The sequence below is a fragment of the Cyanobium sp. ATX 6F1 genome (genome assembly GCF_024346315.1).
GTDB lineage: Bacteria > Cyanobacteriota > Cyanobacteriia > PCC-6307 > Cyanobiaceae > ATX-6F1.
Window position 1 is genome coordinate 56,140 of sequence record NZ_JAGQCS010000002.1, and the last position, 54,842, is coordinate 110,981.

The following is a 54,842-nucleotide window of genomic DNA, read 5'->3' on the forward strand; positions in this document are numbered from 1 at the left end:
CGGCAGGGCCAACCGTTGCTGCGGCTGTGGCGGCCATGGATCGGAGCCGAGGGCAGCAGCGATGGGGCAGGCCCGGGCGTCACGCTGCTGAGGGATCTGACGGCCCTGGCCCAGGTGGATCTGGTCGCGGATCAGCTGCTGCTGGCCATCGGCGCCCGCCAGCTGGGGGCGGCCCTGGCGGCCTCCAACGCCGCTGGCCACGGGGCCCGCATCCTGCCGAGCCCCACGGCCCTGCGGCTGGCCCAGTCGGCGGGTCTCAGGGACGCTCAGATCGCCTGCCACCGGCCAGGGGCGCCTGGCCTGCCTGAGCTGGCGCTGGAGCGGGCCCTCTGCCGCCACTGGGGCAGCACCGCCGTGCTGGCCCGTCAATCCGGAGGCCTCACCGAGGCCCTCTGGCGCCAGCTGGCCCGCGAGGAGGGCCTCAAACTGCTGCTGCTGCGGCGCCCGCTTGAACCGGAAACCATGGACGTCTTGCCGATGGAGGCCCTGCTGGAGAAGCTGAGGAGCCCAAGCGCGCGCCCATGACCCAGGAGCAGCCCCTGGAGCTGGTGCTGACCAGCGAAGCGAATGAGGAGCTGGCCGAAACGCTGGCGCGGGATTTGCTGGAGCGGGGGCTGGTGGCCTGCGTCAGCCTGCATCCCGTGAGCTCCCATTACTTCTGGAAAGGACGGCTGGAGCGCAGTGAGGAAGTCCAGCTGCTGATCAAGACCCGCCCGGAGCACCTGGCGGAACTACGCCTGGCGCTGCAGCGCTTGCACAGCTACGACACCCCGGAATGGATCCACTGGCCCGCCCGCACAGACGGGGCCTATGGCGCCTGGGTGAGCGAGAGCTGCGCCCTCAACCTAGGTGAGCCGCCACCAACTCCTTGAGGGAGCCCTGGGGGCGGGGACCCAGTTGGGTCACCACCTGGCCCGCACAGAGGGAACCCAGTTGACCGCAGCGCTCCAGGGGCTGCCCCTGGGTGTAGCCGTGGAGGAAGCCGGCGGCATAGAGATCTCCGGCGCCGGTGGTGTCCACCAGATCACCGAGATGAACGGGTTCGATCCCATGGCTGCGCTCGCCTGAGAGCACCAGGGAACCCCGCTCGCTGCGGGTGAGGGCGGCCACCCGGCAGCGGCCCCGCACCTGTTCCACCGCCGCCTCGAAGCTGTCGGTTTCGTAAAGGGCGGTGATCTCCGTCTCGTTGGCGAAAAGCAGATCCACGTGGCCGTCCACCAGCTCCAGGAAACTGTCACGGTGCCGCTGCACGCAGAACGCATCCGAGAGGCTCAGGGCCACCTCACCGCCACTGGCGCGGATCACCTCGGCGGCGGCGATGAAGGCCCGCTTGGCCGGCTCGCTGTCCCACAGGTAGCCCTCCAGGTACAGCACCTTGGCCCCCCGCACCAGCTCCAGATCCAGATCGGCCGGATCCAGATTCACCGAGGCCCCCAGGTAGGTGCACATCGTGCGTTGGGCATCGGGGGTGACCACGATCAGGCATCGGGCCGTGGAGGGTCCCGTGCTGGCGGCCGGGGTGGTGTAGTGCGCACCCACGGCGCGGATGTCGTGGGCGAAGATCGCCCCCAGCTGGTCATCCCGCACCCGGCCGATGAAACCGGCCCTGCCCCCGAGCTGGGCGATGCCGGCGAGGGTGTTGGCCGCCGAGCCTCCGGAGGTTTCCAGGCCGGCGCCGCTGGCGCCATAGAGCCGTTCCGCCTGCTGTTCGTCCACCAGGGCCATGGCCCCCTTGGTCAGACCGTGATCGGCCAGAAAACGATCATCCGCCTGCACCAGCACATCGACGATGGCATTGCCAATGCCGACCACATCAAAGGTGTTGTCCATCGATTCATTCATCGGTTCGTTGACCTCAGACGCTCAGCAGAGCCCGCTTGGGGCCATGGATGGGATCTTCCACCACGATCGTCTGATCACGGTTGGCGCCCAGGGAAACGATGGCGATCGGCACCTCCATCAGTTCGGCCAAAAAGCGCAGGTAAGCCATAGCCGTGGGGGGGAGATCCTCCAGGCGGCGGCAGTCGGCGGTGGAGCACTGCCAGCCCGGCAGGCTCTCGTAGATCGGCCGGCAGCGGGCAAAATCCTCGGCACTGCTGGGGAAATACTCAATCCGCTCGCCGTTGAGTTCGTAGGCGACGCAGACCTCGATCGAATCGAGTTCATCGAGCACATCGAGCTTGGTGATCGCCAGGCAATCGAGGCCATTGACCTGCACCGCATAGCGGCCAATCACGCCATCGAACCAGCCGCAACGCCGCCGGCGCCCGGTGGTAGTGCCGAACTCGCCGCCCCGGTCGCAGAGGTGGTCGTTGAGACTCCCCTCCAGCTCGGTGGGGAAGGGCCCTTCGCCCACCCGGGTGGTGTAAGCCTTGGCCACCCCGATCACGCGATCGATCAGGGTCGGGCCGACCCCGGCGCCGATGCAGGCCCCACCGCTCACCGGATTGGAGGAGGTGACGTAGGGGTAGGTGCCGTGGTCAAGATCCAGCAGGGTGCCCTGGGCGCCCTCGAACAGGATGTTCTTGCGTTCGCGGGCCGCCTGGTGGATGGTGCGGGTGCAATCCACCACATGGGGCGCCAGGCGGCGTCCATAGGCGGCGTATTCAGCGATCACCTGCTCAGGATCGAGGGGCTCGAGGCCATAAATCCTCTCCAGCAGCAGGTTCTTCTCGGCCAGTGGTGCCAACAGCCGATCCCGCAGCCGGTCCGCATCGAGCAGATCGAGCACCCGGATGCCATTGCGCTCCGATTTGTCGGCGTAGGTGGGACCGATCCCCCGGCCGGTGGTGCCGATGCGGCGATCACCGCGGCGCTGCTCCATCGCCTGGTCGAGCAGACGGTGGTAGGGCATGGTCACGTGGGCGGTGGAGGCCAGACGCAACCCGGAAATATCGATGCCGTTCTCGGTGAGCATGTCGAGCTCACCGAGCATCACCTTGGGGTCCACCACCGTGCCCGATCCGATCAGGCAGATGATCTCGGGATAAAGAATCCCCGAGGGAATCAGGTGCAGCTTGAGCACCTTGTCGTCCACGACGATCGTGTGACCGGCGTTCACACCGCCCTGGTAACGGACGACGACGTCGGCGGAGCGGCTCAGCAGATCGGTGATCTTGCCCTTCCCCTCGTCGCCCCACTGTGCTCCGATGACGACAACGTTGGCCAAGGGCACAGCGGCCCAAAGCCGCTTTAAAGCACAATCCGTGAGCTTCTCAGATCGCCCAGCCCTTCGTCAAAGGGAACGGACGCGGCGCGTTCTGTCCGCCAGGGCTCAGGCGCCGCGGACGACACTTGTTTCGGCCTTTTTGAGCTCCTTGTCCAGCCGTGCCTTCAGCGCTTCCGGGATGGGGCGGTTGGCGTAGGCGGCGTAATGGGCCGCCAGGGCGTTCATGGCCGTCTGCATGGTGGTGAAGGAACTCAGGCCGTTCAGCCGAGCCTGGGGCCGATAGCGGGCGGTGTAGCTGTTGATCAGGCTGCGGGCCTCGACCTCGGCCTGCTTACGGCTGGGATCGTCCTGCGGCAGGGCGATGGTGGTCAGCAGGCTCTGGGCCACAGCCACGGTGTCATCGACGTAGTTCCCCGTGATCGGACCACTGGCGGATGTGCAGGCGGAGAGCACCAGCACCAGGCAGAGGCAGACCGCCACCAGGGAAGCCTTGACGCGAACGAGCACCGCAGCCATGGGGAATGCAACTAGGAGGGTTGGATCTTAGAAGAACTGAGCTTTGGGGCCCCAAGGGCCGGAGCTTCCCATTCAGGCAGTGTGCCTGCCTGCGTCAGGCCGCCCCGCTGGCCAGGCCGCGCCGTTGGTCCACCAGGCCGGAGAGCACCGTGGCCAGGAGCTCGGAGGCGGCGAGCTCCTGCTTCAGAGCGCCCTGGCGCTCCACCAGTTCCACCGTGCCTGCCTGGGCGCCCCGGCCCACCACCACCCGCCAGGGGATGCCGATCAGGTCCGCGTCCTTGAACTTCACCCCGGCCCGCTCGGGGCGATCGTCGAGCAACACATCGATGCCGGCCCGCTGGAGTTCGCCGTACAACTGCTCGGCCAGGGCCACCTGGGCCTCCTCCTGGACGTTGGCGATCACGATGATCAGCTCAAAGGGGGCGATGGCCACGGGCCAGATGATGCCGTTGCTGTCGTGGTGCTGCTCCACCGCCGCCTGGGCCAGCCTGGAGACACCAATGCCGTAACAGCCCATCCAGAGGGCCTCCTCCTCGCCGGCCTCATTGGTGAAGCGGGCCCCCAGGGCTTCGGAATACTTGCGCCCCAGCTGGAAAATGTGACCCACCTCGATGCCGCGGCGGGCCCCCAGCAGCTGGCTGGGGTCATGGAGGCAACGGTCGCCCGCCTGGGCCGCGCGCAGATCGAGGCTCTCAGGGGTGGTGCCCGCCTCACTCCAACGGGCCCCCACCCGGTGGGCCTCCGGCTGGTTGGCCCCGCACACAAAGATGTCGAGCGCGGCGGCGGTGGCATCCGCCAGCCGCAGGAAGGAGGGCGACCAATCCCTGGCGCCGGCGAGAACGGCATCCTCGAGCTGGGGGCCGAGATAGCCAAAGGGCAGGGGCTTGAGTCCCTGGCTCTGCAGCTGCTCGGCGCTGATCGGCTCGACATCCAGCAGGGTGCCGCGTTCCTCCCCCAGACGGGCCGTCAGGGCATTGGCCAACTTGATGGGATTGAGCTGTTGATCACCCCGCAGGCTGATCAACAGCGGCTGGGAGGGCCCTGCGGCAAAGCGGGCCAGCAGCAGCAACACCTTGACGATCTGGCTGGGATCGAATCCGTGGGCGGCGCAGAGGGCCTCGATGCTGGTCTGGCCAGGGGTGGCCAGAAGCGTGACCTCGCCGGCGATCAGCGGCACCGCCTCGCTGGCCAGGGAAACAGCCCGCTCCTGGTTGGCGGCATAGGTGCCGTCCGGGCTGGTCAGGATCAGATCTTCGCCGGCCTCGGCGGTGACCATGAACTCCTGGCTGGCGGAACCACCGATGGCGCCGCTGTCGGCCTCCACGGCCACGGCCCGAAGGCCGCAGCGGCCGAAGATGCGCCGGTAGGCCCCATCAAGTTCGCCATAGGCCCGCCGCAGATCCTCTTCATGGGCGTGGAAGGAATAGGCGTCCTTCATGATGAATTCACGCCCGCGCATCAGGCCGAACCGGGGGCGGATCTCATCGCGAAACTTGGTCTGGATCTGGTAGAGGCAGACCGGCAGCTGGCGGTAGGAGCGCAACAGATCTGCGGCCAGGGCGGTGATCACCTCCTCATGGGTGGGGCCCAGACCCAACGAACGCTGCTGACGATCCACCAGGTGGAACATGATCCCCTCGCCCGCGGTGTAGCCCTGCCAACGGCCACTGCGTTCCCAGAGGTCGGCGGGCTGCAGCTGGGGAAGCAGGGTTTCGAGACCCCCGACGGCGTTCATCTCCTCGCGCACAATCGCTGAGATCTTCTGCAGCACGCGCCAGAGCAGAGGCAGGTAGACATAGATGCCGGACGCCACCCGACGGATGTATCCCCCCCGCAGCAGCAGCTTGTGGGAGATGATTTCGGCTTCGGCGGGATCGTCCCGCAGCGTCACCAGCATCAGGCGGGAGACGCGCATGGGAAGAGTCGAGGGAGCCTTTGGGCTGGACGCTATCACTCAATCCTGCGGGGTAGGCGCGGCGGCGGCCGTGGCCACCGGCGGGACCGGAAAGTTCTGCTAAGGTCCCCGGAACTCCCAATCGTCGCAAAGTCGTCTCATGGTCGCCCATTCGATTCCCACCACTGGAGTGGGTGCGTATTCGGCGGCGCCGCTCCAGGGGGGATTGCCTGAGAGCGCCCATGGGGCGACGGTGGTGGGCGATGCCCTGATCGGCATCGATGAGGTGCAGAAAGCGCTGAACCGCTCACGGGCCTCGGTCTATCGCTACACGAACACCGACCCCCGCAACCTCAATCCCCCGTTCAACCCGCGCAAGCTCAACCCCGAGTACCGCAGCGATCAGAAGGATCCACTCCACTTCCACCCCAACGAAGTGGCCCGCTTTGCCCGGGACGTGCTGCGCATCAAGGAGGTCACCGTGGAGGTCCTCAACTCCCCCTCCACCGCGACCCATCAACTTCTTGGTTCAATCCTTGAGGAACTGCGCTTCATCCGCCAGCACCTTGGCGGCATCGAGAGCCCGCCCCTTGAGTTCAGCGCCAAGCGCGAGCGCAACGAGCAGTCGCGCCCAGCGGCCTAGGCCAGGTGGCCATTTGGGGACGAACTGGATCGTCCTGCCTTTAAGTGCCACAATTGAAGGTGACTGAATACGCGCCCGATGGCGTCAGGTTGCTGACCCTTCGATCCCCGCGACTCAGTTGCTTCCTCCTTCGATCCGAGCATCGCAGGTCGGGGCTGCCCCCTCACCCTCGTCCATGGACTCCGACCCCCCACCCCGAACCGCCGCCAGTCACCCCTTCACCGACGACCCCACGGCAGCGGACACCGGAGAGGATCCCTTCAGTCAAAAACCATTTCAGGCCACCGGTTCCGCCCTGGCTGGGGTCTTGATCGCCCTTTTGGCCCTTGCCCTTCCGCTCGCGAGCGTGATGGGTGATCGGCCGCCCCGACTCGGCCTGGACGGCAGCGACGTCGAGCGGGACGGTTCTGGCAGTGGTGGGTCGAGAGTTAACGGAACCGAAAGTGGTGCTGTTCTCACCCTTCCGGCCAGCTTGAGCGATGGATCTCGAACGCCTGCCCCCCTCACCCGCCCCAGGGCTGGTGAATCTGGTGGTGGAGATTCCCGCCGGCAGCCGTAACAAGTACGAGTACATCCCCGAAGCCGGGGTGATGGCCCTTGATCGGGTGCTGCACTCCTCCGTGCGCTACCCGTTCGACTACGGGTTCGTCCCCAACACCCTGGCGGAGGACGGCGCTCCGCTCGATGCCATGGTGATCATGGAAGAGCCCACCTTCGCCGGCTGTCTGATCGTCGCCCGGCCCATCGGTGTGCTCGACATGATCGACAGCGGCCACCCCGACGGAAAGTTGCTCTGCGTGCCGGCGGCCGATCCGCGCCAGGACGGCATCCGCAGCATTCGCCAGATCGCCACCACCCAGCTGGAGGAGGTGGCGGAGTTCTTTCGCATCTACAAGAATCTGGAGGGCCGAACCACCACGATCCTCGGCTGGCAGAATTCAGACTGCGTCGCAGCCCTGTTGGAGCGGTGCATCAGGGCAGCCCAGGGGCCGCTCAGCGGCGACGCTGAAGCAGGAAACCCTCCACATCAAGGGCCTGGAAAATCCTCGCCGGATCACTGAAGCCGGCCGCGTTGACCAGAGCCGTGAGGCGGGCCAAGCCGATGGGGTGAAGGGCCTGGGTCAGGGGAGCCAGCTGTTCATCGCTGGCCAAGAGCCCACTGGCCCGCTGAAAGCCCAGCCAGGCGGCCTCCAGCTGCTCCTCCAGGCCACTGAGGGAGGAGCGCATCAGATCCACCAACACCAGTTGCCCCCCGGGTTGAAGGCTCTGGGCCAGGGCCGTGAGGAAGGCCAGCTTGCTGCCGTCGTCGGGGAGCGACTGGAGCACCAGCACCGAGAGGGCTCCGGCGAACCGTCCGTTTTCCTGCAGCGATTCCACCGTGCAGGGGCGCCATTCGATCGTGGGCGCATGGCTGAGCCGTTCCTGGGCCACCTGGAGCATGGCCGCCGAAGGGTCGATGGCCGTGAGCCGCCAGTCAGGACGCTGGGCCACCGCCTCCAGCAGCTCGGCGCCGGTGCCACAGCCGGCGACCAGCACTGCTGCGCCCTGCTGAGCGGCGCTGGGACCAGCGGCCAACAGCGCCACCGCCAGGCGCGCCAGGCTGGTGTAGCCAGGGATCAGTTGCTGCAGGATCAGGTCGTAGCCGGCCGTCTCCAGGGGTTCATCGGGGTGGGCGACCACGGCGGAGGGACAGCTGCGCCGATGCTAGGGAGCAGCTCCGCCAAGATCCGTTGCATGGGCGAAAAGCAGGCGCCAACCGACAGGTAGGTTGGACGGCGCCATGTCCCCCTATCGACAGTGCCCACCATCCGTTTCGAAAAGGAAGGCCAGCAGGTCGGCTGCATCGAGGGGGCCAATCTGCGCAAGGCCGCCCTGGACGCGGGCATCAACCCCTACAAGGGCCTGAACAACTTCAACAACTGCGGTGGTCTCGGCCAGTGCGGCACCTGTGTGATGGAGGTGCTCGAAGGTGAGCGCAACCTCTCCCCCCGCAGCGATGTCGAGCAGGTCTACCTCGCCGACCGGCCCTCCAACTACCGCCTCAGCTGCCGCACCACCGTCAATGGCGACGTCACCGTGCGCACCCGCCCCGACGCTGGGGTGGGCAAAGGCTCCAACAGCCTGGTGGGAGCCCTCAAAGCGCTGATCGGCAAGTAGCGGCGCCATGACCGCCCCAACGGCTCCGGTGCCGGGGAATGCCCTGCGCATCTACAGCTACGCGGCCTGCAGCACCTGCCGCAAAGCCCTGAAGTGGTTGCAGGAGCAGGGCATTGCCCACGAGGTGGTCGACATCACCAGCTCGCCGCCCTCCCTGGCGGAGTTGCGCCAGGCCCTGGCTTCGCTGGGAGATCGCCAGCGCCTGTTCAACACCAGCGGCCTGAGCTACCGCGCCCTCGGTGCCGCCACCGTCAGGTCACTGAGCGACGACGAGGCCCTGTCGGCCCTGGCCGCTGACGGCAAACTGATCAAGCGCCCCTTCGTGCTCACCTCAAACGGCGGGGCCCTCACGGGCTTTGATCCTCAGCGCTGGCAGGAGGCGTTTCACTCACCTGTGGCGTGAGGGTAAGTGCATCGAGCTCCTGCATCAGCTGCTCGATGCCCGCCCGGTTGATCTGGGCCAGGTAGGTCACCTTGAGGTTCTCCAGCAGCGCGCAGATCAACTGCTGGCTGCGCACCATTCCGCCACCCGACTCCAGGGCCAGGGCCAGTTCATCCCAGAAGCGATCGATCAGGTCCTGAATCTCGCGCACCTGCTGGTCGTCGGCCTGCTCCAGGCGCTGGCCAGTGCTGCGCGAGAGGCCGAGGAGGTTGTCAACAACCCCCGCCGCCAGTTGCCGGCTCAGCTCCTGCTCCACCTGCAGCAAGGGCTGAAGGCTGCGCAGGGCCGGTGGCAGCACCGTGGTGCGAAAGCTCTGCTGCAGAGCATGTCCGACGATCGCGCGAAGCTCCGGCGCCAGGCGCGGCGCCACCTGGGCGAGCACCAAGGGGCCCCAGATCCGCAGCAGTTCCACCACCTCCCACTCCTGCTGGGAGGGCACGCTCTGGTGGCTGCGCAGGGTGCGGATCCGATCGGGCCACTGGGGTGAACGAACCAGCTGCTGCATCCCATCGACCAGCTGCAACGCCAGCACCTCAAACAGCTCCACCGCCAGCAGGGCCACCACACCGCGGCTGAGCACCGCCCGCAGGGGCTCGAAGTTGACCAACCCGCTGGACTGCAGACGCTCGATCACCGACACCAGTCGCAGCGGCCGCCAGAAAGGCAGCAGCAGCGGCAGATCGGTCCAGCGCCGCAGGCAGGCCTGCCGCCAGCTCAGGCCAGGTAGGCGCCGGCGCAGGCGCACCAGGCGCATCAGGATGTCGAGCAGGAAGATCCACTGGAACAGCAGCAGGTCGATGCGCCAGAAGTGGTCGGTGGGGCGGCCGTTCTCATCGATCGAACGCCAGTAGTTGGTGGCCACCAGGGGCAACACCTCCTTGCGCCAGAACAGCCGTTCACCGCTCCAGGGGTGCTGCTGCAGCCAGGCGTCGCTGAGCAACCGCTCCGCCGAAGCCTTGGCGGAATCCAGATCAGCTCGCTGGCGCAGGCGGTTCTTGATCTTCTCCAGGGTTCCGGTGGCGCCAGAGGCCTGAAACGGGTTGGTGTCGATCAGGGCGCGGGTGAGCTCCAGCTGCTGGCGCCGCAAATCTGAGCGCTGGCGGGGATCCACTCCCGCCTGGGTCATCGCCCGATCGAGGGCCTCGAAGCGCACCAGAAAGGTGCGGGTCTCCCGGTGGGGCTCGATGCCCTTCACCGGGTCGTAGAGCGGCGTGACATCGGGCAGGACCGTCATGGGCAGCATCAGCGGCACCGACGGCAGGGGGTAGAGGTTGCGCTGCAGCCAGAAGGTGCGCAGGGGCACATAGCTGAGGTCGAAGCCCACAAAGATCAGGTTGACGGTGGCCCAGAGGGCCACGAAGCGGTCCCAGCCACGCCAGAGCGGCGCCGCTTCCGGGGGGACAGGATCGTGCCAGCGGGGCCGAACCATGGCGTCAGCACGGGAAGGCTCAGGCTAGGGAAGGCGCCCTGCCTAATCTCCAGCATTCACCGCGCCCCAGGAGCGCCAGCCCTTGACCGCCCAGGACCCCCAAGCCCCGCCGCCCCAAGCCACGCCAGCGGCGCCCGCACCCAAGGCTTCCGCCGAGAAACCGGAGGAGAGCGCCTGGGGGTTCTGGCGCAGCGTGGTGATGACCCTGGCGATCGCCCTGGGGGTTCGTCAATTCCTGCTCGAGGCCCGCTTCATCCCCTCCGGCTCGATGCTGCCCGGCCTGCAGATCCAGGACCGGCTGTTGGTGGAAAAGCTCAGCTACCGGCAGCGGGAGCCGCGGCGCGGAGAAATCGCGGTGTTCCACTCCCCGTACCACTTCGATCCAGCCCTCTCCGTCGACCACAAGGTGGGCCCCCTGCGCTGCCTGCTGGTGAACCTGCCTCTGGTGGGCGCCCTGCCGGGGATTCAGGAACCGGCCTGCGACGCCTACATCAAGCGCGTGATCGGCGTTCCCGGCGACCATGTGGTGGTGAACCCCAGGGGCGAGGTGAGCATCAACGGCCGGCGGCTGGTGGAGCCCTACGTCCAGAACTATTGCCCGGTGGACAACCAGGGCATGGGACCCTGCCGCCCGCTGAATGCGGTGGTGCCCAAGGGCCACGTGCTGATGCTCGGGGACAACCGCTCCAACAGCTGGGACGGACGGTTCTGGCCAGGGGGTCCGTTCGTGCCCCAGAGCGAGATCATCGGCCGCGCCTTCTACCGCTTCTTCCCCTTCAACGCCCTGGGTGATCTGGGGGCCCCCGATCCCCTCAAGGCAGCGGCCCCCGCCACAGGGAAGCCCTGAGACCTGTGGCCAGCACCTGGCCCCGCTGACGCTCGGCCGCCAGGGGCTCATTCGCCGCCAGGGGAGCCTCCAGGTCCGCTTGCGGGTCCCACTCCTGATCGGGATTGAACAGCAGCCAGCGGCGGCCGCCCAGTTCCAGCCGCTCCCCAGGCCGACCGAGCAGCCGGGAGGGTCCCCAGCTCAGGGCCTGCCACAGATCGTTCACGCTCCAGCCGCGGCCCACCACCAGCTCCCGCCAGAGCGCCGGAAGCACAAACCGGTGGCCGGCCACACCACTCTGGCGTTGGTCCACCGGCAGCAACTGCTCCTCCGCATCGAGGGGGTGGTGGTTCACCGCGACGGCGGTGAGCAGCCCTTCGGCCAGGGCCGCGATCAGCGCCTCCCGGTCGGACGGCGTGCCCAGGGAAGGCACCACATGCCAACCCTCGGCCACGGGATCGAGGCGGCCGCTGTCGGCCAGCAGATGCCACCAGCCGACGCTGGCCAGCGGCAGGTCAGCGCGCATGAATGCGGCGGCCTGCCGCAGCTGCCCCACGCCGGCGGCGGTGCTGAGGTTCATCAGCCGCAGGGGGCTGGCCTCCGGTAGCGCCTGGGCCGCCAGGGTGAGCAGGCTCTGCAACGGCAGGGTTTCACTCACCACCGGGTCGAGGGGCCAGCCGGCCCGCAGGGCCTCCACCCCCTCCCGCACGAAGCCCTGCTGGGTCAGCGAAGGGTCCCGGGGCGCGAGCAGCAGCGGCCGATCACCACCCTCCGCCAGGCGCAGGCCCCGCTCCAGCAGGGCCAGGGGCGGCAGGTCGCCGTCTTCGGCCAGACCGATCGCCCCGGCGGCCAGCTGGTCCCCATGGGGGGCCAACTCCTCACCCCGCCCGCCGCAGCTGAAGCTGCCCCAGAGCAGCAGTTCGAAAGGAGCGGCGGCGCTCAGCTGCAGGCGCTCGGGGCGGTCGCGCCAGCTGCGGGCCCGGGGCAGCAGGGCGACGGTGCCGTATCCCGCGGCGGCCGCCGAGCGCACCAGCGTGGCCAGCGTTTCAGCCCGGCCATTGATCGGATCCTCCAGCACGCTGTGGGGATCCACCAAGGCGGGGGCCAGCAGCCAGCCCTGGGCCTCCAGCGTTGGCAGACCCTCGCGCGCAGCCTGCTGACGAGCCTCGGCGCCGTAAGCGGCGATGGCACCGTCCCTGAGCAGCACGTCTTCGGAGCGCAGGGGCTGATCGGGCCCCTCCAGCAGCTGGACCTGGCGCAGAAAACGGGCGGACATCGGACCCCTGGGTGTGGTGACGATCTAGAGGGCGCCGGCGGCGGTGCGATCGATCACCCCCCCAAGATGGGCCGTCAGGTTGAGGGCGGCCACCAACGGCAGGCCTTTGGGGCCCTGGGGGTAATCAATCACCGTGACACCGCCGTTGCCCTGCTTGACCGCCCAGATGTCAGCCGGGGCCAGGCCCAGCAAGGCGCAGAGGATGGTCTTGTTGACTGCGTCATGGGCAATCACCAGGGCCGTTTCGCTGGGATCGAGTCCAGCGACGATGCGGTTCCAGGCCAGCAGTGAGCGGTCCCAGACCTGCTGGAGGTTCTCGCCCTCGGGCATCTGCACGGTGTGGGGCGCCCGCTTCCAGTCGGCCAGCAACGCCGGCCAGCCATCGGCGATCTCTTGCTCCAGCTGGCCTTCCCAGAGGCCATGGCCGATCTCCACCAGCGCTGGAACGCTGGTGAGCGGCACTCCCGGATGGGTCTTCAGGATCGCCTCGGCGGTCTGGCGCGGCCGAGCCATCGAACTGGTGTAGGCGCGCTGGAAGGACACCGGCTCAAGGAATCGGCCGGCCGCCTCGGCCTGGGCCCAGCCGTTGGCGTTGAGGGGGATGTCGATCTGGCCCTGGAAGCGCCCCTGGCGGTTCCAGTCGGTTTCCCCATGGCGCACCAACAACAGGCGCTGGCCGGCGCCCTTGGGGGGCAGGCCGGCCCCCAGGTGGGCGGTGCCGTTCAGCGACTCGATCTGCACCTGCAGCGGGCCCTCGGCGGAGCGCTCCAGGTTCAGCACCGAAATGGAGGCGTTGTCGACCCTTAACCGGCGCAGTTCGTTGGCGGAGCGCCCCAGCAGATGCAGCAGCAGGCAGCGCAGGATGGCGTTGTGGGCCACCACGAGCACGGTGCCGGTTGCCGAGCGATCGGCGTCATGGCGGGCCAGCAGGCCCTTGATGAAGCGTCCCGCCTGCTCCAGCAGCTCCGGAATCGGCCGATAGCGGCGGCCATCGGCGGCCTCCAGTTCCAGCTCACCGGGGGCGTGGAGCCACTGGTGAGCCTGCTCGGGGAAGCGCTCGTGCACCTCCTTGCTCAGCAGGCCGCTCCAGGGGGCCAGATCCACCTCCAGCAGGCCGTCGTCGAAGACGGGCTCCAGGCCACTGCCCTGCTCGGCCAGCAGATGACGTGCCGTGTCAGCGGCCCGGCTCAGCGGCGAGCTGTAGGCCGCCGTCAGGGACAACTCCTTGAGCGCGGCGCCGGTGGCCCGGGCCTGGCGCACCCCCTCCTCGGTGAGGTCGGAAAGGTCGTCACGACCCTGAATGCGGTGCTCCAGGTTGAAGCTGCTCAGCCCATGGCGAACCAGCACAATCCTCAGGGGCACAGGGATTCAACCGTCGGGGCCGTCATCGTATGGGAAAGGCCCCAACCTGAGCGCCGCCGGCCGATCCCGCCCGCAGGGAGAATCGATCGATTGCAGGGCGCCACGGGTGACAACGAGCAGCAGCCGGCCCCGTTCGCAGCCCTGGAAGGTTGGCCTCGCCCTGCTCAGCCTGCTGCTCAGCCTGCTGCTCTGGGTCAATGGGCTGCTCGACAGCCTGCAGCGGCCGTCCGTGGGCAACGCCCTCAGCCAGCGTCAACTGGAGCTGGCGATCCTGGCGGCCCCCCAATTGCCAGACAACCTGAGGACAGCCCTGGTGGGCACGGCCCCGGAGCGGCAACTTCTCGATGAACTGAATCGCCAGGCCACGGGCACAAGCGAAGCGGGCGTACCCGAGACGGGCGCCAAGCTGCTGGAGCGGGGACTGCTGGAGGGCAGCCTCGGGCACAGGGACGCGGCCCGGACGCTGTTTCTCAAACTCCAACAGGCCGGCCCAGCGCCCGATCAGTCCGTTCTTGTGGAGAAACTGCTGGCCTCCGAGGCGCTGCCGCAGGAGCAGGCCCAGACCCTTAGCTTCCCCCTGGCCGGCCAACCGCTGCTACGCCAGTGGGCCTGCCGGCAACTAATGAATGCAGGGCCTGGGGATCCTGCGTCAGGGTGCCGAGATGGTTCTGCAGAACGCAGGGCGGCCCTGCAGTTGCTGGCGGTGAACGTGCTGCCTGCCATCGCCCTGCTGGCCGGCCTGATGCTGCTCGTGCGCGAGCTGTGGCTGCGCTGGCGGGGCAAAGCGCTGGCGGCGGCAGCCCTGGTGGCCCCCCCACTCAACCTGGTGGATGTCACCTTGTTGGTGGCCGGTGGCTTCGTGGTGCTGGGGGATCTGGTCACCCCCCTGGTGATCCGCCAGCCCACGGACGCCCTGCTCAAGGCCCTGCAGGTCGGATCACCGCTGTCCTCAGGGATCTCGGTGGTGATCTTCTACCTGGGGCTGATGGTCTGCCCGCTGCTGATCCTGGCGTTGATGCTGCGGCAACAGGCACCCCCCGAAGGCGGTTGGCTGCAGTTTCGCTGGCAGCCCCTGGGGCTGAACCTCAGGCGAGCCCTCAAGGGCTTTTTGATCGTGCTGCCGCTGGTGAGCCTGGTGGGTTGGCTGCAGAGCCAGCTGCTGGGTGACCCCGGCGGCAGCAACCCCCTGCTGGAACTGGTGCTCGAAAGCGACAGCCTGCCGACCCTGCTCTGCTTCGCCCTGACCGCCGTCGTGCTGGCCCCCCTGTTCGAGGAAACGATCTTCCGGGGCGTGCTGCTGCCCGTGCTCGGCCGGGAACTCGGTGCGGTCTGGGGGGTCGTGGTCAGCAGCCTGGTGTTCGGCATCGCCCACCTCAGCCTGGGGGAACTACCTCCACTGTTCGTCCTGGGGCTGGGGCTGGGTTGGCTGCGCTGGAGCAGCGGTCGCCTGGGGGCCTGTGTGCTGATGCACGCCCTCTGGAATGGCGTCACCTTCGCCAACCTGGTGCTGCTGGGCAATTGAACAGCTGGGCCAACCACCAGACCTGCGGCGCTCGGATCCAATTCTGTGCCTTGCTGCACCATTGGTGGCGTGGTTCACTGGCGCAGTCACTGTTCAGGCACCTTGGTCGCCGCTCCCTCCCAACGGTTTCCCTCCCAGGCACCCAGCAAGGGGCGACGGTCCCTGGAACTGATCCAGGGGTCGCTCTCGGCCAACAAGGTGGCCCGGCAGGCCCCCTGGCTGGCGGGACTGCATCGGGTGGCCGACGGGGCCCTGGCGGGGCTGGGCCTGAGCATGGTCGGCCTGGCGGGTCTCTCGCTTCACTGGCAGACCCAGTGGACCCAGTCTTACCAACGCTTCGAGGCAACCCAGGTGCTTGAGCACCGTCTTCAGGAATCAGCGGCGGTGCTGGAGCAGCACCACCTCGGGGCCGCCCACCGCCCCGGTCTGCTGGTGCCCACCAGCACCGAGAAACTCGTCTATCTCAACACCCCCAAGCCGCGGCCCACGAGCCCGATGTCCTCTCTGCTGGCGGGCATCAGCACCCGCCAGGTGCTGCCTGGTTACTGAACCTTGACCAACGTTCAGCGGCGCGTCGTCGATCTCCACAGCGTTCCGGCCGGCCGTCTGCTGGCGGTGTATCTGGTGCTGGCTGCGGGCCTGGCGGGCCTGGCGGTGCGCCTGGCCTGGGTGCAGATCGTTCAGGGCCCCAAGCTCGAGGCCCGCGCCCGGGCGATCCAGACCCAGAAGGTCACGCCGATCGGCAAGCGCCGCACGATCGTCGATCGCGAAGGCCGCCTGGTGGCCCTCGACGAGGAGCGCTTCGTTCTCTGGGCCCATCCGCGCTACTTCAACTTCCCCGGCGATGACCCCAACGGGGTTCGCCGCCCCGAGGAGGTGGCCGCCAAGCTGGCTGCGGTGCTGGCGGTGCCCAAAGACAAGCTTCTCAGCACCATCGGTACGCGCCGTACCGGGGTGAAACTGGCCTCCGATCTGGACCCGGAAACGGCCCACCGGGTCAGGAGCCTGGGCATCAGCGGCCTCGATCTGGAAGCGTTCCCGCAGCGGATCTACCCCCAGGGCAGCCTGTTCGCGAACGTGGTGGGTTTTCTGAACCAGGAGCGGGTTCCCCAGGCGGGCCTGGAGCAGAGCCGCGACAGCGATCTCAAACGCCACGAATCGTCCCGCTCCATGCGCCGGGGCGCCGATGGCACTCCGCTTCCCGATGGGCTGCAGGCGGGGGTGCTCTACGGCGACGACCTGCGCCTCCAGCTCACCTTGGATGCCCGGCTCCAGCAGGTGGCCCAGGCCGCCCTGGCCAAGCAGGTCAAGCAATGGAACGCCAAGAAGGGCGTTGCCCTGGTGATGGACGTGCGCAACGGCGAGATGCTCGCGCTCGCCTCGGTGCCGAGTTATAACCCCAACCGCTTCTGGACGTACTCGCCATCGCTGTTCAGGGAGTGGTCGGTGCAGGACCTCTACGAACCCGGATCCACCTTCAAGCCGATCAATCTGGCCCTGGCCCTGCAGGAGGGGGCGATCGATCCGGGCGGCACCGTCACCGACAACGGATCACTCACCATCGGCGGCTGGCCGATCTACAACCACGACAAACGGGCCAACGGGGTGATGGATTTCCCGACCGTGCTGCAGGTGTCCAGCAACGTCGGGATGGTGCAGGCCATGCGCCACGTCAAGCCAAGCCATTTCTGGGCCTGGCTGCACAAATTCGGCATCGACACGGTGCCCGACACCGACCTGCCCGGGGCGGTGGCCGGTCAGCTCAAGAGCAAAAGTGATTTCGTCAGCCAGCCGATCGAACCTGCCACGGCAGCCTTCGGCCAGGGCTTCTCCCTCACCCCGCTCAAGCTGCTGCAGCTCCACGCCATGCTGGCCAACGGCGGTCGCCTGGTGAGCCCCCACATCACCCGTGGCCTGCGCTCCGGCGAAGGCCTGGCGGGCCCGGCACCCGAGGGCGGCCTGCAACTGATCAAGCCCCAGGTGGCGCTCACGGTGCTCCACTGGATGGAAACGGTGGTCCAGAAGGGCAGCGGCAAGGGCATCCGCATCCCCGGTTACCGCATCGGCGGCAAGACCGGCACCGCCCAGAAAGCGCTCAATGGCGTCTACATCCCCGGCGCGCGCATCTGCAGCTTCGTGGCCCATCTGCCGATCGAGGATCCCCGCTTCGTGGTGCTGGTGGTGGTGGATGAGCCCCAGGGGGGCAATGCCTACGGCTCCACCGTTGCCGTGCCCGTGGCCAAACAGATCGTCGAAGCCCTGCTGGTGCTGGAGAAGATCCCCCCCAGCCCCGTGCTGAACGGGGGCAAGACCGCGGCCGCAGCCAAGGCCAGGCCCACCGGCTGAGCCTCCGCGCCACCAGGTGCGGGAACCCTCAAACAGGCCCCTTCTCCAGGCGGTCTGAAGGTGGTGGCCCCGGCGGGCTGGCTACGGTGGTTCGAACTGAGCCAGCCCACTTCCATGGCCAACCTGCTGGACCAGCTCGCCGCCATCACCGTGGTGGTCGCCGACACCGGCGAGCTCGACGCGATCAAGCAGTTCACGCCCCGGGATGCCACCACCAACCCCTCGCTGATCCTGGCGGCGGCCCAGATCCCTGCCTACCAGCCCCTGATCGATGACGCCCTGCGCTCGGCCCGGGCCGTGATCGGGCCCGAGGCCCCGGCCGAAGCGGTGGTGCTCGAAGCCCTCGATGAGATCTGTGTGATCTTCGGCCGCGAGATTCTCAAGATCGTTCCCGGCCGGGTGTCCACCGAGGTGGACGCCAGGCTCAGCTACGACACCGAGGGCAGCATCGCCAAGGCCCGCAAGCTCATCGGCCTCTACCGCGAGGCGGGCATCGGCTGCGACCGGGTGCTGATCAAAGTGGCCTCCACCTGGGAAGGCATTCAGGCCGCCCAGCAGCTGGAGAAGGAAGGCATCCACTGCAACCTCACCCTGCTGTTCAACTTCGCCCAGGCGGTGGCCTGCGCTGAGGCCGGCGTCACCTTGATCTCCCCCTTCGTGGGTCGCATCCTCGACTGGTACAAGGCCTCCACCGGCCGGGATCACTACCCCGGCAACGAAGACCCCGGTGTGGTGTCGGTGACCCGGATCTTCAACTACTTCAAGACCCACGGGTATGGCACGGAGGTGATGGGGGCCAGCTTCCGCAACATCGAGGAGATCCTCGAACTCGCAGGCTGCGACCTGCTCACCATTTCCCCGAAGCTGCTCGATCAGCTGCGCTCCAGCGAAGGGGTGCTGGAGCGCAAGCTCGATGGGCTCAATCCCGCCCCCAGCGAAGCGCGCGTGCATCTCGACAGAGCGGCCTTCGACGCGGCCATGGCCGCCGATGCCATGGCCCACGAAAAACTCGACGAGGGGATCCGCGGATTCTGCAAGGCGATCGAAACCCTCGAAGCCCAGCTGGCCCACCGCCTGGCGGAACTGGAGGGGGCCTCCGCCTTCACCCATGCGGCCCAGGAGATCTTCCTGCTCAACGACCTCGATGGCGACGGCTGCATCACCCGCGAGGAGTGGCTGGGGAGCGATGCGGTGTTCGATGCCCTCGACACCGACCATGATGGTCGCCTGGTGCCAGACGACGTGCGCGGGGGGCTCGGGGCCGCCCTGGCCCTGGCCCAGAGCTCCTGAGCCTCCAGAGGCCCCCAACCAGTCCGGGGTTCATCTGGGCTTAACCACCGTGCGCAAGAGTGATTTGGATCTTCCGACCCGTCTGCCGTGAATGCTCTCGACACCATGCGATCCCTCGCCAGCCAGGGCGAGGTGCGTGACATCGAGGCCGGCGAGGTGATCTTCCGGGCCGGGGAACAGGGGGACTGCATGTTCGGCCTGCTGGAGGGCACGGTGGAGCTGACCTGGAACGGCGATGCGGGCCATGAGCAGATCAAGGCAGGTGATGTGTTCGGTGCCGGCGCCCTGGTGACCCATGACCACCGCCGCTACGGCAACGCCCGGGCCCTCAGCCGCTCGCGCATCCTGGTGATGAATCGGGAGAAGTTCCTGTTCGCGGTCCAGGAGGCCCCCATGTTCGCCATCGAGCTGCTGGCTTCCATCGACGAACGCCTGCGCCAGCTCAAGGACGCCGTCAGGGTCTGAGCCACTCGCTACCGGCTGTTGAGCAGACAAGCTGTTACTTAAACAAAAAACTAGGCGCCCTTGAACAGCAGGCGCCGGATCACCCGCTGGGCGATGTCGCCATAGCCCATCTCTCCCGAGAGGATCTGGGCGATGCGCTGGGGGGCGGTGGGGCGCTTGATCCCCAGCTGATAGCCCACACTCGGGAACCGGTAGAACACCTGGGCGATGCGGCGTCCCCAGGCCATCGAATCGCCCCATTCCGTGCGCATCGTGGCGCTGTAGCTCGCCAGGGCCCGCGCCTCGCCCCCAAGCCAGCGATCAAGAGCTTCAGCGGCGCGGGTGCCACTGAGCAGCGCCGGGCGCAGACCTTCCGCCAGGAACGGATCCGCCAGGGAGGCCGCATCGCCCACCGCCACCACCCCAGGACCATGGAGGGCGTGATGACCATCCCAGATGCGCAGCGGAGCGGTACGGAGCGCGCCTGCATCGGCGCTCAACCCCAGGGCCGGCAACAGCCGCTCGAGCACCGCCTCGACCTGCAGCGGTTCGCGGCCGATGAAGGAGCCCACACCGATGCTGGTGCCGCCCTGGCGCGGGAAGGCCCAGCAGAAGCCATGGCGCACCAGGCCGAATTCGAACCGGGCCGTGTCCGGCTCCAGCTGGTCCCCCTCCACATCCACCGCCACGGCCTGGGCAAATCGGGGCCGGGCGGGCCCCAGTCCCAGGGAGGTGGCGAAGCGAGAGGATGAGCCATCGGCCACCACGAGTGCCCGGGCGTTCAGCTGGCGGCCGAGTGATGTGCCCACACTCCAACCCTCGCCGTCGCGTTCCACGGACTCCACGGTGCAGCCTTGCTCCAATTCGGCTCCTGAGGCCACCGCCTGGCTGCTCAAGAAGGCATCGAGCACCGAGCGACGCACGATCCAGAACGGGGAACTGCCCGGCAGCTCAGCGGTGACCGGATCCTCCAGACACCAGGTGAAGCGCACCTTCTCGATCACCCGATCCACCGCCGGGGCGAGATCGAAGGGGAACCAGCGCTGCACCGAGGCGGCCATGCCACCCCCGCACGGCTTGCTCCGCGGCAGCCGCTCCCTCTCCAGCAGCAACACCGAACGGCCCCGCTGGGCGAGGTGGAACGCGGTGGCGGCACCGGCGGCACCGGCGCCGATCACGATCACATCGGCGTGGCTCAAACCTTGAGGATGTCGGCTTCCTTCTCAGCGAGATGCTTCTCGAGCTGGGCGATGAAGCGATCGGTGAGCTTCTGCACCTTGTCCTGCTCATCGCGGCTCTGATCTTCTGAGAGCTCAGCCTCCTTTTCGCTGCGCTTGATCCTGTCGATGGCGTCGCGACGGATGTTGCGCAGGCCCACCTTGCCCTCCTCTGCGTACTTGGCGGCCAACTTGCAGAACTCCTTGCGCCGTTCTGCTGTCAGTGGCGGAATGTTGATGCGGATCACCCGGCCATCGTTGTTGGGGGTGAGGCCGAGATCACTGGTGGCGATCGCCTTCTCGATCAGGGCCATGGAGCCCGCATCGAAGGGCTGGATCTGAAGGGTCTGGGCGTCGGGGGTGGAGAGGGTCGCCAATGACTTCAGCGGCGTATCGGCCCCGTAGTACTCAACGCTGATCTTGTCGAGCAGAGCGGGGTTGGCGCGGCCGGTGCGGATCGAATTGAACGTACGCAGGGTGGATTCCAGCGACTTCTGCATGCTGGCTTCGAGATCCATGGCAGGGGGCTCAGGGGCGAGGAGGGCTCAGGTGGAGGGGGTGATGCGGGTGCCGATCGGTTCACCCGCGACGACCCGGCCGATGTTGCCGGGGCCGAACAGGTCGAACACGACGATCGGGATGTCGTTGTCCTTGCAGAGGGCGATGGCGGTGCTGTCCATCACCTCAAGCTCCCCACTCAGCACCTGCTGAAAGGTGAGGGTGTCGTAGCGCACGGCATCGGCGTGCTTGGCGGGATCCTTGTCGTAGACGCCATCGACCTTGGTGGCCTTGAAGACCACCTCGGCGTTGATCTCGGCGGCGCGCAGGGCGGCGGTGGTGTCGGTGGTGAAAAAGGGGTTCCCGCAACCGGCCCCGAACACCACCACGCGGCCCTTTTCCAGGTGCCGAATCGCCTTGCGGCGGATGTAGGGCTCGGCCACCTCCTGCATGGCAATCGCGGTCTGCACCCTCGTGGGCACCCCCGCCCTCTCCAGGGCGTCCTGGAGGCTGATGGCGTTCATCACCGTGGCCAGCATGCCGACGTAATCGGCGGTGGCGCGGTCCATGCCGGCGGCGGAACCCTTGAGGCCCCGGAAGATGTTGCCGCCACCCACCACGATCGCCACCTCCGTGCCGGCGGCCACCACGGCGGCCACATCGGCGGCAATCCACTGGACGATGGCCGGATCGATGCCGTAACCCTGCTCGCCCATCAGCGCTTCGCCGCTGAGTTTGAGAAGGACACGCCGATAAGCCATCCGGTTCAGCGCTCGTCATCTGCGTTCGGGCGCAGAGTAGCAAGCAGCCAACGCCTGCCCCCAGCAGAGATTCCACCGCCAGCGATGGCCCTTCGATGCCCTAGTACTCGATACCGGCCTGGGCCTTCACCCCCTGCTCCCGGAACGGGTGGCGCAGCAGCTTCATCTCGGTCACCAGATCGGCCCGCTCCACCAGGGCCGGAGGGGCGCCGCGGCCCGTGAGCGCCACATGGGTGAGGGGCGGCCGCTGATCGAGGCCCGCCAGCAGCTGCTCCAGACCCAAGTAGCCCAGTTTGAGGGCCACGTTCACCTCATCGAGCACCACCAGCTTGCGCTCCGGATCGGCAAGGTGCCGCAGTGATTCGGCCCAGGCCTCCTGCACCAGCTGGCGGTCCCGCTCCCGGTCCTGGGTCTCCCAGGTGAAGCCTTCCCCCAGGGCCTGCCAGTGCAGGGCCTCGCCGAACACCGCCAGGGCCTTGGCCTCACCTGGCAGCCAGCCCCCCTTGATGAACTGGATCACCGCCACCCGCTGCCCATGGCCGAGGGCGCGCAGCACCAGGCCGAGGGCCGCGGTGGTCTTGCCCTTGCCCTCGCCGGTGAACACCAGCACCAGCCCCTTCTCCAGGTTGCGCTCCCCCACCCGCTGGCTCTGCACCTCGCGGCGGCGCTCCATGCGCCGGCGGTAACCCTCGGCATCGGCTTCGGGGGCCAGGGCTCCGCCCGGGCCGATCTCACCGGCCAGCTGGTCGAGATCGGAGGGCGTTTCGTTCATCGGATGGCTTCAGTCGTTCGCTGCACTCTGGCGCTGGCGGGAAAGGGCTGCGTCCACCGCCTGCTGCTGGTCGCGGCGGGTGATCCAGTGGTGGTAGGTCCGGGTGTGGATCGCCACTGAGTGGCCCATCATCCGGGCTGCCACCGTGTCAGGCAGACCGATGTGGATGGTGCGCACGGCCCAGGCGTGACGCAGGTCGTAGGGGGTGATCGGCAGCCCATAGCGGCGGAACTGTTCGGCCACCCGCCGGCCCACCTGCTGCAGGGTGGTGCGTGCCAGGTCGGTGCAGACGGGCGGCAGGGCGCCGGCCTCCATCCCCAGGCGGGGCAGATCGAAGTGCTCCACCCAGGCGGGCTGGAAGGGCCACACCTGGTGTTCACCGGTCTTGCTGGTGGGCAGCACCCGCAGGACCCGATCGCCACCGGGCGCCAAGGCGGAACAATCGCAGAAAAACAATTCATGGTTGCGCAGGCCGTAGGTGGCCATCAGCCCGTAGGCCAGGCGCCATTGGGGGTTGGGGATGCGCTCCAGCAGCCCCAGGATCAGGGCGTCACTGGGGAGCTGGCGGAACTGGGCCCGATGCAGGCCGTAGCCCCCCGCCCGCTGGCTCCAGTCGGCCGGCAACTCCAGCCCAAGGAAGCGGGCCAGGGCCGCCAGGGCGATGCCGCACTGCTGGCGGCTGCGGCTGGCGGAGCCATAGCTCTCCAGCACCTGCAGCAGCAGATTCAGATCGAGGGGGCGTTCACCGGCCTGGGCCTCGAGCCGGCGCAGGTAGGGCAGGTAGGCGCTGCGCCAGGTGGTGTGGGTGCCGGCGCGGTTTCGGCGGCGGCGGGCCTCGGCGTGGAAGCTGCCGGCGAAGGCGTCGAGGACGGGCTGCACAAACGCGCCTGCGCCAACGGGTTCAGACAGACCAGTAGCCCGCGGGGCGGCCGGTGAGCCCCCTCCCACGACCGGCGCCGCCGCCAACCCATTGCTCTGGCCCCACTCCGACCATTGGAAACGCTGCTGCTGCAGCTGTTGCACCAGCTTGCGCAACTGCTGCTGGGCCTGACGCAGGCCGCTCTCGTCGGCCGGCAAGCCAAGGCTGATGCGCTGCACCGGATGGCGGCCGCTGCCCCGGCGGCAGGGCAGGGGGCCGCGCAGGCCCAGCCGCTGGCCGCGCAGCTCCAGTCGCAAGGACAATCCCCCCGCCGCCAGCAGGGCGTTCTGCTCGCGGATCAGCGGCTCGATCGAGGCGGACACCGGCGCATCGAAAGGGCGCCTCGACCCTATCGAGCCACATCGGAAGCGGCCAGGGGCGCGGCGGCAGCGTTACGCTCGGCGCACTCCCCACCCCCCCGGGCATGGCCAAGGTCGGCGTGCTGCTGCTGAACCTCGGCGGTCCAGAGCGCATTCAGGACGTGGGTCCGTTCCTCTACAACCTGTTCGCCGATCCGGAGATCATCCGGCTGCCCACACCGCTGCTGCAGAAGCCCCTGGCCTGGCTGATCAGCACCCTGCGCAGCAGCAAGTCCCAAGAGGCCTACAAGGCGATCGGCGGTGGATCCCCCCTGCGGCGCATCACCGAACAGCAGGCACGGGAACTCCAAAGCGAACTGCGCTCCCGCGATGTGGAGGCCACTACCTATGTGGCCATGCGCTACTGGCACCCGTTCACCGAGTCGGCCGTGTCCGATATCAAGGCCGACCACATGGACGAGGTGGTGGTGCTGCCGCTCTACCCCCACTTCTCGATCAGCACCAGCGGCTCCAGCTTCAGGGAGCTGCAACGGCTGCGCCAGGTGGATCCGGCCTTCTCACGGCTGCCGATCCGCTGCATCCGCAGCTGGTACGACCACCCCGGCTATGTCGGCGCGATGGCTGAGCTGATCTCCCGTCAACTGGAAGGCTGCGCGGATCCCAGCACCGCCCACATCTTCTTCAGTGCCCACGGGGTGCCCAAGAGCTACGTGGAGGAAGCGGGCGACCCCTACCAGAAAGAGATTGAGGGCTGCACAGAGCTGATCATGGCCAGGCTCGAAACCGAGCTGGGCCGCCGCAATCCTTTCACCCTGGCCTACCAGAGCCGCGTGGGCCCCGTGGAATGGCTCAAGCCCTACACCGATGAGGCCCTGGTTCGGCTGGGGGAGGCGGGAGTCAAGGAGCTGGTGGTGGTGCCGATCAGCTTCGTGAGTGAGCACATCGAAACCCTCGAGGAAATCGACATCGAATACCGGGAGATCGCCACAGAGGCAGGGATCACCAACTTCCAGCGGGTGCCCGCCCTCGATGTGACCCCCAGCTTCATCCGCGGGCTGGCGGATCTGGTGCAGGAGTCACTGGACGGTCCGGAGGTGAACCTGGACCAGGCGGCCCAGCTGCCCAACCGGGTGAAGCTCTATCCCCAGGAGAAGTGGTCGTGGGGATGGAGCAACAGCTCCGAAGTCTGGAACGGCCGTCTGGCCATGGTCGGCTTCTCGGCTTTCCTGCTCGAACTGATCAGCGGCAAGGGGCCCTTGCACGCCATCGGTCTGCTTTGAAAGCAATGGTTCGCCTGCGCCCCTTCCAGCTGATGGCCGTCCTGGTGCTGGCCCAGGTGCCCCTGGCCGTGGCCCCGGCCGGGGCCAACCCTGCCTGGAACAGAGGGGTGTTCCCGGTGACCCGTTTCCTCGGCTATACAAGCCATTACGGAACCCGCACCGGTCCGAGCGGCTCGAGGGAACCCCACAACGGCCTGGACATCGCCGCCCCCATGGGCTCCCCGATCCGCAACTGGTGGAGTGGAACCGTCAGTGATCTGATCAGCGACGGTGCCTGCGGCATCGGCCTGGTGATCCGTTCCGGGGACTACGAGCACATCTACTGCCATCTGTCCGGCTCGGTCAGCGGCGGCTGGTATCGCAGCGGATCCCTTGCGCTTTATGAGGGCCAGCGGGTGCGGGCCGGCGAGGAGATTGCCCATGTGGGCATGAGCGGCCGGACCACAGGCCCCCATCTGCACTGGGGCATCCGTTACCGCGGCGAGTGGCTCAACCCCGGTGTGATCCTCAAGGCGATGGTGCTCAGTCGGCGCCGTTGAGCCAGCCACAGGTCCCGGTGAACCGCTTGGCGGACGAACGATCCGCAGCCCCCATCCACCAGCGCCTTGACCGAGCCTTAGTCTGGGTCGATCTCACCGACTGGGTTCTGCCGCAGCCGTGACCCTCACGTCCGTCTCCCCTGCGGTGGAAGCCGCCGCCGCCGCTCTCAGCGTTCCTGGCCGTGTCAGTGGGGCCTATGCCCTGATGGATGCGCTGCACCGCCATGGGGTGAAGCACATCTTCGGCTACCCCGGCGGGGCGATCCTGCCCATCTACGACGAGCTGCACAAGGCTGAAAGCCGGGGCTGGTTCAACCACATCCTGGTGCGCCACGAGCAGGGCGGCGCCCACGCCGCCGACGCCTACGCCAGGGCCACCGGCCAGGTGGGGGTCTGCTTCGGCACCTCCGGCCCCGGTGCCACCAACCTGGTGACCGGCATCGCCACCGCCCAGATGGATTCGGTGCCGCTGGTGGTGATCACCGGTCAGGTGAGCCGCGCCGCGATCGGCACCGACGCGTTCCAGGAAACCGACATCTTCGGGATCACCCTGCCGATCGTGAAGCACTCCTGGGTGGTGCGCGACCCCGCTGAAATCGGTCGGATCGTGGCCGAGGCCTTCCTGATCGCCTCCACCGGCCGGCCGGGCCCGGTGCTGATCGACGTGCCCAAGGATGTGGGCCTCGAAGAATTCGATTACGTGCCGGTGGAGCCCGGCAGCGCCAGGCCCGCCGGCTACACGTTGCCCGCAGCCCCGAAGGGCGCCGCGATCGCCAAGGCCCTGGAGCTGATTCGCCAGGCCCGACGGCCGCTGCTCTACGTCGGTGGTGGGGCGATCAGCTCCGGCGCCCACGCGGCCGTCAAGACCCTCGCCGAGCGCTTCCGGCTGCCGGTCACGACCACGTTGATGGGCAAGGGAGCCTTCGACGAACAGGCGGATCTGGCGGTCGGCATGCTGGGCATGCACGGCACCGCCTATGCCAATTTCGCCGTCACCGAATGTGATCTGCTGATCGCCGCCGGGGCCCGCTTCGATGACCGGGTCACAGGCCGGGTCGACAGCTTTGCCCCCCGGGCCCAGGTGATCCACATCGACATCGATGCCGCCGAGGTGGGCAAGGTGCGGGTTCCGGAGGTGCCGATCGTCGCCGACGTGCGCGCGGCCCTCGAAGCCCTGCTGGCGGCCTCCGAAGGGGAGCCCGCCAGCAACCGCACCGAGGCCTGGCTGGAGCGCATCGACAGCTGGAAGCAGCACTACCCCCTTGTGGTGCCCGCCCCCGAGGGGATGATCGCCCCCCAGGAGGTGATGGTGGCTCTCCAGGAGCTGGCCCCCCACGCCTTCGTCACCACCGACGTGGGCCAACACCAGATGTGGGCCGCCCAGTTCCTGCATAACGCTCCCCGCCACTGGATCAGCAGCAGCGGCCTGGGAACCATGGGCTTCGGGCTGCCCGCCGCCATGGGCGTCCAGGTGGCCTACCCGGAGGCCCAGGTGGTCTGCGTGGCCGGTGACGCCAGCATCCTGATGAACATCCAGGAGCTGGGCACCCTCAACCAGTACGGGCTGCCCGTCAAGGTGGTGGTCATCAACAACGGCTGGCAGGGCATGGTGCGCCAGTGGCAGGAGAGCTTCTACGGGGAGCGCTACTCCAACTCCGAAATGACCGGCGGCATGCCCGATTTCGCGGCCCTGGCGGAAGCCTTCGGGGTGCGGGGCATGGCGATCACGGAGCGGGGGCGTCTTCACGCCGACCTGGCCGAGGCCCTGGCCCACCCCGGACCGGTGTTCATCGATGTGCAAGTTCGCCGCAACGAGAACTGCTACCCGATGGTCCCCCCTGGGGCCAGCAATGCCCAGATGGTGGGTCTGCCCAGCCATCCCGAACTCGCGATCGACACCACCCGTCAGTGCGGCAGCTGCGGCAGCAGCACCGAGAGCGCCCATCTGTTCTGCCCCAGTTGCGGGGCCAAGCTCTGAACCTGCTGCGCCCCATCCTGGCCGCCTTGATCAGCGCCCTCCTGTTGCTCTGGCCCGGCGCCGCCAGGGCCGCTGAAGTGCTGTCCGTGCAGGGTTCCACGCAGCTGCAGGTGGGGGACCAAAACCGGATCTACGGCGTCCGCCTGGCCTGCGTCCAGGTCAGCCCGCCCCAGGAGGCGGCGGCCCTCGATCTGGTGCGTCAGCGCTTGCCCCGCCACAGCCGAATCAATCTCAGGCCCGTGGGATCCAGCGGTGGTGACCTGCTCGCCCAGGTGAAAATCCTGCCCAGCGGTGAGGATCTGGGCCGCTCCCTGGTGGCGGCCGGCCTGGCGGCTCCCCTGGGGGGTGACCAACGGCCGAGCGCCTGCAAGGGCGGATGAGTCTGAACCGCACCGCCAAGGGCATCGTCCTGGTCCCCAGCCTGCTGCTGGGGGGTGCATTTCTCTCGGCGGGCCTTTGGCTTCAGGGGGAGGCGGCCGCCAACCGGCCCGTGGCCCTGGTGATCGGTGGGGTGCTGATGGGCGCCGGGTTGCTGATTCAGCTCCTGCCGGAGTCCCCCTGAGCGCCCCGGCGCCAACGAGCTTTTTCCCGCTGGCTTCTGCTGGCTCTTACTTGGGCGCCGCAGGCTTGGGAGCCGCTCCAGAGCCGCCCTGCTCCTGCACCAGCTTGAAGTAGTCGGGGGTGGGGAAGAAGACGTAGAGGTCGTCCTTCTGTTTGATGATCTCGCGAAGCACCGCGGACAGATCGGCCGCCTGGGGCTTGAGCTTCTGGCGATCGGGCACCTTGGCCAGGGCGCTTTCAAGGGCGTCGTAGGAGAAGAAAAAGACCCCCCGTGGCCCCTGGGGGGTGTTGAGCGTCAGGAACGGCTTGGTGAAGAACACCGGCACGCTCAGACCGTCATTGATGGCCTTGTCGTTGAGCCCCTGCTCCTTGAGCAGCTTCACGGCCTGAACGCGATCCTGGGGACGGGGGATCACAGCACCGAACAGTTTCTTGGTCTTGAGCTGCTTGTTGAGCTCAAGAATCTTGTCGTTGGCGACGTTGAGTGGAATCGGCAGAAGCTTGACCTTGACCGACGGGTTGGTCTTCCTGAAGGCTGCCAGTTCAGCCTCGGCCTTGGCGCGATCGAGGTAGAGGGGAAGGATCAGGTCCTTGTCACGGGGAATGGGTAAGGGAGTTCCCTTGTCGTCGGTGAGCACGAAGACGGGAATCACCGCCAGCTTCTTGGCCGCTACGGACTCGGCGATCGCCTGGGCAGGGGCGGGCGACAGCAACACGCCCCCAACAACCAAGCTGAGCTGGGAGCCCAGGGCCACGGCGGCACCCAGGCGGCCCAGTCGGGCCCGCAAGCCAGGGTTTGAGAGGGGAGAGCCGGCCCGCATAGCTGTGTCAGAAGAAGACCCGAAGCCTAGGCATGGGGTGGGACCTAACCTTCACAGGCTGGACGGTGCGGGGCATGACCACTGGCATGCGTGCGCTGGTGGCCCTGGGGGTCATCGCGGCGGTTCTGGGGGTGCAGGCCCTGGCCGGCAGCACCCCCATGCCCCGGCCCGTGGTGATGCTGCTGCCTTCGGAGGGCCCGTTGGCGGGGCTGGGGGATGGCCTGAGGCGGGGCTACCGGCTGGCGGCAGAGCAAAGCCGAGTCTGCGGCCAGTTGGCGCCTGAACTGGGCCTGGGCTGGGTGCCCCCAGGGGCCGATCCAGTTGCGGCGCTGGAGGCCAGCCCGCGCCTCTCGCTGCTGATCGCCCCGCCAGCCGCCCCCCTGGCCGCCTACGGCCCACTGGCGGAGCGACTTGGCGTCACGGTGCTGTTGCCGCTGCAACGGGGTCTGTCGCTGCGGCACCTGGCGGAACTGCCGGGGGCGGACCGGCTCTGGCCACTCACGCCGGCGCGCGGCCTGGCCGCCGACCAACTGGCCCGCGGCACGATGGAGCGCGGCTGGCGGAGGGTGATGGTGATCCGCGATCGCTCTGCCGAAGCCCGTCAGCTGGCTGAGCGCTACCTGGGAGCCCTTCAGCAGGCGGGAGGGAGCGCGATCGGTGCGGAGCAGCCTCCGATCCAGGTAGATCCCACCGAGGCCAAGGCCTGGAACCAGCTGCTCGATGATGTGGGCTGGTACGGCCCCCAGGCTCTGGTGGTGATCACGCGCCCCGGCAGCCCCCTGGCCCGGGCGGCGACCACCGCCCCCTGGCCCAAGGGTCTGGCGTTGGTGTGGCCCTTCCCGATCGAGCGCAGCCTGGCCGTGGCCCAGCTGGGCATCGACACCAGCAGCCAGGGACCGGGCTGGGGGCGATTTACCGAGGCGTTTCGCCGGCGCTGGGGCTACGGCCCGGGGTTGGTGGAGGCCGCTGGCTACGACGCCGGCCAGTTGTCGGCCGTGGCCGCGGTGCCGCCGACGGCGTCGGGCCAGCAGGGCTGGGACCTGCTCTGGTTGGACTCTCGCCTGAAGGCCCAGGATCTCTGCGCCGCCCTGGCGTTACGACGGGAGGGCAAGAAGCTGTCGCTCAGCGGTGCGGCGAGCAAGCTGGATCTGGCCCCCGCCGTTTCCCCCAACGCCGAGCTGCCGCTGAGCGACCGTCCCCCCCAACCCTGAAGCGCCATGGCGATCCCCTCGGCTGTCGATGCCCCTGAGTCCCTGGTGGTGCCGTTCGAGCAGGTGGGCTTGGCGGACATCGCCCAGGTGGGAGGCAAGAACGCCTCCCTGGGTGAACTGATCCAACGGCTGGGCCCCCAGGGGGTGAAGGTCCCCGGCGGTTTCGCCACCACCGCCGCGGCCTACCGCCTCTTCCTCCAACGCAGTGGTCTGGCGGAACGGCTGGAAACCGTGCTGGGGGGCCTCGACACCGGTGATCTGGGGGCCCTGCAGGCGGCGGGCCTGGCGGCCCGGCGGTTGATCCTCGAAGCGCCCCTGCCCGTCGAGTTGACGGCGGCGATCCGAGCCGGCTACGGGCGGCTGGCGGCAAGCGGCGAGCGATCTGGAAACAGCCTTGAACCCCCAACCGTGGCGGTGCGCTCCAGCGCCACGGCCGAAGACCTGCCGGACGCGAGCTTTGCGGGACAGCAGGAGACCTACCTGAACATCCAGGGCGAGGAGGCCCTGCTGGAGGCCTGCCATCACTGCCTGGCCTCCCTGTTCACCGACCGGGCCATCTCCTACCGGCAGCTCCACGGCTACCGGCACGACGAGGTGGCCCTCTCGATCGGCATCCAGCGCATGGTGCGCTCCGACCTGGCCAGCTCCGGCGTGCTCTTCACCCTCGACACCGAAACCGGCTTCCGGGACGCCGTGCTGCTCACCGCCGCCTACGGCCTCGGGGAAAACGTGGTGCAGGGGGCGGTGAACCCCGATGAATGGCTGATCTTCAAGCCCACCCTGCTCACGGGGCACCGGCCGATCCTGAGCCGGCGACTGGGCAGCAAGGCGATCCGCATGGTCTATGGGGCCTGTTCGGCCCTGGAGGAGGCCACCACCTGCAATGTGCCGGTGCCGGAGGAGGAGCGCCGGCGCTTCGCCCTCAGCGACGACGAGGCCCTCACCCTGGCCACCTGGGCCTGCCGCATCGAGGCCCATTACTCCAGTCAGCGGGGCACCCCCACGCCGATGGACATCGAGTGGGGCAAGGACGGCCTCACGGGCGAGCTGTTCATCCTCCAGGCCCGGCCGGAAACGGTGGAATCGCGGCGGTCAGGGGCCGTGTTGCGCCGCTGGCACCTGGAGCCCCACCACGCCGAGTGCCTCAGCCACGGACGCGCCATCGGCGCCTCGGTGAGCAGCGGCCGCGCCAAGGTGCTGGCGAACCCCAGCCAGATCGATCGCTTCGAAACCGGCGACCTGCTCGTCACCGCCCGCACCGACCCCGACTGGGAGCCGATCCTGAAGCGGGCCAGCGGCGTGATCACCGACCAGGGCGGCCGCACCTGCCACGCCGCGATCATCGCCAGGGAGATGGGCCTCACCGCCATCGTCGGCACGGGAGACGGCACCACGGCCATCACCGATGGGGAAACGATCACGGCCAGCTGTTGCGAGGGCGACGAGGGTCAGATCTACCGGGGGGCCCTCGACTTTCGTGTGGAGGAAACGGTTCTCGGTGATCTGCCGCCGACCCGCACCCAGATCCTGATGAACGTGGGCAACCCGGAGGAGGCCCTGAAGCTGGCGGCCATCCCCTGCGATGGCGTGGGCCTGGCACGGCTGGAATTCATCATCGCCAACCACATCCGCGTCCATCCCATGGCGCTGCTGGCCCCGGAGCAGGTGGAGGATCCAGGCGAACGGCAGGCGATCGCCGAGCTGACGAGGGGTTACGAGCACCCCGCCGACTACTACGTCGATCTGCTCTGCCAGGGCATGGCCCGCATCGCCGCGGCCTTCCACCCACGGCCGGTGATCCTGCGCTTCTCTGATTTCAAGAGCAACGAATACGCCAACCTGCTCGGCGGTCGCTGGTTCGAACCGGTGGAGGAGAACCCGATGCTCGGCTGGCGGGGGGCCTCTCGCTACGGCTCCCCCGGGTTCAAGGAAGCCTTCGCCCTGGAATGCCAGGCCCTGCGCAGCGTTCGCGAAGCCATGGGCCTCGATCAGGTGATCCCGATGGTGCCCTTCTGCCGCACCCCCGAGGAGGCCGATCGGGTGCTGGCGGAAATGGCCCGCCACGGGCTGGAGCGGGGCCGCGCCGGCCTGCAGGTGTATGTGATGTGCGAGCTGCCCAGCAACGTGATAGCGATCGATGCCTTCGCCCAACGCTTCGATGGCTTCTCGATCGGCTCCAACGACCTCACCCAGCTCACCCTCGGACTGGATCGGGATTCGGCCCTGGTGGCGGACCTGTTTGATGAACGCCACCCGGCCGTCACTGAACTGATCCGCCTGGCGATCCGCGGGGCAAAGCGCAACGGCCGCAAGATCGGCATCTGCGGCCAGGCCCCGAGCGATTACCCGGAGTTCGCCCGCTTCCTGATCGAGGAGGGCATCGACTCGATCAGCCTCAACCCGGATGTGCTGCTGGCCACGCGCCTCTCGGTTGCGGCGATCGAGGGGGAGCTGGGCGGTACCGCTGCCACAGGAGCACCAGGTGGGTCGCCGAACGCAGGACGCTGAGCACCGCCAGGGCGATGCAGAGCGGGCAGTGGGTCAGCGACATGGGTGGCCGTGGTTTCCGCCCAAGGGTGGCACCGATCACGAGCCGCCGCCGGTGTTCCGTTGGATGCTGGAATGTGGCCTTGCGCCTGAGGGGCCCCAGTGCTGCGGCTGAACGCGCTGAAGCTGCCCCTCGACCACGATGACGACGCCCTTGTGGCGGCAGTGCTGCGGCGTCTGCGCATCCCCGCCACCGATCTGCTCAGCCACCGGGTGGTCAAGCGCAGCATCGATGCCCGCAAGCGTCAGGCCATCCAGTTGAGCTACGGCCTCGATCTCGAGGTGAAGGGCGAGGCAGCGCTGCTGCGCCGCTTCAGCGGCGACCCCCAGGTCCAGCCCAGTCCCGACATGCGCTACCAGACCGTGACCAGGGCGCCGGAGCCCTGGGGCACCGGCGGGGAACCACGGCCGATCGTGGTGGGAGCAGGGCCCTGCGGCTACTTCGCCGCCTTGCTGCTGGCCCAGATGGGCTTTCGGCCACTGCTGCTGGAACGGGGAAAAGCGGTGAAGGATCGCACCGCCGACACCTTCGGCTTCTGGCGTGGGACCCGCGCCTTCGACCCTGACTCCAATGCCCAGTTCGGCGAAGGGGGGGCCGGCACCTTCTCCGACGGCAAGCTCTACAGCCAGGTGAGCGACCCCCGTCACATCGGCCGCAAGGTGCTCGAGGAGCTGGTGGCCTGCGGGGCCCATCCGGAAATCCTCACCCTTCACCGGCCCCACATCGGCACCTTCAAGTTGGCCACGGTGGTGCGGGGTCTGCGCTCACGCATCGAGGCCCTGGGGGGCGAAGTGCGCTTCCTGAGCCGGGTGGAGCGGCTGCTGATCGAAGCCGACGGGGAGGGGCGCCGGGTGGTGGGGGTGAGGCTCAGCGATGGCAGCGAACTGGCGGCTGAACAGGTGGTGCTGGCGATCGGCCACAGCGCCCGCGACACCTTCGCAACTCTCCTTGAGCAAGGGGTGGCCCTGGAGCCCAAACCGTTCGCGGTGGGGCTGCGCCTCGAGCATCCCCAGGCCCTGATCGACCAGGCCCGCTGGGGGGCATGCGCCGGCCATCCCCTGCTCGGCGCGGCGGAGTACAAGCTGGTCCACCACGCCAGCAACGGCCGCACGGCCTACAGCTTCTGCATGTGTCCAGGGGGGCTGGTGGTGGGCGCCGCCTCCGAACTGGGCGGTGTGGTGACCAACGGGATGAGCCAGCACTCCCGCAACGAGCGCAACGCCAACAGCGCCATCGTGGTGGGCATCACCCCAGACGATGTGGCCCCCTTCGGCAACGGTCCGGGGGACCCCCTGGCGGGGGTGGCGTTTCAACGCCACTGGGAAGCCAAAGCCTTTGCCCTCGGTGGGGGCAATTACCAAGCGCCGGGCCAGCGACTCGGTGATTTCCTCAGAGGCCAGCCCTCGGCGGAAGCGGGAGCGGTGCAGCCCTCCTACGCCCCGGGAGTTCGGTTCACGGATCTGGGCGAAAGCCTTCCTGGCGAGGTGATCGCGGCGATCCGGGAGGCTTTGCCTGCCTTCGAGCGACGCCTTCCCGGATTCGCCATGGCCGATGCCGTGCTCACGGGCGTGGAGACCCGCACCTCCTCACCGGTGAGGCTGCCCCGCGGCGAGACCTTTGAGAGCACCAACACCGCCGGGCTTTATCCGGCGGGGGAAGGGGCCGGCTATGCCGGTGGGATTCTCTCGGCGGCGATGGATGGGATCGAAGTGGCTGAAGCGGTGGCGCTCACTCTTCGTCGTCGTCACTTCCCAGGGGGACCAGCCGGATCTGCTTGCGGCCCAGCTTGATCTCGAACTCATCACCGGGGGAGAGATCGAGAATCGAGGTGTAGGCCTTGCCAACCATCAGGTTTCCGTTGAATTGCACCTTGGTGGTGTAGCTCAACTTGCGACCACCCTTGGAACTCTTGGAACCAGTGGAAAAATCGACACCTTTGGCCGCCAACAGGGCTTCGTAGAAAGCCGTGAAATTCAGACGCTCGCTGCCATCCTTCTTGCTGGAGACGTAGCCGCAGGCCCGCACGATCTCCGACTTACCGGCATCTCCCAACTCCTTGACCTTCGTAAGAAGATCGGCACCTGTGAGCATGATCGCCTATGTGGATACAGCACCATCTTCCCACCCCAGCGGCGCCCTGAATAGCCCCAACAGCTCACTCCTGAGGCAATGGAGTTGAGCGCTCGCTGCACCAAAAGCTTCCCGTAGACAGCCATGGAATCGCCATGACGATCACGATCTAAGCCTGGGCGACGATGCCACTCCACTGCACGGCCTTGACCTGATCGCGCCGCCAGGAATGGAACAGCAGGGGCTCGGCCAGTGTGCACAGCGGGCAGGAACTGATCTGCCCAGGGGCGATCCCCTCCTGCTCCAGTTGCAACCGGATCGCCCGGCGCAGATCCAGACGATCGCGCCCCGGTTCCCCGTCGGGGCTGATCGCAGACACCGCTTCGAGGGCCGCCAGCTTCAGGTCCAACGCATCCCCGCCCAGGGCGAGGGCCACCTGCTCGGACACGGATCGCTCCACCTGGTAATTGGGACCACTGATGGCGGGCCCGAGGGCCACCAACAGATCCCCCCGCAGGCTCCCGGCCGCCTCCAGCTGCCGAATCGCCTCCGGCAGGATCCTGCCCGCCACCCCCCGCCAGCCGGCGTGGCAGGCGGCCACCCGGCCGCTGGAGCGATCGGCGATCAACACCGGCGGGCAGTCGGCGCCGCAGACCCAGAGACTCTGGGCGCCCTGGTCGCTCACCAACCCATCCGCCTCGGGCCATGGGGCGGCCGTGGCCCCGGAAGCCGGCAGCACCACGGCGCCGTGGATCTGACTGGGCCGGTGCACACTCACGCCCGCACTGATCACACCGGCGAGCACCTCGGGCCCCCGGCCCTGCCACTGACGGGTGAAGAAGCCGTGCTCGAAGCCGCCGAGCAGATCGCACTGGAGGTAATACCCGCCGTAGCAGCCGATCCAGCTCCAGCCCTCCAGGGCGTTGAAGCCCACATCGGGGCGATCGAAGGGGGCGTCGACGGCTTCAGCCATGGCTGAGCTCAGGGGTCGGGGAGATCCCGCAGCAGCCAGAACCCCTCCAAGCGCGCATCGCTCTCGCTCGCCTGAACGCCGATGAACTGGACCCCGCCAGCCTGCTCGCGGGCGGAGCGAAAGGCCGCCGCCGCCGCCGCCGCTTCATCGGGCGCCAGGTTGGCCAGCAACCAGCGCGCTTCGATTCCCGCCTCCAACACCAGTTGCTGGCCGGCGATCTCCAGCCTCACGGGCTCCAGACCCGCCAGCCAACCGGCGATGGCCAACGCCCGGCCGCGGCTGAACAGGCGCAACCCCGGCACCGGCACATCGCCGTCGAGGTCCTTCGGCAGCGCCACCAGGCCGGAGAAGCCGATCGGCCACTGGGACGCTTCGCGCAGATCCGCCAGGGGAATCGTGGCCCATTCCCAGCTGTCCCCGCGCACCTCCTCCGGCAGGGGCAGCGCCAGGGGCTGAATCGCTGCGGGGGGGGGCGCCAGGGGACCGGCCATGTAGCCAGGCTCCTGGGGGTAGACCGAGCGCTGACGTTCCTGAAGCCACTCCACCAGGGCATAGCAACGACGGGACGGCACCACATCGAGGCCCAGTTGTTCTGCGGCCCGCTGCACCATGGTGCGCATCGACCCCCGCCAACAGCGCAGCCGGCGGGGCGGGCCGAAACCCTGGTGGCTCGCCTCGGCCAGGGCCTGGTCCAGGGCTCTCTTGAGCCAGGCGGAATTGACACTGCCGGCGGGGCAGGTCAGGGACCAGCGAAAGGACGGCTCTGCTCCCTCCAGGGAGGGGCTTGAGCAGATCAACAGCTCCCAGCGCTTCTTGCCATCCGGCTCGAGCACCGGCCTGGAGTAGTAATCGAGTTCCCAGTCGGCGAGGACGGCCGTGATCATCCGGCGTTCTGCTCCTGCTGGCGCAGCACGCTGCGGGCGCGGTTGGCCCGATCGACGGCTTCCGCCATGACTTTCTCCTTGTCGATCAGCAGTTCTCCGGGCTGGCCCTCGAGCAGGGCGGTGTTCAGGGCGATCCGACCCCTGGCGGGATCCAGCTCGGTGATCAGTGCCTTGACCCGATCGCCCTGGTCGAACACCTCGCGCAGCTCCCGCATGCTTCCGCCCGTGACACAGGAGTGGTGCAGCAGGCCACTGACACCGCCCAGATCCACGAAGAAGCCATAGGGCTTCACCGAGACCACCTGGCCCTCCACCAATTGACCCACCTCGAGATCGGAGAAGCGCGCGGCGCTGGCGGCCCGCTTCTCCGAGAGCACCAGTTTGCGGGTGTCAGCATTGACCTCAAGGAAGGCCAGGCCGAGGGTCCTGCCCACCAGGGCTTCGTGGTTCTCGCCCTCCTGCAGCTGGGAGCGAGGGATGAAGGCCCGTAGACCCTCGAGATCGCCGGTGACACCGCCACGGTTGAAGCCGGTGATCTTCACCTGCACCACCTTGCCATCCTTCTCCAGCTGCTTGACCTTGTCCCAGCTGTGGCGCAGGGCCAGGGCCCGACAGCTGATCGTCACCATGCCGTCGGCGTTCTGCTCACGGGTGACAAGCACCTCGATCGCCAAACCCTTGGGGAAACGCTCCTTGATGTTGGTGATCACCCCGAGGCCGCATTCGCTCTTGGGCATGAAGGCGGGGGCCTTGCCGCCGATGTCCACATAGACCCCGTCGCTCTCGGGGCCGATCACCACCCCACGAACCACTTCGCCGGTGGTCCCCACGGGCTCGTTCTCGTCGAGGGCGGCCAGGAAGGCCTCCTCATCGAAGTCGAACTCATCGACGGTGCGGGATGTGCTGGCCGCTGCGGGAGCCGCCGAGGGCGCCCCAGCGGTGCGCCGCTTGGCCCCGCTGTCGGCCGGGCCGAGCAGATCGGCCATGGTCAGCCCCTCGAGGGAACCCAGATCAAACAGGGCCTCATCACCTGAAGCCCCCAGCCGCGAGGGTGGAGCCGGCGGGAGTGGGGCCTGCAGGGGGGCTTCGCCGCGGGCGACCCGGGCGGCGTTCTCCAGTTCGTTCGCCCGCTGACTGGCCGCCTCGGCCTCGGCCCTGGCGGCGGCGGCCTGACGCTCGAGCTGCTGCTGTTCCTCCCGCTTGCTGATGTGCAGCACCTGCAGGGGCTGACGGGAGGGGGCGGGAGCCGCCGCCACCTCCACCGGGGGACGGGCGGAGTTCGGCGGCACGGGCCGGGGGGAACGGGCCGGTTGAGGCGGCTGAGGGGTGCCGGATCCGGCCATGGCCTGGAAAAGGTGACAGCCTTTCACTCTAGAGAGGCCCCCTCGGATGAAACGCTCCCTGGCCCAGATGGCCTGGCCCGAGGTGCAGGCGGCCGCCGCCCGCCCCGGCAGCACGGTGCTCTGGCCCTTCGGCGCCTTCGAGCAGCACGGACCCCACCTGCCCCTGGGCACCGACGCGGTCTTCGCCGAGCGGATCGCCGGCGCCGTGCTCGAGCGGCTGGACCCCCAGCTGCCGATCTGGCAGCTGCCCCTGAGTCCATTCGGGTTCTCCCCCGAGCACCGGGACTTCCCCGGCACCGTGAGCCTGGGGGCGGAGCTGATGATCCAACTGGTGGTGACGGTGGGCGCGGACCTGGCGCGCACGGGGTTCGAGCGCGTGGTGCTGTTCAACGGCCATGGCGGTCAGATCGGCCTGCTGCAGGCGGCGGCCCGCCAACTGCGGGCGGAACACCCTGAGCTGGCGGTGCTGCCCTGCTTCCTCTGGAGCGGCCCACCGGGCATCAGCGCCCAGCTGCCGGAACCCGAGCGCAGCGAGGGCCTGCACGCGGGCCTGGCGGAAACCAGCCTGATGCTGCATCTGGCCCCGGAGCTGGTGGGGCCCGAGCGTCCCCGGGATGGCCAGCTGGCCCTCCCTCCCCCGGCGGGCTGGAGCCTGGAGGGGGCGGTGCCCGATGCCTGGCTCACGGCCGAGCTCTCACGTTCCGGAGTGGTGGGCGATGCCGCCCATGCCTCGGATCAGCTCGGGGGCTCCCTGCACCGAGCCCTGGTCGACGGCTGGTGCGAGCTGCTGACCAACCTGTTGACCAGCGACTGGCCACCCCGCGCGGTCAAGGGACCGAAACCAGGCTGAGGGGTGCCCGGTGCCCTGGCATGGCATGGCATGGAAGCCGCCCATAGCCGCTGGCCTGCGGCCATGGCTACAGTCAAGGCTTCATCAGCGCTGAATGGACGCCATGCCGACCCTCGAATCCGACGCGGCCAGCTCCATCACCTCCCTTGGCGTTTCGGGCGCGGTTTCCGGCGCCGAGCTCCCGGATTTCAGCAGCGCCGGCTACAAGGATGCCTACAGCCGCATCAACGCGATCGTGATCGAAGGGGAGCAGGAAGCCCACGACAATTACATCTCCCTGGGCACCTTGATCCCCGATCAGGCGGAAGAGCTGGGCCGGCTGGCCCGCATGGAGCTCAAGCACATGAAGGGCTTCACCGCCTGCGCCAAGAATCTTGAGGTGGAAGCCGACATGGACTTCGCCAAGGAATTCTTCTCTCCGCTCCACGGCAACTTCCAGGTCGCCCTGGCTGACGGCAAGGTGGTGACCTGCCTGCTGATCCAGGCCCTGTTGATCGAAGCCTTCGCGATCGCGGCGTATCACATCTACATTCCTGTCGCCGATCCCTTCGCCCGCAAGATCACCGAAGGGGTCGTCAAGGACGAGTACACCCACCTCAACTACGGCCAGGAATGGCTGAAGGCCAACTTCGAAGCCAGCCGCGAGGAGCTCGAGCTTGCCAACCGGGCCAACCTGCCCCTGGTGCGAACCATGCTCGATCGGGTGGCCGCCGACGCGGCTGTGCTGCAGATGGACAAGGAAGACCTGATCGAGGATTTCCTGATCGCGTACCAAGAGGCCCTCACCCACATCGGCTTCAGCACCCGGGAGATTGCCCGGATGGCTGCGGCGGCCCTGGTCTGAGCCTCCCCTTCAACCGGTCGTGCCCGGATGGGGGCCGGGAACGTCGCGTGCTCCACTGGACCCAGATTCAGCTTCCGTTCACTCGCCGCGCATGTTTGGTCTGATCGGTCACTCCAGCAGTTTCCAGGAAGCACGGCTGAAGGCCCGCACCCTCGGCTACGACGACTACGCCGACGGCGATTTGGACATGTGGTGCAGTGCCCCACCCCAGCTGCTGGAAACGGTTCAGGTCACCAGCGCCATGGGCGCCACGATCAAAGGGTCCTACATCGACTCCTGCTTCGTGCCGGAGATGCTCAGCCGCTTCAAAACGGCTCGCCGCAAGGTGCTCAACGCCATGGAACTGGCCCAGAAGAGCGGCATCGACATCACCGCCCTGGGGGGCTTCACCTCGATCATCTTTGAGAACTTCAAGCTGCTGCAGTTCCAGCAGATCCGCTCCACCACCCTGCATTGGGAGCGCTTCACCACCGGCAACACCCACACCGCCTGGGTGATCTGCCGTCAGGTGGAATGCAACGCCCCTTTGTTGGGCATCGATCTGAACCGGGCCAAGGTGGCGGTGGTGGGCGCCACAGGCGACATCGGCAGCGCCGTCTGCCGCTGGCTGCATCACCGCACAGGCGTGGCTGAGCTGCTGCTGGTGGCCCGCCAGGCCCAGCCCCTGCTCGACCTGGCGGACGAACTGGTGTCGGCCCGCATTCTTGAGCTGGAGGCGGCCCTGGCGGAAGCGGATGTGGTGGTGTGGGTGGCGAGCCTGCCCCAGACCCTGGAGATCGACGCCGCTCGGATTCCTAAGCCCTGCCTGATGATCGACGGCGGCTATCCCAAGAACCTCGACACCAAGGTGGCCGGCAATGGTGTGCACGTGCTCAAGGGCGGGATCGTCGAGTTCTGGCAGGACATCGGCTGGAAGATGATGGATGTCGCCGATATGGACAAACCCCAACGCCAGCTGTTCGCCTGTTTTGCCGAAGCGATGCTGCTGGACTTCGAGGGCCTGCACACCAACTTCAGCTGGGGGCGCAACAACATCACCCTGACCAACATGGAGAAGATCGGTGAGGCTTCCGTGCGCCACGGATTCCAGGCCCTGGGCCTGACGCCCTCCCAGCTCGGCGCCCTGGCAAGCGTTTGACAAGCCCCGTCTGCTCGCTCCTGATCGCGCCGTTCATCCATCCGTAACCCATGGCCCGCCGCCCCCTGCTGGACTTCGAAAAACCCCTGGTGGAACTCGAGGAGCAGATCGAGCAGATCCGGCAGCTGGCCAAGGATTCAGAAGTCGATGTCAGCCAGCAGCTGCTTCAGCTGGAAACCCTGGCGGCCCGTCGTCGCGAGGACATCTTCAGTGCGCTCAGCCCAGCCCAGAAGATCCAGGTGGCCCGCCATCCCCAGCGGCCCAGCACCCTCGATTACATCCAACTGATCACCGACGAGTGGTACGAACTCCACGGCGACCGGCGCGGCTCGGATGATCAGGCCCTGATCGGCGGTGTGGGGCGCATCGGCGACCAGTCGGTGCTGCTGATCGGCCACCAGAAGGGCCGCGACACCAAGGAAAACATGGCCCGCAACTTCGGCATGGCCTCCCCCGGGGGCTACCGCAAGGCCCTGCGGCTGATGGAACACGCCGACCGCTTCCGGCTGCCGATCCTCAGCTTCATCGACACCCCGGGGGCCTACGCCGGTGTGCTGGCGGAGGAGCAGGGGCAGGGGGAGGCGATCGCCGTGAACCTGCGCGAGATGTTCCGCCTGCGGGTGCCGATCATCGCCACGGTGATCGGCGAGGGGGGCTCCGGCGGTGCTCTGGGGATCGGCGTCGCCGACCGGCTGCTGATGTTCGAGCACAGCGTCTACATGGTCGCCAGCCCGGAAGCCTGCGCCTCGATCCTCTGGCGCGATGCCGCCAAGGCTCCAGCGGCGGCCGCCGCCCTCAAGATCACCGCCAGCGATCTGCTCCAGCTCGGTGTCATCGATGATGTGATCCGCGAACCTTCAGGGGGAAACCATTGGGCTCCACTGGAGGCCGCCGCCGCCCTGCGAGAGGCCCTGCTGCGGCACCTGGAAGAGCTCAAGGGGTGCAGCGTGAGCCGTCTTCTCGAGGAGCGGTACGCCAAGTTCCGGCGCATGGGCCAGTTCCTGGAATCGGCGGCCACAGCCGGTGGGGAATCAGCTGTTGGTCCATCGACGCTGGCGGAGTCCTGCCCAGCCGAACCGGATTAGGCGGAAGACAACGGGCCGGGAAGCTCAGGCAACGGAGCCACCGATTTCGGCGCCACAGATTCCCCTGTGCATTCCTAGAGTTCACTTTGAACTGCATTCGCCTTGACAGCTGTTCTGATCACAGGCGCTTCTCGGGGCATCGGCGCGGCGGCGGCCCGTCGATTCGCCCAGGCGGGTCACGACCTCCTGTTACTGGCTCGCACCGCTTCCGACCTGGAGGCGCTGGCCCTGGATCTCGCCCCGCTGGGCCAGAGGGTGGAAACCGTCACGGTGGATCTCAGCGATCCGGCGGCGGTGGTTCCCGCCCTCGACGATCTGCTCGGACGGGGGCTCCTCCCGTCAGTGCTGATCAACAACGCCGGCGGGGCCTACACCGGAGAGCTGGCAACCATGGAGTTGCGTCACTGGCAATGGCTGTTTCAACTCAACCTCACCAGTGTGTTCCAGGTCACCCAGGCGGTGCTCCCCCACTTGCGTTCCGCCGAAGGCGGGCTGATCATCAACGTGAACAGCCACGCTTCCCGAAAGGCGTTCCCCACATGGGGTGCCTACTGCGCCAGCAAAGCCGCCCTTGAATCGTTCAGCCGTTGTCTGGCCGAGGAGGAGCGGAGCAACGGCATTCGGGTGAGCACCCTCACCCTTGGGGCGGTCAACACACCCCTTTGGGAGACGGAAACCGTCCACGCCGACTTCGATCGCCGTGCCATGCTTTCACCAGATCAAGCGGCGGAAGCCCTGTTGTTTCTGGCCCAACAGCCTCGATCTCAGGTGGTGGATGACATCACCCTCATGCCCGCCACGGGAACCTTTTGATCTCCATGACAACCACTCTTCCCTCCAGCAGGGGGCTCAAGACCGCTGCGCACAAGCTGGTCAGCACCCCCCAAACCGTTCCCGGACCAATCAGCCTGCGCATCCGTGAGCGGCTGGAGGAGGCAGGCGTCCCCTTCATGGCCAACGACAACCTGGCGGACTTCCTCCAGGAGGGTGAACTCGACCAGCTGGAGATCGAGGTGGCCGGCAAGGTGCGTGAACTGCTGCGCAGCCTCGTGATCGACATTGACAACGATCACAACACCGAGGAAACAGCCGAGCGTGTGGCCCGCATGTACCTCCATGAGGTGTTCAAGGGCCGCTATCAGAAGCAACCGAAGATTGCCAGCTTCCCCAACGTCAAGCAGCTCGACGAGATCTACACCGTCGGCCCGATCAGCGTGCGCTCCGCCTGCTCCCACCATCTCGTGCCGATCCTGGGCAATTGCTGGATCGGGATCAAGCCCGGTGAACGGGTGATCGGTCTGTCGAAATTTGCCCGGGTGGCCGATTGGGTGTTCTCCCGACCCCACATTCAAGAGGAGGCGGTGATGATCCTGGCCGACGAGATTGAGCGCCTCTGCGAACCCCAGGGTCTCGCGATCCTGGTGAAGGCGCAGCACTACTGCATGAAGTGGCGTGGGGTGAAGGAACCCCAGACCAGCATGGTCAACTCAGTGGTGCGCGGCGATTTCCGCCACGACCCGAGCCTGAAGCAGGAGTTCTTCGAACTGGTGCGCCAACAGCAGGCGCTGCTGACCACCTGAATCTGATCGAGGCGCAGGAAAAGGCGCCCGTCGATCGCCTCAGTTGGCCTTGAGCACCGGACCGATCGGGGCCGAGGCCACGCGCTTGACCCCGCCGCCCTGCGGCACCACGACCACCACCACCAGCTGGCGGCCCAGATCAGTAGAGCCAGGGGAGTAGGTGAGACCGTTGGCCCCAGGGATCAGGCTCCAGCGGCGATCGCCCGGGGCCAGCCGGTACCAGTGGTAGGCCCTGGAGGGCAGGCCCGCCAAGGAGGAGGTCCGCAAGCTCGCCCAGATCAGAGCTCCTTCGACCGCCTGACCGGACAAGACCACGCCATTGAGCCCGTCAGCGGTCTGCTGGATCGCCCCCTCCAGCTTCTGATCCGCGCCGATCTGCTGGCGCAGCACGCTGATCTGCTGCTGGGGATCCGCCGTCAGCCCCGGCACGCACTGCAGGGTGCCCCCCACCAGCTGACAACCGGGAAGCATGTCCTGGGCCCTGGCCGGCCAACCGGCGCAGGCCAGCAGAGCCAGGCCCGAGAGGGCCAGCGGAGTCAAGGGGCGAAAACGGCGCATCGATCGAGGATCAACCGAGGCGATCTTCGCCCATCTCGTGTTCTGACCCTTGCCTGAGGGCGCTCAGCAGGGCCTCCACCCTGGCCAGGTCCTTGTCGCCGGGGGAGCGCTCCACGGCGCTGGAGGCATCGAAGCCATCGGGCCGCAGCTGTTGCAACAGCCCAGGGAGGCGCTCCGGGGATACTCCGCCCGCCAGCCACCAGGGCAGGGGGGGGGTGAAATCACGCAGCCAGGCCACCGGAATCGCCTGGCCCGTGCCCCCCAGTTGATCGGGCACCCAGGCATCGAGCACCAGCGCCTCCACGGCGCCTTCGTAGGCCAGGGCCCGATCCAGATCAGCCGCCGAGCGCACCCGCAGGGCCTTCCAGATCGGGCAGCCGAGGCGCTCGCGCAGCTCGGCGCAGAACGCCGGACTTTCCTCGCCGTGCAGTTGCAGCGCCTGATGCCCACGGCCTGGACGCAGCTCATCGAGGGCGGCGGAATCTGGATCCGCCACCACCAGCACGCGCAGCACCGATGGGTTGGCGGCCGCCACCGCCGCATACAGGGCGGGACGCAGGGCCGCCTCCAGGAAGCGCGGGGTGCCAGCGACGCCGATCACACCGATCGCATCGACCCCGAGCCGAGCCACCGCCGCCGCCTGCTCGGGCCGCCGCAGGCCGCAAATCTTGAGTCGAGGCGCCGGCAAGGGAGGTCGATCGGGGCACAGGACCTTTCTAGGATCAGTCCCATGGGGCCCTGCGCGAGCGGGGCATCGCCGAGGCAGATCGCGTGGGTGAGGGCTGGCAGCTGATGACGATCCGGGGGATCCCCCTGCGCATCCATCCCAGCTGGTTCGTGATCCTGGCCCTGGCCACCCTGGGCTTCCAGGAGCGCTACGGCCAGGAGCTGGCCGGGTCCGCCAGCGCCGGGAGCCTCTGGGTGCTGGCCTTCCTGACGGCGCTGCTGCTGTTCGTCTCGGTGCTGCTGCATGAACTGGGGCATTCCTTCGTGGCGATGGCCCAGGGGGTGAAGGTGCGCAGCATCACGCTGTTTTTGCTGGGGGGCGTGGCCAGCGTCGAGCGGGAATCGACCACTCCCTGGGGGGCCTTGGTGGTGGCGGTGGCCGGGCCCGTTGTCAGCCTGCTGTTGGCGGCTGGGCTGATCGCCTCCACCCACCTGCTGGCCCATGTTTCCCCCCTGCTGGGGGCCATGGCCGCTGAGCTGGGGGTTCTGAATCTGGTGCTGGGGCTGTTCAACCTGCTGCCCGGTCTGCCTCTCGATGGCGGATTGATCGTCAAGGCGCTGGTCTGGCAGGCCACCGGCAGCCAGCGCAAGGGCGTGAAGGTGGCGGTCGGCTGCGGACGTTTCCTTTCCCTGCTGGCGGTGGGATTCGGCACGGTGCTGGTGCTGAGGGGTGGGGGCATCGGCGGGCTCTGGCTGATCCTGCTGGGTTGGTTTGGCCTCGGTGCCGCCCGCAATCAACTTCAGGTGCTGGCGCTTCAGAAGGCCCTGCGGGACCTCAAAGTGCGGGATGCGGCCAAGCGCCGCTTCCGGGTGTTGGAATCCAGCACCAGCCTGCGGGAGCTCAGCCGCGTGCGCATGGCCGACGATGACGGCAATGGCGACTGGCTGCTGGTCTGTGATCGGGGCCGCTGGCAGGGGGTGATCGACGATGAGCCGCTCAAGGCCCTGCCGGTGCAGCGCTGGGATGGGGAGCGCCTGGGTGACCATCTCAAGCCGCTCAGCAGCCTCTCCAGCATTCGCGAGGATGCGCCCCTGTGGGAGGCCGCCCTGCAACTGGATGAACCCGACCTCAGGCGGCTGCTGGTGCTCAGCGCCGCTGGGCTCCCCAGCGGCACCCTGGAGCGCTCCGACCTCTCCGAAGCGGTGCTTTCGCGCATGGGCTTGAAATTGCCGAAGGCGCTGGTGGAGGCCGCCCAACGCCAGGGGGGCTATCCCCTCGGCCTGGCCCTTGGACAGGTGGCCCGCTCGATGCTGGCCAGCGGCGAAACCGTCGCCGAGCCCACCACCGGCCCTCAGGTCCCCGCTTCGCCCCAGCGGTAGCGCTCCCGGCGGGCCTCGATCTGGGCCAGCTCACGGCTCTCCAGGGGCCGACTGATCAGCTCACCTTCCACCAGGTGGGTGACCGCCGTTCGGAGCAGCAACGTTTCGAGCTCCTGATCCGGCAACGGCATCGGGGGAAGGAGCGGCGGCGGCTGGCCGAACACCTGCCGCCAGAGCGTCTCGGGCGGATCCAGCAGCAGGCTGCCGTGCTGCAGCAGGCGGCCCCGTCGCCAGAGCTGGGCACTGCCCACGCGCTTGGCGCCGCCTGCATGCACCAGGTCGGCGGCCGTGCTGGTGGCAAAGCAGCTGCTGCGCTGGCCGTTGGCGGCCGCCGTACCCAGGAGCAGGGGTTGCCCAAGCACGGCGAAGGCCTCGCGCAGCCAGGCGCAGGCCTGCCGGTAGGCAAGCGGGCGTGACGCGGGAGGATCGGGCCAGAGCAGGGCATAGGTGAGGCAGCCGGCATGGAGCACGGCACGTCCGCCCGAGGGGCGCCGCACAAGCTCGATGCCCGCCTCGGCCGGCAGATCAGCCCAGTGGGGCTGCAGGCTGCGCTGGTGCCAGCCCAGCGACAGGGTGGGGCGCGACCAGCGGTAGAGCCGCAGCACGGGCCCACTGCGGCCCGCCACCAGCTCATCGAGCAACCAGTCGTCGATGGCCATCTGCCAATCACCCGGCAGGGTCAGCGGTGGAATCCACCGCCAAGGCCTAGGGGTGGGGGCCATGGGGGATGCTGGGGCGGCAGTGGAATGGGGAGGCTGCGGGACCATGCCTTGGCACCTGCTGCCGTTGCTACCGCTGGGCATCCTGGCGGGTCTGCTCTCTGGGGTGCTGGGCATCGGCGGCGGTCTGGTGTTCTCGCCGCTGCTGCTGATGTTGGGCCTGGATCCCCACCAGGCCATGGCCACGAGCACCCTGGCCATCGTCCCCACCACCCTGGCGGGCACCTGGGCCCACCTGCGCAGCCGCAGCCTTCCCCTGGGGCCGGGGATGGCCATCGGCGCAGGCGCCCTGGTCACCGGCGTGCTGTTCAGCCACGTGGGCCGCGTGCTCAGCGGCTGGCAACTGCTGGCCCTGCAGGCGCTGATGTACCTGGTGGTGGCGTTCTCGATCCAGCCGAAGGGGGCACGGCCCGACCCTGAACACGAACTCCAGCTCCCCCCCGGGGGGCCACCCCTCTGGGGCCTGGGGGCGGTGGGCGTGGTGACGGGGTTTGCCGGGGGGATGCTGGGGGTGGGCGGCGGCCTGGTGATGGTGCCGCTGATGGTGCGGGCGCTGAAGCTGCCGATTCATCTGGCGATCCGCCTCAGCACCCTGGCCGTGTTCTGCGCGTCCGCCGCCGCCTCACCGGCCTTCCTGGCCGATGGCCGGGGTGAACTGGTCACCGCCCTGTTGCTGGGGGGGATGGCTGCGGTTGGTTCCCAGTGGTCGGCGTCCCGGCTCAACCGGGTGAGTGAGGGGCAGCTGGTGTGGATGCTGCGGCTGGTGGCGATCAGCCTGGCGGTGGACAGCTGCCGAAGGGCGTCGATCCTGTTGCTGGCCGCTTGAGGCCTGGGCCCGGTGGTGGTGCGGCCAGCCTGGTTCATGGGTTGGCGTCCAGGGGCTTCCAGAATTCCTGATCCAACTCGTAACCGAGCACGGCGGCCATCTGGGCCAGGTTCGCCCGAGTGGCGATGCCCTGGCGGGCACCCCAGGCCTCGAGCTGAAACAGCCGGTGGGTGATCCAGAGCTCCAGACTCTCCGGGGCGAAGCGCAACCCCTCGCTGGGACTGAAGCCATGGGGCAGCAGCATCGCCACATGGCGGGCCAGCTGGCCGCCGCCGCGCTCCAGCACCAGGGGTAACCAGGGGTAAAGGGCATCCGCCCGCAGGCTCCAGAGCCTCAGCTCAGGGATCTCGGAGCGCTCCCGGGGATCGCCCTCCTGCAGGGGCCAATTGAATTCAAGTTCCAGCACCGGTCCGAGGCCCAGCAGATCCGCCGCCCCCAGCTCCGCCCAGGGGGCCAGTGGGGCCAGATCAAGGTTTCGGATCACCACGGGATCGAGCTGGATCAAGGTGGGGAGGGAAACCGGCAAGGTGCGGGGCTCATCGCTGCGAGCGGACCCTAAGGGGCCCTGAGCGGGGATGGCGCTCGGGCCATCAAGAGCTGTGACAGCAACAGCCCTGGCGATGAACTTCTCGCTCTGAGCCAGGACAATGGCCAGGACAAAATCAACTTGCCAAGGGTCATGATCTCCTCGATTACCCAGGCCGAAATTCTGATTGCCCTTGTGGTGGCTGCCCACGCCGGCGTGCTCGCCGTGCGCCTGGCGGTGAGTCTCTACAAGGCCTGATCCCGCAGCCAGCGGGTCGGATCCCTTGGCACATCGATCAAGCTCTGCTACAAGCAGGGTCGATCGGAGCGCCAGCGTTGACCAGCACACCCGTTCGCGCCGCGAGTCGCTCATCCCAGCGGCCTAAAGGGGGACGCCAGTCATCCCGGGTTGAGTCCGCCAAGGCGTCAGGTCCACGGGCGGTGCCCTTGCATGCGCTGCCCGCCTTTGGAGACGTGGCCCTCAGCCCCCAGGCCACAGGCGAGCGAGTGGCCGCCTGTGGCCTCTCCAGCGAGCGACGGGAACTGCTCTGCAGCGTGATCGGATTGTCCGTGAAGCTGGGACTGTCCTGCGTGGTGGTGGTCAGCCTTTTCCGCATCGCCGGCGCCTACCAGGAACGCCTGGATCGCAACGGTGAGCTCTCCGCCATTCTTGACATTGAGAACGCCAAACTCACCAAGGCCCAGGAGCGTTTCGACAGCCTGTTTGCCACCAATGGTGAACAGCGCCTGATCGGCGAGCAGAACCAGTGGATCGCCCCCAACCGTCTGCGGGTGGTCTGGCAGCAGCTCCAACGGAGCCCATTTCCGTCTGTTGAGCACGTTCCCGGCCAGGCCGGGAAGGCCACCCTGCGTCCTTAGGTTGAGGCTTCCGTCACTGTCACGGTTGCCATGCCCGCCGAGCCATCGACCAGCCCCTCCACGGCCGCAGCCAGCGGCGGGGGCGATGCCGGCAACGTTCTCATCACAGGCACCACTTCAGGGGTGGGCCTCAACGCTGTCAAGGCCCTGGTGGATCGGGGTTGGACGGTGGTCACCGCCAACCGCGACCCGGTCCGTGCAGCGGCGGCAGCCAACGCCCTGGGCATCTCGCCCGAGCACCTCCATCACCTGCGCATTGACCTGGGCGACCTCAACAGCGTGCGGATCGGTGTCGAAGCCCTGGTGAATTCCCTGGGGTTTCCCCTCGACGCCCTGGTGATCAACGCGGCGGTCTACAAGCCCCAACTCAAGGAGGCAGAACGCTCGCCCCAGGGCTATGAGATCTCGATGGCCACCAATCACTTCGGCCATTTCCTGCTCATCCAGATGCTGCTCGAAGAGCTCGAGCGCTCAAGCCACCCCTCCCGGCGCGTGGTGATTCTGGGAACGGTGACGGCCAACTCCAAGGAGCTCGGGGGCAAGATCCCGATCCCCGCCCCTGCCGATCTCGGCGATCTCTCCGGCTTTGAGAAGGGCTTCAGGGCGCCGATCGCGATGGCCAACGGCCAACCCTTCAAGCCCGGCAAGGCCTACAAGGACAGCAAGCTCTGCAACATGATCACCACCCAGGAGCTGCACCGCCGGCTGCACGACTCCACGGGAATCGTGTTCAGCTCGCTCTACCCAGGCTGCGTTGCCGACACGCCTCTGTTCCGCAACACCCCGCGGCTGTTCCAGAAGATCTTCCCCTGGTTTCAGAAGAACATCACCGGCGGCTACATCACCCAGGCCCTGGCCGGGGAGCGGGTGGCCCAGGTGGTGGCCGATCCCGAGTTTGCTGTTTCTGGGGCCCACTGGAGCTGGGGCAACCGCCAGAAGAAAGGGGGCAAGCAATTCCTCCAGGAGCTCTCCGAAAAAGCCAGCGATCCCCGCACCGCCCAGCGCACCTGGGCTCTTTCGATGAAGCTGGTGGGCTGGCCTGAGCCGGCCCCTCCCTTGCCTTTGCCTCTGGGGGATTCAGTCGAATCCCAGCAGGTCAAAGATGTCGCGGTCCTTCAGTGATTCAGCCTCCAGAGGCTCGACGTCGTTGAGCATCTTGCTGGCCAGGCTCAGGTATTCCTGCTGCACCGCATCCACCTCCGGGCTGCTTTCCATTTCGAAGATGGTGCATTTCTTCAGCCGCGAACGGCGGATGGCGTCCACGGTCTTGAAGTGGGCCATGGTGCGCAGGCCAGTGCGCTCGTTGAACTTGTCGATCTGATCGGTCTCCTCGGAGCGGTTGGCGATCACGCCGCCGAGGCGCACCTTGTAGTTCTTGGCCTTGGCATTGATCGCCTGCATGATCCGGTTCATCGCAAAGATCGAATCGAAATCATTGGCGGTCACGATCAGGCAGTAGTTGGCGTGCTGGAGAGGAGCGGCGAAGCCACCGCAGACCACATCGCCCAGCACATCGAAGATCACCACATCGGTGTCTTCCAGCAGATGGTGCTCCTTGAGCAGCTTCACGGTCTGCCCGGTGACGTAGCCGCCACAGCCGGTGCCGGCCGGCGGACCCCCCGACTCGACGCACATCACCCCGTTGTAGCCCTCAAACACGAAGTCTTCAGGTCGCAGTTCCTCGGTGTGAAAGTCCACGGTTTCGAGGATGTCGATCACCGTGGGCACCATCTTCTTGGTGAGGGTGAAGGTGGAATCGTGCTTGGGATCACAGCCGATCTGCAGCACCCGTTTACCCAGCTTCGAGAAAGCGGCTGACAGGTTCGACGAGGTGGTGGATTTGCCGATGCCGCCCTTGCCGTAGACGGCGATCACCAGGGCACCTTCCTCGATGGCCATGCCGGGCTCCTGATGCACCTGCAGGCTGCCTTCCCCGTCTTCCCGGGGGTTGCTGGGGCCGGTGGTCGCAGGCGGAATGAGTGTGGAGGTCATGGGGTAACGAATGGGGAAGGAAGGCCGACAACCCGGCGGATCACTCGTAAGCGAACAGCCTGATCAAGGCAGATCGCGGTTGTCGGGGGAACACGCAAACCGACACATCGGCGGCGTTGAAGGGATCAGCGGCTGAATTGGATCAGCGGCTGAAGTGGGCCTTGGCGTCGTAGAGGGTTTCGGCATCGATCAACGCCAGACCCCGCTCTCTGGCAAAGGCTTCGGTGTTCTTACGAACTTTGCCCCGCACGAAGAAGGGGATCTTTGCCAGCTCCGCCTCCCCGTCCGGCATCCAGCTGGGCTCTCCGGGCACCGTTGGCGGCGCCTGGATCGCCACCGCCGTGGCCGTGGTCGCCTCCCGCTCGAGGCCTGGCGCGGCGGCATCCCCAGGGGGGGGCTGATCCACCGCGGGGGCCATCGAGGGTGCCCCATCCCCCAGGTGGCTGCGGTGGCCGTCCACGAACTCGAAGTCGTGGCGGAACATCCCGATCAGATGCTCCTCCAGCCCCATCATCAGCGGGTGCACCCAGGAATCGAAAATCACGTTGGCCCCCTCCCAGCCCATCTGGGGGGCGTAGCGGGCCGGCACGTCCTGGACGTGCAGCGGAGAGCTGATCACCGCGCAGGGCAGGCCGAGCCGCTTGGCACTGTGGCGCTCCATCTGGGTGCCGAGCACCAGCTCAGCGGCCGCCTCACCCATGGCCTTCTCCACCGCCAGGTAGTCGTCGGTGATCAGGGCCTCCAGGCCGAGTTCGGCCGCGGCGGCCCGCACCTCCCGGGCCTGCTCGCGGCTGTAGCTGCCCAGCCCCACCACCTGGAAGCCGAGTTCCCTCGAAGCGATCCGGGCGGCGGCGATGGCATGGGTGGCATCGGCGAAAATGAACACCCGCTTGCCGGTGAGGTAGGTGGAGTCGACGGAGCGGGAGTACCAGGGCAGCCTGGACCTTCGTTCGGCCTCACTCGGACGGCCATCGGTGGCCTGAAGCTCGGCCGGAAGTTCAAGGTCGAGAACGGCATGCAGCTCCCGCAGGAAATCGGCAGTGGCACCGATGCCGATCGGCACCGTGCGCACCACCGGCAGGCCGAAGCTGCGCTCCAGCCAGCTGCAAGCCGGCCCCGCCACCTCCGGGTAGAGGCAGACGTTGGCATCGGCGCTGGGTAGGCGAATCAGATCCGCGGGCCGGGCCCCCAGCGGCGCCACCACGGCCACATCAATGCCGTGCTGCCCCAGCAGACGGGTGATCTCCAGCACGTCGTCGCGGCAGCGGAAGCCCAGCAGGCTGGGACCCAGCAGGTTGACCCGGGGCCGGCGGCCCTCCGCGCGCCAGCGGGAGGGGGAGGGTTTGGCCGTACCCGGCGGGGGCATCTGGTCTTTCAGCAGGGTGCGCACCAGCTGGTAGAAGGTCTCGGCCGCCCCCCAGTTCTCCTTCTTGGAGTAGGCCGGCAATTCCAGACTCACCATCGGCACGCCCAAGTTCATGCCGGCGGCCAGGGCGCCGGGCTGGTCCTGGATCAGCTCAGCGGTGCAGCTCTCGCCCACCAGCAGCGCCTCCGGGCGGAAACGGGCCACCGCCTCCCGGATCGAGCGCTGCACCAGCTCGGCGGTGTCACCACCGAGGTCGCGGGCCTGAAAGGTGGTGTAGGTGACGGGAGGTCGCCGTCCCCGCCGCTCGATCATCGTGAACAGCAGATCGGCATAGGTGTCGCCCTGGGGGGCATGGAGTACGTAGTGCACCCCCTCCATCGAAGTGGCGATGCGCATCGCGCCCACGTGGGGGGGGCCTTCGTAGGTCCAGAGGGTGAGTTCCATGGGGACGTCAGGAGAGCTGCAGCAGAGCACGGCGCCGCAAGGGCCGGGCGAAGAGTTCGGCCAGGTCGCCGGCCTGGTCACAACCATGGATTGGGCTGAACACCAGCTCGATCGACCACTTGGTGGCGATGCCTTCGGCCTCAAGCGGATTGGCCAGCCCCAGACCACAGAGCACCAGGTCGGGACGGGCGGCCCGTACCCGCTCCAGTTGCCGGTCCACATCCTGCCCCTCGCTGAGTTGGGTGCCGGCGGGAAGCAGGGCCAGATCGGCCGCCATCAGCAGGCGATCAAGGTAGGGGGTCCCCACCTCCACCAGCTCCATGCCGCATTCGCGGGCCAGAAAGCGGGCCAGGGGAATCTCCATCTGGGAATCCGGCAGCAGGAACAAGCGCTTGCCTGCGAGCACCTGCCGATGGGGCTCGAGGGCCCGGCGGCCCCGCTCCACCAGGGGATCGAGCACCTCAACAAAGCGGGCGGAAGGCACCCCGAAGGCCCCAGCAGCAGCCGCCATCCAGTCGCGGCTGCCTTCCACGCCGAAGGGGTAGGGCGCCTGCAGCAGGGTGGCTCCCCGGTGCTGAAGAGCCCGGGCCGTAGCGCTCAGAAAGGGCTGGGCCAGCAGCACCCGGGTTCCCTTGCCCACGGGCGGCAGGTCGGTGGAACGCCGCGGCGGCAGGCAGCGGACTGTGGTGATGCCCATCCGCTCGAAGATGAGCCGGAAGCGATCCTCCACCGCATCGGCCAGGGTGCCGACGATCAGCAGCTGCTCCTCGTCGCTGCTGGCCATCAGGGGCATCATCGCCAGCAGGGCGTTGTCTTCCCCCTGGGTGAAGGTGGTCTCGATGCCGCTGCCGGAATAGTTGAGCACCCGCACCCGGCCGAGCAGCTGGGCGGACAGCCGTTCGGCCGCCTTGGCCAGATCAAGCTTGATCACCTCACTGGGGCAGGAGCCCACCAGGAAGAGAGTGCGGATCTCGGGCCGGCGTTCCAGCAGATCCTTCACCAGACGGTCGAGTTCCTCGTTGGCATCGGCCAGGCCCGCCAGGTCGCGTTCACCGAGGATCGCCGTGCCGAAGCGCGGCTCGGCGAAGATCATCACGCCGGCGGCCGATTGGACCAGGTGGGCGCAGGTGCGGGAGCCCACCACCAGGAAGAACGCGTCGGGCATGCGGCGGTGCAGCCAAACAATCGAGGTGAGACCGCAGAACACCTCCCGCTGGCCGCTCTCCTTGAGCAGCTCGGGGGGCGGCAGCTGAGCCGGAGACACGCTCATCGGCGTGACCTTCCATGGGGGAGAGAGCGTTCACAACTAAGGGAGCACGGGGCCATTCGGTTCAAGGTTCTCGTTGTCTTCGGAATCAGTTGAGTGAATTTAAGGCGACGGAGGCATGCTGCCGTTCCTTATGACGCAGCCAACGCCAGAACAACCCGCTGCAGATCAGAGCGGCCACCAACCCCACCAGGGTGGAGCCGAGCATCAGGCGGCTGGTCAACGCCCAGCCCAGGGACATTGGATCTGGATGGGAGAGGATGTCCCCCCCGGGCCAAGCGGGGCCAGGCCCCAGCAACAGGCTGCCCACCTGAAAATTGAGGAAGTAGATCGGCAGCGAAGTGAACGGGTTGCTGACCCAGGTGCCCGCCGCCGCCAGCAGATGGTTGCCGCGCACCAGGCTCGCCAGGGCGATGCCGAGCAGGGTCTGCAGACCGAAGAAGGGGAAACAACCGATGAAGACCCCGGCCGCCAGGCCGCGGGTGCGCTGGCCGCGGCTGCCCTCCTGACGCCACAGCCAGAGCAGCAGTCGCCTGGCCTTCCAGAGCCACACCTTGGCCGGCAGGTGCCGCCTGAACCGTGACCGGCGCCGCCCAGGTCTCATCCGGGCAGGATCACGCGGTCGATCACATGCACGATGCCGTTGTCGCAGACGATGTCGGCGGACACCACCGTGGCGTTCTTGACCTCGAAGGGTTCAGCGCGGCGAATC

General features: G+C 67.8%; 58 protein-coding genes (2 of these 58 only partly in view). 31 read left to right on the plus strand and 27 right to left on the minus strand.

Annotation, left to right across the window (positions count from 1 at the left end; translation table 11 throughout):
• Nucleotides 1-525: the 3' portion of a precorrin-6A/cobalt-precorrin-6A reductase gene (locus KBZ13_RS02995; RefSeq protein WP_255006058.1), read on the plus strand. 318 nt of this gene lie to the left of the window's left edge; 525 of the gene's 843 nt are visible here — the last part of the coding sequence; its start codon lies off the left edge, out of view; its stop codon occupies nt 523-525.
• Nucleotides 522-872 (plus strand): divalent-cation tolerance protein CutA, encoded by a 351-nt coding sequence (cutA, locus tag KBZ13_RS03000; protein ID WP_255006060.1) that lies wholly within the window; start codon nt 522-524, stop codon nt 870-872. The genes KBZ13_RS02995 and cutA overlap by 4 nt, the downstream gene beginning before the upstream one ends.
• Here the strand turns inward: cutA and KBZ13_RS03005 are convergent.
• The 4 genes from KBZ13_RS03005 to KBZ13_RS03020 all read right to left on the minus strand — a co-directional run bounded on the left by KBZ13_RS03005 (nt 841) and on the right by KBZ13_RS03020 (nt 5,600).
• Nucleotides 841-1,842 (minus strand): adenosine kinase, encoded by a 1,002-nt coding sequence (locus KBZ13_RS03005; RefSeq protein WP_255006062.1) that lies wholly within the window; start codon nt 1,840-1,842, stop codon nt 841-843. The genes cutA and KBZ13_RS03005 overlap by 32 nt on opposite strands.
• A 13-nt stretch (nt 1,843-1,855) precedes the next feature.
• A complete protein-coding gene (locus KBZ13_RS03010) occupies nt 1,856-3,175 on the minus strand; it encodes an adenylosuccinate synthase (protein WP_255006063.1) in 1,320 nt (439 codons plus the stop codon).
• A gap of 99 nt (nt 3,176-3,274) precedes the next feature.
• The gene (psb27, locus tag KBZ13_RS03015; protein WP_255006070.1) at nt 3,275-3,685 is read right to left on the minus strand and encodes a photosystem II protein Psb27; all 411 of its coding nucleotides are present in this window, start codon (nt 3,683-3,685) and stop codon (nt 3,275-3,277) included.
• A 94-nt stretch (nt 3,686-3,779) separates the two neighbouring features.
• On the minus strand, nt 3,780-5,600 hold the full coding sequence (locus KBZ13_RS03020) for a proline--tRNA ligase (protein WP_255006073.1): 1,821 nt from the start codon (nt 5,598-5,600) through the stop codon (nt 3,780-3,782).
• Nucleotides 5,601-5,739: 139 nt separating this feature from the next.
• Here KBZ13_RS03020 and KBZ13_RS03025 point away from each other — a divergent pair, with 139 nt between their 5' ends.
• Nucleotides 5,740-6,222 (plus strand): resolvase, encoded by a 483-nt coding sequence (locus KBZ13_RS03025; RefSeq protein ID WP_255006075.1) that lies wholly within the window; start codon nt 5,740-5,742, stop codon nt 6,220-6,222.
• 479 nt (nt 6,223-6,701) lie between these two features.
• Nucleotides 6,702-7,283 (plus strand): inorganic diphosphatase, encoded by a 582-nt coding sequence (locus KBZ13_RS03030; protein WP_255006077.1) that lies wholly within the window; start codon nt 6,702-6,704, stop codon nt 7,281-7,283.
• Here the strand turns inward: KBZ13_RS03030 and KBZ13_RS03035 are convergent.
• Nucleotides 7,216-7,902 carry a class I SAM-dependent methyltransferase gene (locus KBZ13_RS03035; RefSeq protein ID WP_255006080.1) on the minus strand — a complete coding sequence of 229 codons (687 nt, stop codon included), beginning with the start codon at nt 7,900-7,902 and terminating at the stop codon, nt 7,216-7,218. The genes KBZ13_RS03030 and KBZ13_RS03035 overlap by 68 nt on opposite strands.
• 117 nt (nt 7,903-8,019) lie before the next feature.
• Between KBZ13_RS03035 and KBZ13_RS03040 the strand changes: the two genes are divergently transcribed.
• Both KBZ13_RS03040 and KBZ13_RS03045 read left to right on the plus strand, forming a co-directional pair.
• The gene (locus tag KBZ13_RS03040; protein WP_255006082.1) at nt 8,020-8,379 is read left to right on the plus strand and encodes a 2Fe-2S iron-sulfur cluster-binding protein; all 360 of its coding nucleotides are present in this window, start codon (nt 8,020-8,022) and stop codon (nt 8,377-8,379) included.
• Nucleotides 8,380-8,386: 7 nt separating this feature from the next.
• Entirely contained in the window at nt 8,387-8,782 is a 396-nt protein-coding gene (locus KBZ13_RS03045; RefSeq protein WP_255006089.1) for a Spx/MgsR family RNA polymerase-binding regulatory protein, read from the plus strand.
• Here the strand turns inward: KBZ13_RS03045 and KBZ13_RS03050 are convergent.
• A complete protein-coding gene (locus tag KBZ13_RS03050; RefSeq protein ID WP_255006090.1) occupies nt 8,727-10,250 on the minus strand; it encodes a hypothetical protein in 1,524 nt (507 codons plus the stop codon). The two genes, KBZ13_RS03045 and KBZ13_RS03050, sit on opposite strands and share 56 nt — an antisense overlap.
• Nucleotides 10,251-10,332: 82 nt before the next feature.
• Between KBZ13_RS03050 and lepB the strand changes: the two genes are divergently transcribed.
• Entirely contained in the window at nt 10,333-11,097 is a 765-nt protein-coding gene (gene lepB / locus KBZ13_RS03055) for a signal peptidase I (RefSeq protein WP_261358802.1), read from the plus strand.
• Here the strand turns inward: lepB and KBZ13_RS03060 are convergent.
• Both KBZ13_RS03060 and KBZ13_RS03065 read right to left on the minus strand, forming a co-directional pair.
• Entirely contained in the window at nt 11,063-12,352 is a 1,290-nt protein-coding gene (locus tag KBZ13_RS03060; protein ID WP_255006091.1) for a dihydroorotase, read from the minus strand. The genes lepB and KBZ13_RS03060 overlap by 35 nt on opposite strands.
• Nucleotides 12,353-12,376: 24 nt before the next feature.
• Complete coding sequence (locus KBZ13_RS03065; RefSeq protein WP_255006092.1) at nt 12,377-13,714, minus strand: histidine phosphatase family protein; 1,338 nt, start codon at nt 13,712-13,714, stop codon at nt 12,377-12,379.
• Nucleotides 13,715-13,820: 106 nt separating this feature from the next.
• On the opposite strand from KBZ13_RS03065, the gene KBZ13_RS03070 reads away from it, so the two are divergent.
• The 5 genes from KBZ13_RS03070 to KBZ13_RS03090 all read left to right on the plus strand — a co-directional run bounded on the left by KBZ13_RS03070 (nt 13,821) and on the right by KBZ13_RS03090 (nt 19,337).
• A complete protein-coding gene (locus KBZ13_RS03070) occupies nt 13,821-15,236 on the plus strand; it encodes a CPBP family intramembrane glutamic endopeptidase (protein WP_255006093.1) in 1,416 nt (471 codons plus the stop codon).
• A 102-nt stretch (nt 15,237-15,338) separates the two neighbouring features.
• Entirely contained in the window at nt 15,339-15,785 is a 447-nt protein-coding gene (locus tag KBZ13_RS03075; protein WP_255006094.1) for a hypothetical protein, read from the plus strand.
• 3 nt (nt 15,786-15,788) lie between these two features.
• Complete coding sequence (locus KBZ13_RS03080) at nt 15,789-17,582, plus strand: peptidoglycan D,D-transpeptidase FtsI family protein (protein WP_255006096.1); 1,794 nt, start codon at nt 15,789-15,791, stop codon at nt 17,580-17,582.
• Nucleotides 17,583-17,696: 114 nt separating this feature from the next.
• Nucleotides 17,697-18,872 (plus strand): transaldolase, encoded by a 1,176-nt coding sequence (locus KBZ13_RS03085; RefSeq protein ID WP_255006098.1) that lies wholly within the window; start codon nt 17,697-17,699, stop codon nt 18,870-18,872.
• Nucleotides 18,873-18,959: 87 nt separating this feature from the next.
• The gene (locus KBZ13_RS03090) at nt 18,960-19,337 is read left to right on the plus strand and encodes a Crp/Fnr family transcriptional regulator (protein WP_255006099.1); all 378 of its coding nucleotides are present in this window, start codon (nt 18,960-18,962) and stop codon (nt 19,335-19,337) included.
• Between the two features lie 50 nt (nt 19,338-19,387).
• Here the strand turns inward: KBZ13_RS03090 and KBZ13_RS03095 are convergent, their stop codons facing one another.
• The 5 genes from KBZ13_RS03095 to KBZ13_RS03115 form a co-directional block, all read right to left on the minus strand.
• Nucleotides 19,388-20,515, minus strand: coding sequence for an NAD(P)/FAD-dependent oxidoreductase (locus tag KBZ13_RS03095; RefSeq protein WP_255006101.1), 1,128 nt, complete (start codon nt 20,513-20,515; stop codon nt 19,388-19,390).
• On the minus strand, nt 20,512-21,051 hold the full coding sequence (gene frr, locus KBZ13_RS03100; protein WP_255006108.1) for a ribosome recycling factor: 540 nt from the start codon (nt 21,049-21,051) through the stop codon (nt 20,512-20,514). The genes KBZ13_RS03095 and frr overlap by 4 nt, the downstream gene beginning before the upstream one ends.
• 27 nt (nt 21,052-21,078) lie before the next feature.
• Nucleotides 21,079-21,792 carry a UMP kinase gene (pyrH, locus tag KBZ13_RS03105; RefSeq protein WP_255006114.1) on the minus strand — a complete coding sequence of 238 codons (714 nt, stop codon included), beginning with the start codon at nt 21,790-21,792 and terminating at the stop codon, nt 21,079-21,081.
• Between the two features lie 100 nt (nt 21,793-21,892).
• Nucleotides 21,893-22,564 (minus strand): cob(I)yrinic acid a,c-diamide adenosyltransferase, encoded by a 672-nt coding sequence (gene cobO, locus KBZ13_RS03110; RefSeq protein WP_255006115.1) that lies wholly within the window; start codon nt 22,562-22,564, stop codon nt 21,893-21,895.
• A 9-nt stretch (nt 22,565-22,573) separates the two neighbouring features.
• On the minus strand, nt 22,574-23,806 hold the full coding sequence (locus KBZ13_RS03115; RefSeq protein WP_255006116.1) for a site-specific integrase: 1,233 nt from the start codon (nt 23,804-23,806) through the stop codon (nt 22,574-22,576).
• Nucleotides 23,807-23,907: 101 nt separating this feature from the next.
• Between KBZ13_RS03115 and hemH the strand changes: the two genes are divergently transcribed.
• The 5 genes from hemH to KBZ13_RS03140 all read left to right on the plus strand — a co-directional run bounded on the left by hemH (nt 23,908) and on the right by KBZ13_RS03140 (nt 28,162).
• On the plus strand, nt 23,908-25,083 hold the full coding sequence (hemH, locus tag KBZ13_RS03120; RefSeq protein ID WP_255006121.1) for a ferrochelatase: 1,176 nt from the start codon (nt 23,908-23,910) through the stop codon (nt 25,081-25,083).
• A gap of 5 nt (nt 25,084-25,088) precedes the next feature.
• Complete coding sequence (locus KBZ13_RS03125; RefSeq protein WP_255006122.1) at nt 25,089-25,622, plus strand: M23 family metallopeptidase; 534 nt, start codon at nt 25,089-25,091, stop codon at nt 25,620-25,622.
• Between the two features lie 118 nt (nt 25,623-25,740).
• Nucleotides 25,741-27,600: a biosynthetic-type acetolactate synthase large subunit gene (ilvB, locus tag KBZ13_RS03130; RefSeq protein WP_409995601.1), complete on the plus strand. Its 1,860-nt coding sequence runs from the start codon at nt 25,741-25,743 to the stop codon at nt 27,598-27,600.
• A 26-nt stretch (nt 27,601-27,626) separates the two neighbouring features.
• A complete protein-coding gene (locus KBZ13_RS03135; protein ID WP_255006124.1) occupies nt 27,627-27,980 on the plus strand; it encodes a hypothetical protein in 354 nt (117 codons plus the stop codon).
• A complete protein-coding gene (locus KBZ13_RS03140) occupies nt 27,977-28,162 on the plus strand; it encodes a GIVxVP protein (protein WP_255006125.1) in 186 nt (61 codons plus the stop codon). Before KBZ13_RS03135 ends, KBZ13_RS03140 begins: the two co-directional genes overlap by 4 nt.
• Nucleotides 28,163-28,208: 46 nt before the next feature.
• Here KBZ13_RS03140 and KBZ13_RS03145 read toward each other — a convergent pair whose 3' ends face one another.
• On the minus strand, nt 28,209-28,949 hold the full coding sequence (locus KBZ13_RS03145; protein ID WP_255006128.1) for a hypothetical protein: 741 nt from the start codon (nt 28,947-28,949) through the stop codon (nt 28,209-28,211).
• Between the two features lie 107 nt (nt 28,950-29,056).
• On the opposite strand from KBZ13_RS03145, the gene KBZ13_RS03150 reads away from it, so the two are divergent.
• The 3 genes from KBZ13_RS03150 to KBZ13_RS03160 all read left to right on the plus strand — a co-directional run bounded on the left by KBZ13_RS03150 (nt 29,057) and on the right by KBZ13_RS03160 (nt 34,531).
• On the plus strand, nt 29,057-30,193 hold the full coding sequence (locus KBZ13_RS03150; RefSeq protein ID WP_255006130.1) for an ABC transporter substrate-binding protein: 1,137 nt from the start codon (nt 29,057-29,059) through the stop codon (nt 30,191-30,193).
• A gap of 6 nt (nt 30,194-30,199) precedes the next feature.
• The gene (gene ppsA / locus KBZ13_RS03155; RefSeq protein WP_255006131.1) at nt 30,200-32,701 is read left to right on the plus strand and encodes a phosphoenolpyruvate synthase; all 2,502 of its coding nucleotides are present in this window, start codon (nt 30,200-30,202) and stop codon (nt 32,699-32,701) included.
• Between the two features lie 141 nt (nt 32,702-32,842).
• Nucleotides 32,843-34,531 carry an NAD(P)/FAD-dependent oxidoreductase gene (locus KBZ13_RS03160; protein ID WP_255006137.1) on the plus strand — a complete coding sequence of 563 codons (1,689 nt, stop codon included), beginning with the start codon at nt 32,843-32,845 and terminating at the stop codon, nt 34,529-34,531.
• On the opposite strand, the gene KBZ13_RS03165 is transcribed toward KBZ13_RS03160, so the two are convergent.
• From KBZ13_RS03165 to KBZ13_RS03180, 4 genes are all read right to left on the minus strand, one after another.
• Nucleotides 34,470-34,832: an AbrB family transcriptional regulator gene (locus tag KBZ13_RS03165; RefSeq protein WP_255006138.1), complete on the minus strand. Its 363-nt coding sequence runs from the start codon at nt 34,830-34,832 to the stop codon at nt 34,470-34,472. The two genes, KBZ13_RS03160 and KBZ13_RS03165, sit on opposite strands and share 62 nt — an antisense overlap.
• 148 nt (nt 34,833-34,980) lie before the next feature.
• Nucleotides 34,981-35,784, minus strand: a complete 804-nt coding sequence (gene pgeF, locus KBZ13_RS03170) for a peptidoglycan editing factor PgeF (RefSeq protein WP_255006145.1) — start codon at nt 35,782-35,784, stop codon at nt 34,981-34,983.
• Between the two features lie 8 nt (nt 35,785-35,792).
• On the minus strand, nt 35,793-36,668 hold the full coding sequence (locus KBZ13_RS03175; protein WP_255006146.1) for a Tab2/Atab2 family RNA-binding protein: 876 nt from the start codon (nt 36,666-36,668) through the stop codon (nt 35,793-35,795).
• Complete coding sequence (locus tag KBZ13_RS03180) at nt 36,665-38,011, minus strand: S1 RNA-binding domain-containing protein (protein WP_255006151.1); 1,347 nt, start codon at nt 38,009-38,011, stop codon at nt 36,665-36,667. Before KBZ13_RS03180 ends, KBZ13_RS03175 begins: the two co-directional genes overlap by 4 nt.
• A gap of 46 nt (nt 38,012-38,057) precedes the next feature.
• On the opposite strand from KBZ13_RS03180, the gene KBZ13_RS03185 reads away from it, so the two are divergent.
• From KBZ13_RS03185 to folE, 6 genes are all read left to right on the plus strand, one after another.
• Nucleotides 38,058-38,861 (plus strand): creatininase family protein, encoded by an 804-nt coding sequence (locus KBZ13_RS03185; RefSeq protein WP_255006153.1) that lies wholly within the window; start codon nt 38,058-38,060, stop codon nt 38,859-38,861.
• A gap of 103 nt (nt 38,862-38,964) precedes the next feature.
• The gene (locus tag KBZ13_RS03190; RefSeq protein ID WP_255006168.1) at nt 38,965-39,705 is read left to right on the plus strand and encodes an aldehyde oxygenase (deformylating); all 741 of its coding nucleotides are present in this window, start codon (nt 38,965-38,967) and stop codon (nt 39,703-39,705) included.
• 91 nt (nt 39,706-39,796) lie between these two features.
• Nucleotides 39,797-40,843 carry a long-chain acyl-[acyl-carrier-protein] reductase gene (locus tag KBZ13_RS03195; protein WP_255006172.1) on the plus strand — a complete coding sequence of 349 codons (1,047 nt, stop codon included), beginning with the start codon at nt 39,797-39,799 and terminating at the stop codon, nt 40,841-40,843.
• 50 nt (nt 40,844-40,893) lie between these two features.
• Nucleotides 40,894-41,928: an acetyl-CoA carboxylase carboxyltransferase subunit alpha gene (locus KBZ13_RS03200; RefSeq protein ID WP_255006173.1), complete on the plus strand. Its 1,035-nt coding sequence runs from the start codon at nt 40,894-40,896 to the stop codon at nt 41,926-41,928.
• A gap of 102 nt (nt 41,929-42,030) precedes the next feature.
• Entirely contained in the window at nt 42,031-42,741 is a 711-nt protein-coding gene (locus KBZ13_RS03205) for an SDR family oxidoreductase (RefSeq protein WP_255006175.1), read from the plus strand.
• Nucleotides 42,742-42,746: 5 nt separating this feature from the next.
• On the plus strand, nt 42,747-43,508 hold the full coding sequence (folE, locus tag KBZ13_RS03210) for a GTP cyclohydrolase I (RefSeq protein WP_255006176.1): 762 nt from the start codon (nt 42,747-42,749) through the stop codon (nt 43,506-43,508).
• A 39-nt stretch (nt 43,509-43,547) separates the two neighbouring features.
• Here the strand turns inward: folE and KBZ13_RS03215 are convergent, their stop codons facing one another.
• Together KBZ13_RS03215 and KBZ13_RS03220 are read right to left on the minus strand one after the other, a co-directional pair.
• Complete coding sequence (locus KBZ13_RS03215) at nt 43,548-44,066, minus strand: hypothetical protein (RefSeq protein ID WP_255006177.1); 519 nt, start codon at nt 44,064-44,066, stop codon at nt 43,548-43,550.
• Nucleotides 44,067-44,076: 10 nt separating this feature from the next.
• Entirely contained in the window at nt 44,077-44,754 is a 678-nt protein-coding gene (locus KBZ13_RS03220; protein ID WP_255006179.1) for a phosphoribosylanthranilate isomerase, read from the minus strand.
• 83 nt (nt 44,755-44,837) lie between these two features.
• On the opposite strand from KBZ13_RS03220, the gene KBZ13_RS03225 reads away from it, so the two are divergent.
• Nucleotides 44,838-46,112 carry a site-2 protease family protein gene (locus tag KBZ13_RS03225; protein ID WP_255006180.1) on the plus strand — a complete coding sequence of 425 codons (1,275 nt, stop codon included), beginning with the start codon at nt 44,838-44,840 and terminating at the stop codon, nt 46,110-46,112.
• On the opposite strand, the gene KBZ13_RS03230 is transcribed toward KBZ13_RS03225, so the two are convergent.
• A complete protein-coding gene (locus KBZ13_RS03230; RefSeq protein WP_255006182.1) occupies nt 46,085-46,771 on the minus strand; it encodes a lipoyl protein ligase domain-containing protein in 687 nt (228 codons plus the stop codon). The genes KBZ13_RS03225 and KBZ13_RS03230 overlap by 28 nt on opposite strands.
• A 106-nt stretch (nt 46,772-46,877) precedes the next feature.
• On the opposite strand from KBZ13_RS03230, the gene KBZ13_RS03235 reads away from it, so the two are divergent.
• Nucleotides 46,878-47,657, plus strand: coding sequence for a sulfite exporter TauE/SafE family protein (locus tag KBZ13_RS03235; protein WP_255006184.1), 780 nt, complete (start codon nt 46,878-46,880; stop codon nt 47,655-47,657).
• A 34-nt stretch (nt 47,658-47,691) separates the two neighbouring features.
• Here KBZ13_RS03235 and KBZ13_RS03240 read toward each other — a convergent pair whose 3' ends face one another.
• The gene (locus KBZ13_RS03240; RefSeq protein WP_255006187.1) at nt 47,692-48,183 is read right to left on the minus strand and encodes a CRR6 family NdhI maturation factor; all 492 of its coding nucleotides are present in this window, start codon (nt 48,181-48,183) and stop codon (nt 47,692-47,694) included.
• Nucleotides 48,184-48,336: 153 nt separating this feature from the next.
• On the opposite strand from KBZ13_RS03240, the gene psaM reads away from it, so the two are divergent.
• The 3 genes from psaM (at nt 48,337) to KBZ13_RS03255 (ending at nt 50,183) form a co-directional block, all read left to right on the plus strand.
• Nucleotides 48,337-48,441: a photosystem I reaction center subunit XII gene (psaM, locus tag KBZ13_RS03245; protein ID WP_255006189.1), complete on the plus strand. Its 105-nt coding sequence runs from the start codon at nt 48,337-48,339 to the stop codon at nt 48,439-48,441.
• Nucleotides 48,442-48,623: 182 nt separating this feature from the next.
• Nucleotides 48,624-49,061, plus strand: a complete 438-nt coding sequence (locus tag KBZ13_RS03250; protein ID WP_255006191.1) for a hypothetical protein — start codon at nt 48,624-48,626, stop codon at nt 49,059-49,061.
• A 30-nt stretch (nt 49,062-49,091) separates the two neighbouring features.
• Nucleotides 49,092-50,183: a protochlorophyllide reductase gene (locus tag KBZ13_RS03255; RefSeq protein ID WP_255006193.1), complete on the plus strand. Its 1,092-nt coding sequence runs from the start codon at nt 49,092-49,094 to the stop codon at nt 50,181-50,183.
• Here KBZ13_RS03255 and bchL read toward each other — a convergent pair.
• The 5 genes from bchL to KBZ13_RS03280 form a co-directional block, all read right to left on the minus strand.
• Nucleotides 50,139-51,053: a ferredoxin:protochlorophyllide reductase (ATP-dependent) iron-sulfur ATP-binding protein gene (gene bchL / locus KBZ13_RS03260; RefSeq protein WP_255006196.1), complete on the minus strand. Its 915-nt coding sequence runs from the start codon at nt 51,051-51,053 to the stop codon at nt 50,139-50,141. The two genes, KBZ13_RS03255 and bchL, sit on opposite strands and share 45 nt — an antisense overlap.
• A 142-nt stretch (nt 51,054-51,195) precedes the next feature.
• The gene (locus tag KBZ13_RS03265; protein ID WP_255006197.1) at nt 51,196-52,863 is read right to left on the minus strand and encodes a ferredoxin:protochlorophyllide reductase (ATP-dependent) subunit B; all 1,668 of its coding nucleotides are present in this window, start codon (nt 52,861-52,863) and stop codon (nt 51,196-51,198) included.
• Nucleotides 52,864-52,870: 7 nt separating this feature from the next.
• Complete coding sequence (locus tag KBZ13_RS03270) at nt 52,871-54,112, minus strand: ferredoxin:protochlorophyllide reductase (ATP-dependent) subunit N (protein ID WP_255007108.1); 1,242 nt, start codon at nt 54,110-54,112, stop codon at nt 52,871-52,873.
• Nucleotides 54,113-54,218: 106 nt separating this feature from the next.
• Entirely contained in the window at nt 54,219-54,734 is a 516-nt protein-coding gene (locus tag KBZ13_RS03275; RefSeq protein WP_255006200.1) for a DUF2062 domain-containing protein, read from the minus strand.
• On the minus strand, nt 54,731-54,842 hold the end of the coding sequence (locus tag KBZ13_RS03280; protein WP_255006203.1) for a fasciclin domain-containing protein. 290 nt of this gene lie beyond the right edge of the window; only the last 112 of its 402 coding nucleotides appear in the window; its start codon lies beyond the right edge, outside the window — the gene reads right to left on this strand; its stop codon occupies nt 54,731-54,733. The genes KBZ13_RS03275 and KBZ13_RS03280 overlap by 4 nt, the downstream gene beginning before the upstream one ends.

Excerpts from the sequence above, each read along its gene's own strand:
- KBZ13_RS03200 (WP_255006173.1), top strand. The coding sequence starts at position 40,894 with ATGGCCCGCCGCCCCCTGCTGGACTTCGAAAAACCCCTGGTGGAACTC.
- bchL (WP_255006196.1), bottom strand. The coding sequence starts at position 51,053 with ATGACCTCCACACTCATTCCGCCTGCGACCACCGGCCCCAGCAACCCC.
- KBZ13_RS03180 (WP_255006151.1), bottom strand. The coding sequence starts at position 38,011 with ATGGCCGGATCCGGCACCCCTCAGCCGCCTCAACCGGCCCGTTCCCCC.
- KBZ13_RS03020 (WP_255006073.1), bottom strand. The coding sequence starts at position 5,600 with ATGCGCGTCTCCCGCCTGATGCTGGTGACGCTGCGGGACGATCCCGCC.
- frr (WP_255006108.1), bottom strand. The coding sequence starts at position 21,051 with ATGGATCTCGAAGCCAGCATGCAGAAGTCGCTGGAATCCACCCTGCGT.
- KBZ13_RS03190 (WP_255006168.1), top strand. The coding sequence starts at position 38,965 with ATGCCGACCCTCGAATCCGACGCGGCCAGCTCCATCACCTCCCTTGGC.
- KBZ13_RS03275 (WP_255006200.1), bottom strand. The coding sequence starts at position 54,734 with ATGAGACCTGGGCGGCGCCGGTCACGGTTCAGGCGGCACCTGCCGGCC.
- KBZ13_RS03025 (WP_255006075.1), top strand. The coding sequence starts at position 5,740 with ATGGTCGCCCATTCGATTCCCACCACTGGAGTGGGTGCGTATTCGGCG.
- KBZ13_RS03165 (WP_255006138.1), bottom strand. The coding sequence starts at position 34,832 with ATGCTCACAGGTGCCGATCTTCTTACGAAGGTCAAGGAGTTGGGAGAT.
- psb27 (WP_255006070.1), bottom strand. The coding sequence starts at position 3,685 with ATGGCTGCGGTGCTCGTTCGCGTCAAGGCTTCCCTGGTGGCGGTCTGC.
- KBZ13_RS03230 (WP_255006182.1), bottom strand. The coding sequence starts at position 46,771 with ATGGCCATCGACGACTGGTTGCTCGATGAGCTGGTGGCGGGCCGCAGT.
- KBZ13_RS03265 (WP_255006197.1), bottom strand. The coding sequence starts at position 52,863 with ATGGAACTCACCCTCTGGACCTACGAAGGCCCCCCCCACGTGGGCGCG.
- KBZ13_RS03195 (WP_255006172.1), top strand. The coding sequence starts at position 39,797 with ATGTTTGGTCTGATCGGTCACTCCAGCAGTTTCCAGGAAGCACGGCTG.
- KBZ13_RS03085 (WP_255006098.1), top strand. The coding sequence starts at position 17,697 with ATGGCCAACCTGCTGGACCAGCTCGCCGCCATCACCGTGGTGGTCGCC.
- psaM (WP_255006189.1), top strand. The coding sequence starts at position 48,337 with ATGATCTCCTCGATTACCCAGGCCGAAATTCTGATTGCCCTTGTGGTG.
- KBZ13_RS03050 (WP_255006090.1), bottom strand. The coding sequence starts at position 10,250 with ATGGTTCGGCCCCGCTGGCACGATCCTGTCCCCCCGGAAGCGGCGCCG.
- KBZ13_RS03060 (WP_255006091.1), bottom strand. The coding sequence starts at position 12,352 with ATGTCCGCCCGTTTTCTGCGCCAGGTCCAGCTGCTGGAGGGGCCCGAT.
- KBZ13_RS03140 (WP_255006125.1), top strand. The coding sequence starts at position 27,977 with ATGAGTCTGAACCGCACCGCCAAGGGCATCGTCCTGGTCCCCAGCCTG.
- KBZ13_RS03005 (WP_255006062.1), bottom strand. The coding sequence starts at position 1,842 with ATGAATGAATCGATGGACAACACCTTTGATGTGGTCGGCATTGGCAAT.
- pgeF (WP_255006145.1), bottom strand. The coding sequence starts at position 35,784 with ATGGCTGAAGCCGTCGACGCCCCCTTCGATCGCCCCGATGTGGGCTTC.
- cobO (WP_255006115.1), bottom strand. The coding sequence starts at position 22,564 with ATGAACGAAACGCCCTCCGATCTCGACCAGCTGGCCGGTGAGATCGGC.
- KBZ13_RS03150 (WP_255006130.1), top strand. The coding sequence starts at position 29,057 with ATGACCACTGGCATGCGTGCGCTGGTGGCCCTGGGGGTCATCGCGGCG.
- KBZ13_RS03175 (WP_255006146.1), bottom strand. The coding sequence starts at position 36,668 with ATGATCACGGCCGTCCTCGCCGACTGGGAACTCGATTACTACTCCAGG.
- folE (WP_255006176.1), top strand. The coding sequence starts at position 42,747 with ATGACAACCACTCTTCCCTCCAGCAGGGGGCTCAAGACCGCTGCGCAC.
- KBZ13_RS03045 (WP_255006089.1), top strand. The coding sequence starts at position 8,387 with ATGACCGCCCCAACGGCTCCGGTGCCGGGGAATGCCCTGCGCATCTAC.
- cutA (WP_255006060.1), top strand. The coding sequence starts at position 522 with ATGACCCAGGAGCAGCCCCTGGAGCTGGTGCTGACCAGCGAAGCGAAT.
- KBZ13_RS03125 (WP_255006122.1), top strand. The coding sequence starts at position 25,089 with ATGGTTCGCCTGCGCCCCTTCCAGCTGATGGCCGTCCTGGTGCTGGCC.
- ppsA (WP_255006131.1), top strand. The coding sequence starts at position 30,200 with ATGGCGATCCCCTCGGCTGTCGATGCCCCTGAGTCCCTGGTGGTGCCG.
- pyrH (WP_255006114.1), bottom strand. The coding sequence starts at position 21,792 with ATGGCTTATCGGCGTGTCCTTCTCAAACTCAGCGGCGAAGCGCTGATG.
- KBZ13_RS03030 (WP_255006077.1), top strand. The coding sequence starts at position 6,702 with ATGGATCTCGAACGCCTGCCCCCCTCACCCGCCCCAGGGCTGGTGAAT.
- KBZ13_RS03235 (WP_255006184.1), top strand. The coding sequence starts at position 46,878 with ATGCCTTGGCACCTGCTGCCGTTGCTACCGCTGGGCATCCTGGCGGGT.
- KBZ13_RS03215 (WP_255006177.1), bottom strand. The coding sequence starts at position 44,066 with ATGCGCCGTTTTCGCCCCTTGACTCCGCTGGCCCTCTCGGGCCTGGCT.
- KBZ13_RS03185 (WP_255006153.1), top strand. The coding sequence starts at position 38,058 with ATGAAACGCTCCCTGGCCCAGATGGCCTGGCCCGAGGTGCAGGCGGCC.
- KBZ13_RS03255 (WP_255006193.1), top strand. The coding sequence starts at position 49,092 with ATGCCCGCCGAGCCATCGACCAGCCCCTCCACGGCCGCAGCCAGCGGC.
- hemH (WP_255006121.1), top strand. The coding sequence starts at position 23,908 with ATGGCCAAGGTCGGCGTGCTGCTGCTGAACCTCGGCGGTCCAGAGCGC.